We start from the raw sequence: 57,671 nt of genomic DNA, 5'->3' as shown, positions 1-57,671 counted from the left end.
AATGAAGTTTTAAACTTCGCCTCTGGAGATGGAACACCAAGATTTAACCCGTTCTTTATTCCTAAAATGATTGCTGATATTGCACCAGGAAACATCTCTATAAAACATGGTTTTATGGGGCCAAATTACACAACGGTTTCTGCTTGTGCTTCTTCTGCTAACGCGATGTTTGATGCCTTAAACTCTATACGTTTAGGTCATACCGATGTGGTTGTTACAGGAGGTAGTGAAGCGGCAGTAACTATTGCTGGAATGGGTGGATTTAATGCCATGCATGCCTTATCAACTAGAAATGAAAGCCCAGAAACGGCTTCTCGTCCATTCGATGCCACAAGAGATGGCTTTGTTCTAGGCGAAGGTGCTGGAGCTCTTATCTTAGAAGAGTATGAGCATGCTAAAGCAAGAGGCGCTAAAATATATGCCGAGTTTATTGGAGGAGGTTTATCTTCTGATGCGCATCATATGACAGCTCCACACCCAGATGGAATTGGTGTTATAGCGGTAATGAAAAATTGTTTGCAAAATGCAGGTTTAAAACCTGAAGATGTAGACCATATTAATACACACGGTACATCAACGCCATTAGGAGATGTTGCCGAGCTTAAAGCCATTTCAGAGGTTTTTGGTGATCATGCAAAGTCTATAAATATCAATTCAACAAAATCAATGACAGGGCACTTATTAGGTGCAGCTGGAGCTATTGAAGCGATATCGGTTATTTTGGCTATGGAAAAGGGTATTGTACCACCAACCATTAACCATACAACTGTAGATGAAAAAATTGATCCTGAATTAAATTTAACTTTAAATAAGGCTCAAAAACGCGACGTAAAAGTGGCTATGAGTAACACCTTTGGATTTGGTGGTCATAACGCTTGTGTGGTATTCAAAAAATTAGATTAAATCCGAACGCAATAAACCATAACGATAAATTAATTTTTACAGTAAAATGAAACATGGTTTATTACATCTGACATTAAAATAGTATATTCGACATCAGATGAAAAGCATTCGCAACATATTAAATTCCCGTTTTAAACGCAACGGGAATTTTTTTATACAATTAACTGAAATCCTTGGTGTAAAGCCAAAGGAAATCAAGTATTACAAACGCGCCTTTACACACCGTTCCATGAATATCAAGGACAGTAAAGGAAACCCTTTTAATTACGAGCGTTTAGAGTTTCTTGGGGATGCGATGTTAAGTTCTGTAATAGCTTCACACCTATATCTGGAAGTACCAGGGGGAGATGAAGGTTATCTCACTAAAATGCGTTCTAAAATTGTAAGTAGAGAGCATTTAAATGAATTAGGAAAGGAACTTAAATTAATCAATCTCGTTGAAAGTAAAATCCCAGCAGGTCAGTTTGGCGATAATATTCATGGAAACCTATTTGAAGCCTTATTAGGAGCTATTTTCCTAGACCGTGGTTATAAATATTGTGAAAAATTTATAACTAAATGCCTTATAATCCCTCATGTAGATATTGAAACCCTAGAAGGTAAAGTGATTAGCTATAAAAGCTTATTAATTGAGTGGTGCCAAAAGGAAAAGAAAACATTTAACTATCATGTTTATGATGATACCGGAAACGACGAGCTGCGTCATTTTTCAGTAAAACTTTCCATAGACGACAAAGTCGTAGCTAAAGCCCGTGCGACATCCAAGAAAAAAGCCGAAGAAAAAGCATCAAAACGTGCCTTCTTTGCTTTCCAGAGTAGAATTTCTAAAACTATTTAGATTTTTTATGCTTCCGAAGAAAAGATTCTACGTAAAATAAAGATATGATTTATACTTTCTATAACTATAATTAGTTTTATTTTCATACGTAAATTAATTTTATGAAGAAAATTCTCACTATATTGCTGGGGTGAATATATCATGATACTTTTCGATATGCTGTACTGTTTTGTTTATTCAAAAGGTTAAGTTTATTAAAATGTGTAAGATAATTAAAACGGAAGAGTGTCAGGGAAACCAGCAGCAACATTAGGAAGTCACCATACTTGTCCCATGTGTAGTGGCACCACGCCACACATTGGTGGACCAATTATACAAGGCGCACCCAATGTATTAATAAACGGAAATCCTGTCGCTACTATAGGAAGTGTTTGCACTTGTGCTGGTGGTCCAGATACAGTGGTTACCGGAAATCCAACGGTTTTAATTAATGGTAAAGCAATTGCTTGTTTAGGGGATATGACGGCTCACGGCGGTGTTATTGTGTCGGGATCAGCTAATGTTATTGTTAGTAGCAGTGCCCCAGAACCTCCTAGGGCTGTAATGCCAATAGATAAAATTCCATTTCCTGAAATTACCTTTTTAGATAGAATTAAAGCTGGACTAGTTGGTCAATTGTTAAATCTTAAAATAGCAGAGCAAAATCAGGAAACAATTAGAAATTTTGCTGAAGAGCAGAATGAAGAAGAAAAAAGCTTACCAAAGTTACAAGGTGAAATTATTTTTGTACACGGGTATTTAAGCGACCCCGTAACCAATAGTGAATCGCATTGGAATGCCATAATGGATTTAAATCCAGATAAAACAGGGTGGTTTACTAGGCGTGGTGAAAATACAAACGAATACAACCGTGCAGATCATGATGATTTTTACACGGCAGACCAACATAAAGCAGATTTACAGAAAAGTAAAATCAGAAAAATAGTTGAAGAAAAATTAAGGAACCCAAATACAACGGTTTTTAGCACTCCAGAAAGTAAATATACAGGGTATTGGAACCTTAAAGAGAATCAATTCAAGGCTACAGAAACCTATGCTAAATATTTTAATGCCGAGGGGCGTGAACATTATGTAAACGGATCTCACGGTTTAGGTAGTAGTGGCGCACACCGCGTAGATCATGGAATCTCTTTGGGTTACGAGTGGGCAAAGCATAATTGGGGGCTTTTAGAAAAGAAGGATGTAGATGCTAAAATAAGAGAAAAGCCACAAATAGAAAGTTACACACCACATTACAAGCCCATAACTATTGTAGGGCATAGTCAAGGGGCCTGTATGGCAGCAGGCGTAAAATTGGGTGTTATAAAGTATGCCAAAGATATGGGGTATAGTGAGGTCGCTATAAATTCCATTTTCTTAGGGGTTCATCAACCTCGTGGACTTTTTGGTGATGATTATAATACTTTGGTAAAAAAGAAAACTAAAGAATATATGGTGAATAAAAATGCCGTATTGTTTGGTAAAGAAGAGGATAGTGGGAAGGAGTTTTTTAAATGCCTTATCAGACCTTTACAATCCGAAATATAAAAAAGTACATAATTATAGGGGGCTTTTTGAACACGTAAAAGAAATTTGTGGCAGTTGGGAAGCTTTTAAAAGTAGAGCGGTACAGTTTACCTTTCCTAATGATAGAGGTGATTTGGTGACTATAGATGGTGACATTCCAGAAATTAAAAGTGCTTGTCATCCCAAAACTGATAAAACATTATTTAGTGCAGAGTATTTTCACCATAAAAAAAGTATTCCTTCTTATTATTTAGATAGTCAAGATAAAGAAGTTATAGATTTATGGTTGGAAGGTGCCGATGGTGGTTTCTTGGTCATTCCACCTTATGTTGCCAACCGCCGTTTTAATTTTGAGGATGTACATGAGGAAAGTAATTTATTTCATACTAAAAGTAGTGATGAAGAATTAATTCATGGTAAAGAATGGGGAGCTTATAAAAAAGTAGCATTGCGTTGGGCAATCGCCATGAATGCATTTAGGGTTGCTGAGGAGAACTACGAAAAACAGTCTAACCATAAATTTGACCATGAAACTGTTGGAGAGGTTTTAATAGGCACCCATGCTTTTATTGAAGAAAACAACCAAAAAATAAGAGAATATTCTAATTTAATTAAAATTTATCAGGACAAACCCATAGAAGTTAGTCTTTTAAAATTGTTTAAAAACAATCTTGATTACCCCATAAAATTACCTAGTTATTTACATTTAAAACAAGGTATTAGTAGTGAGGATAAAAAAAGTTGCTTGTATTACAATTTAGCATACGTGACTTACCAAAACATGCTTTTGCAATATGCACCACTTCAAACGGCCGATTTGTATGCGCATTTTAGTCCCGTCGCTATGATTACCCATAAAAAAATACTTACCGATTTTCCTGATGATGACTTAGGAAAAACCTCCATATTTGATCGTATTAAAAAGGCTGGTGAAGACCGGTTTTATAGGGTGGAATATGTCGGTAATGGAAAAGAAATAGAAGAGCTAACAGATGAAGAAAAAAGGGAGCAAGAAAAAAAGTTTATAGAACGGACCAAAACAAAAAATAAGTTAATTAATTCCTCTATTTCCGATACCGAGTATATTAATAATGTAAAACTGGCCTATGTGAATAAAAAGAAAGATTATGAAAGTAAGTTATATGATGAAGAACAGTATAAAAATTAGTTTTATTTTTTTTGTGTTTTTCACAAGCTGTAATTATTTCAAAAATAAAAAAGCACATAAAAAGATGCAAGAATACTTCGAATATGAAGATCTATATAAACATCAGGGAACTGAAAATTATGAAGTTGTAATCATATACAATGAAAACTCAATTATTAAAGAAAAGCTCATAGAAGAGAAACAACAGTTTTTGTCTGTAATAGGACGTGATGAAAAACAAAAAATATCAGCAAGAAAGAAAGTTGATTTTTTGGGTAACACAATTGATAAATTTATAATTTATAAAACGTTAAGTGATGGAACTTTATGGGGAAGTGAACATTATGTAAACTGGTTACTTAATGGAGATACCACTAAGCATGACTATATTGATCCCTTAACAAACGAGGATAAGAAGAACTGGGGGAAATACAGCGAAAAATTTGATGAATTATATAATAAAGCAAGTTGCGTATACGAGAATTTCACTGGCTACTATTTTAAAGTAGATAATAAATGGTTTAAAATAGAAGAAGATCCTTTACGGTTTAAAGATTGTCCTGAAAATTTCACTAAGCTCTACCCAGCCAAAGATCCCAAAGACATCCGTATGCTACCACTTAAAGAAAGCATGGAAGATTTAATGAAATCTAAAACCATTAAGGTTGTAGATTATATTCAGCAGGATAGCGAAAAAGGTATCGGTTTGAATCCCATTAAGTTTTCATCAGGGTATTACATGTTGGAGCTCTATTTACCACAAGGCGATACTTTAAAATTTAGACGTTATGGGGCAATGGGCGTGTCTTCAGAAATGTTTGTTTACCAAATTCCCAAAGCTTTAGGAGGTAGTGATCAAGTCTTTTTTATAGAACAGGAGCCTAATAGCATGTATCCCAATAAATCTTTTGCTGGGTTTTATGCCATTCGCCCTAAAAATTACAAACAACTACCCGAATACAAATTTCAGCTTGAAAAAGAACATCAGCAAGCTGTTGAAAAGCGCATAAAAATTCTTGAAAAGTAAAACGAGGCTAATTAATATGTATTCTTTTTTTATGAAAACCTCAAGTTTTTTAGGTTAAGATAATGATTATTTAACCTTCTTGACTATTCAAACGAACTACAACGTTTTAGTAGGAATTATTGTTAACAAACTATCAATAGTTTCATTTCGCTATGATATAATATTATCTTTGTGAAGTTTGAATGTAAGTTATGGCTGTTCAAAAATTTGTTTTAGATGACGCTTTTGATGAGGCATTTTATACCTTAATCGGTATACACTGTAACGTTGAAGATTATCGCCTAGCATATCTTATAAACCGGGGTTTAGGGATTGCCTTGAAAAGAAGAAAAACAGATTTAGATTTAAGTCACAGTCAGGCCGCATTCTCCATTTTTGAATGGGAAGACCAAAAACAATTAATCAACTGGAGTTTAGTCTCTAATATTTGTAAAAAAGAAGAGTTTCAAAGTCGAAATTTTGAATCATTATTCGACTCTCAAGAAAAAATAATAAAAACATTTCATTTATTGCCAGAGTACAAAACTGTAAATTTCCTATTAAAAATTGATAGTGAAATAAGCTCCAGCAAAACGAAGTATATTTTAGATAATCTTTTAAAAATACCTCAAATTGCAACGGCCTACAGTATTGATTCTAGCATATTGAAATCTAAAGACAATTTAATTTTTAACTAATGGCGACAACAAAGAAAACCAAAATAGTAGCAACTCTAGGTCCTGCTACAAGCTCCAAAGAAGTTTTAAAGCGTATGCTTGAAGAAGGAGCAAACGTATTTAGAATTAATTTTTCTCATGCCGATTATAACGACGTTGCAGAACGTGTTAAAATGATTCGTGAGTTGAATGAAGAATACGGGTTTACTGCTGCAATTCTAGCGGATTTGCAAGGACCAAAACTTCGTGTAGGCGTTATGAAAGAAGAAGTTGTAGTAAATGCTGGTGATGAAATCATTTTTGCTACAGGTGAACGTTTTGAAGGTACTAAAGAGCGTGTGTATATGACTTACAAAAGGTTCCCGCAAGATGCGAAGCCTGGAGAGCGTATCCTTTTAGATGATGGAAAACTTATTTTTGAAGTAGTTTCAACCGATAGTGAATCTGAAGTTAAGGCTAAAGTTATCCAAGGAGGTCCTTTAAAATCTAAAAAAGGTGTAAACCTTCCTAACACGAACATATCTCAGCCTGCATTAACTAAAAAGGATATTGAGGATGCTATTTTTGCCATTAGCTTAAATGTCGATTGGATTGCTTTATCGTTTGTACGTCATGCTGAAGACTTAATGCAGTTAAGTGATTTAATTGCTGAGCATACCGAGCATAAAATTCCTATTATAGCTAAAATTGAAAAACCAGAAGCGATTGAAAACATCGATAAAATTGTTGCACATTGTGATGGTTTAATGGTAGCTCGTGGAGATCTTGGTGTTGAAATTCCAGCTCAAGAAGTGCCACTTATTCAAAAACAATTAGTGTTACGAGCGAAAAAAGCCAGAATTCCGGTAATCATTGCTACACAAATGATGGAAACGATGATTTCTAGTTTAACTCCAACCCGTGCTGAAGTTAACGATGTGGCGAACTCGGTAATGGATGGTGCAGATGCCGTAATGCTTTCTGGAGAAACTTCAGTAGGGCAATATCCCGTACAGGTTATTAAACAAATGTCGGATATATTAAAGAGTGTTGAAAATTCAGGTTTAATTCAAGTGCCTCAATTGCCACCTCATATTCGTACAAATCGTTACATCACAAAGGCTATTTGTTATCACGCAGCAAATATGGCCAATGAAATTAGTGCTAAAGCGATTTCTACACTAACAAATAGTGGATATACAGCTTTCCAAATTTCGGCTTGGCGTCCATCATGTCATATTTTAGTGTTTACTTCAAATAAGCGTATCTTAACTCGTTTAAGTTTGCTTTGGGGTGTTCGTGCTTTTTATTATGATAAGTTCGTGAGCACCGATGAAACTATTGAAGATGTAAACGGTATTGCATGCGAAAAAGGTTATTTAGAAACTGGAGATATGGTTATTAGCTTAGCGGCCATGCCTATTCAGGAAAAAGGTATGGTAAATACTTTACGTGTTACTGAAATTAGAAAGTCAAGTAAAGCATAGGTAATAAAATATACATTATTAAAAAAAGCCCAACGAATTTGAATTCGTTGGGCTTTTTTATTTCTAGGGATACATTGACTGGCAAAAAAAAGAGCTGCCTATAACAGGCAGCTCTTCTTGATAGGCTTAGCATTTATTTAGTAAGCTCCTAAGTAATAGCTACCAGAAATGGTTTTTAACTTAGCACCTTTTTTAATTTCTTTTGTTGCTGTATTTATAACATATATAGCACCTTCCATACCTGCTGGCGTTAATGGTACATATGCCATATCTCCAATAAGACCAATGTTTTGGTATTGACCTAAAGTTGAAGATAATTCAGGAGCAGTTTCGATATCAGTTGCTAATTTAACTGAGTTAGAAGGATTGTGTAAATCGATTAAAGCAATATATCCACCTTCAGCATCGTCGGAAGTATATAAAACAACACCAATACCATCTTTCACATATCTCCAAGCTCTAATTCTTGCTCCCGTAAGTCCTAATGCATCATTTAAGTTAAAATAGAAGTTAGGGTCGTAATCGTTAGTTGCGCTATTAATACGTAAAATTTCAGAACCAACAGTAGCTGTAGCTTGGTAAATATGGCCATCGGTACCTATGTACTGCGTCATGGTACGGTATGCATTATTATTTTCTTGTGAAAGGGTAGAAGTAATATAAGTTGGGTTTCTTAATGATGGAAAATCTACGATTAAAGTTTTCGTACCATTTATTTCAGAATCACTTGGCCAAACAGGTTTACCTTCTTCGTCTAATTCTGGTGTGGCATTAGTGTCTAATTTTCTTACTCTACATCCAATAAAAAGTTTGGTTTGTGCAGCATTTAAAATTGGTACATCTACACGACCTACACTGTAACCAGCTGCTCTTTCTTCATCTGTCCAAGGAAAGTCAAATATAGCGGTGTTTGTAATAGCAGTTCCATCTAAATCTAATAAAGCTATTTTTACTTCACTATCGTGAGCTACAAAAGAGTAGTTTGGAGCCTCTCCTTCATATTCTACATCGTATGTGCTTGCATAAACACCAATACCAATACCTTCAGCGGCTTTCATCCAACGAGGAGCTGTTCCTAAAATAGCAGCGGTATTTAATTCGTAACCTACCTCTTCGAAATTAGCTTCTCCGTTTACAGCGTATTTGTTAAATACACCACCTTCAGTTCCTGTATATTGAATGTTGTATAAATATGCCCCATCTTCAGATGCTTGAACACGAGCTGTACGGCTTGATTTTAAACCAAGACCTTCAACAAAGTTTCCGCCCTCTATTTTAAAAAGGTTTAGTTCGAAGTTAGGGTCTGCAGCATTTTCTTCAGTTAAAGCGTAGGCACGTGTACCACCATTTCCTCCAGTTCCATTATCGTCTGGGAAAGATCCTGTAATGGTTATCCAACGTGTCCCTGTTTCTTCTGGTGGTGTTGTTCCTTCACCTTCTGATACATTATCATCATTGCTACAACTAGTAAAAGCTAAGATGAGACTTAATGCTCCTATTTTGATTAGATTTTTTTTCATGTTAAAAGTTAAATTGATTATAAAAAGTTATTAATTATGTAATTTAATTTGAAATAGATTCCTCTACCTGGTTTTTGTATCGCAAAGTTGTCGTAGAGCTCTGCGTTAAACAGATTTTTGATGTCGACACTAGCTACTAATTTTTTAGAAGGGAAACGATAACTCACACCTAAATCATGTGAGATTTGACTTGGTGTTTTAGACCATTCTGGTTGTCCCCAAACGGTGTAATATTCGCCTACATAGCCAATTGTGTAGTAGGTGTTTAGAATGGAATTTTTTTGAAATAGATTATCAAATCGATATTGAACATTTGCATTTATGGTGAAAAAAGGTTCGTTTGGAACTTGTTCACCATATAGGGAATGCGGATTATTATTTGAATCATATTCCTGTTTAAATACATTTCTAAATTTTGAAAAATTAAAAGAGGTATTCAATCTGTTATTATAGATATATATAAGCTCTGCTTCATACCCGCGGGCCTGTGTCTTACCCAGATTCACATATCTTGTGGTTTGAATATCGGCATCTTCTTCATCTTCGATTTCATCTTCATCAACGGCTTGTTGCGTAATCTTATCGTGTCCATTACGCCAAAAAGCATTAGCGTAAACCGATATTTTGTGTTTCCCACGCTCTAAAGTCCCAAATCGAAATCCAAAATTGTAATTGATGTTTTGTTCTGGTTTTAAATTTGTATTGGGTAAAATGTTAATTTCTGGAGCTCCAAATAATTGGTTTTCAGTAGGTGCTATATAGGAGTTTTCCCCTGATGCAATCAGGTAAAAATTGGAGAAGGCGTTTAGAGATATAGTTCCGCCATAACCAAAATTTGAATTTGCTGTAAGCGTGTCTTTTGTTATAACGGTATTTTGACCGTTTACTACCCCTATTTCCGATTTTGTTTGTTTCGTTCTATTGCTGGTGTATTTACCTAATAAATTTGTTTTTAGCTTTCTATTGAAAGTTTCAGCTTCATAGTTAAGTGACAAAATATTTTGTGAAATAATACTTTTTGTTGCCAGATCTTGGTTAATAGGGTCTAATAGATCCTGATCTGTACGCCTCGTACCTTCGTATTTGTGATTAAGAGATACACGATGTCTATGAGCCACCATATATCCTAAATTTGATCTGATATTTGTAATTTTTCTGTCTATATCAAGCATGGTTTTTTCTGCTTGTTGTCCTCCTTGAAGCGTTTTTAGTGGAACTCTTTCACCATATTCAATAACTTCACGTATTTTCCCATCCCAATTATAGGCTACTCCCACAGTGTCTTGTAAATAAGTATTTCTATAACTTTGTGCACCATTTATGGTAAGTGCTAAATTTTCAGTGAGGAAATCTTTCTTGCTGTAATTTAGTAAGATGACGTTGGCTGCGGTTTCATTAAACCTTCCAACATAAGGCACAGCCATAGTTGTCCCATGAGGGATTTCTTTATAGTTACTAGAGCCGTTATAACCAATAAAAAACTGGTCTGCCCATTTGGTGTCGGTGAATCCAGCTTCAAAACGTCCGCCAATAGATTTATAAGTATTGTTGAAGCGTTTAGCACGGTAAGGTCTGGTAATTTGTCCTAAATAATTTACATAAGTTGTTGAGCGTCCCCAGGTTTCATAGCTATTATCGGTATAGATGTAAAATGCTGCCCCTCTAAAGGAGAGTCCTGTTTTTTTATCTCTATAGGTAACACCAATATCAGACTGAAAGGTGTTAAACGATCCGTAAGAAGCGGCGAGATTTATGTTGTTTTGAGATACGTCTTTTTTTAGTACCACGTTAATAGCACCACCAGCATAATCGCCTGTGAGGTGTGATGGCAGGACGCCCTTGTAAACCTCTATACGCTCAATCATAGAAGTTGGTATATTATTAAGATTGAAGGATTGACCGTAGGTTGAGATTTCTAACCCATCAATAAATATCCCAATGGCACTTCCAGACATCCCATTAAGATTGTATTCTACATTAGAACCGATTCCTCCATTTTGTCTTATGCGAACACCTACCGATCTGTCTAATAATTCGTTTGGTGTTAAGTTTCTTACAGAGGCTTCTTTAGTGTCTATAATAGCGACTGCAAAGCCACCCTCTTCAATTTTCTCTTTTTTGGTTTTAGTACGTAAATGAACTTCATCTAAATCCTGATATTCGGTTATTTCTAGTACGTATTTAATAGTATGTTCTATGGTGCTTATCTCGGTTTCCATAGTATGAGGTTTCGCCTCTAAGGAATGTGTTTGTATGGTGTACTTACCGTACGGCAAATTTTTAAACACAAATTCACCATTAATACCCGAAGACGTTATTCTTCTCACAGAATTCCCTATTAGAGTCACTTGAGCTCCTAAAACGGGTTCGTCATTATTAAAGGCGATTTCACCATATAAATGTCCATTTTGGCCAAAGTTTAAATAACTTATAAGTGCGAAGATTAGTGTTAAATATATTTTGCGAAAAGGCATTTGTTAATTTTTTGTCAAAATTATACTTATTTAGACTAATTACAAATAGAGCTTTAAGATTTCATAATATTTTAAAAAAATCAAGCAAAACAAATAAAGTGGCAATATGTAGGGTTATAAAACGATAAATGCGTAATATTAATTTAGATTAATTACAAATAATTAATTTATGACAATCGAAAATTTCTAGTATTTTGGGTTATTAAAAGTGAAAAGACGTTAATAAACGGCATAAGTTGCCGAAGGAATGTGAAAAAATGTTAAAACCCAAATTTTAACTGCACACTTACGCTTTCTTTTTCTGGTATTTTTTTTGTTTCGGTGTTTAGGTTTGATAAAGAGATTCCTAAAAGCCGAACGGAATTGTTAAGCTGTTCTTGGTATAACAGGTCTTTAGCAGTTTCAAAAATGAGGTCTTTATCATTTATAAAATAGGGGAGGGTTTTACTTCGGGTTTGCAAGCTGAAATCGCTATATTTTATTTTTAGAGTGATTGTTTTTCCAGCAACTTTTGATTTGGAAAGTCGTTTGGAAACTTCTTCGGCGATATGGTTTAATTTTTCAAGCATAAAGACTTCAGAGGATAAATTTTCACTGAAGGTACGCTCGGCAGCCAAGCTTTTTCGAATGCGGTTGGGCTTCACTTCACTAGTATGTATGCCACGAACCACGTGGTAATAATAGCGTCCTGATTTCCCAAAGTGGGTTTCTAAAAAATCTAAGGACTTGTTTTTTAAATCCAATCCTGTGAAAATGCCTTTTTGGTACATTTTTTCGGCAGTGACTTTTCCAACACCGTAAAACTTTCTAATATCTAAAGCTTCTAAAAATGAAAGCACCTCTTCTGGGTTCACTGTTTTTTGTCCGTTAGGCTTATTATAATCGCTAGCCACTTTAGCAATAAATTTATTTATTGAGATACCGGCAGAAGCAGTTAAACCTACTTCATTAAAAATACGTTCCCTAATTTCTTGAGCAATTAGGGAGGCACTCGGATTCCCTTTTTTGTTTTGAGTGACGTCTAAGTAGGCTTCATCGAGAGATAGTGGTTCCACCAAATCGGTGTAGTCCAAGAAAATTTTTCTTATCCTTTTGGAGATTTCTTTATAGCGTTCAAAATTGGTTTTTACAAAGATGAGTTCCGGACAAAGTTTTACGGCTAAGTTACCAGACATGGCACTTTTAACTCCAAATTTTCGAGCTTCGTAACTGGCCGCACTAATTACGCCACGTGTTTCACTACCGCCTACAGCTATGGCTTTGCCTTTTAATTCTGGGTTATCCAATTGCGCTACCGACGCGTAAAAGGCGTCCATATCGACATGAATTATTTTTCTTATTGGTAAATCGGATAACATACTGTAAATTTATGAATTCCTGAGAAGGTGTAATCTTTGTTTATTCAGATTTTAAAATTAAATAGCGACCGTATGGTAAATGGGTCCGATGGCATATGATAGAGATCGAACGTAAGTTTTTAGTGAACTCTGAAACTTTTAAAAAAGAAGCTTTTAAGCAAACCCGTATTTGTCAAGGGTATTTAAATTCTCATAAAGATCGGGCGGTTAGAATTCGAATAAGAGATGATGAAGGCTTTATCACGGTTAAAGGTGCCTCTTCAAAATCGGGATTATCACGATTTGAATGGGAAAAGTTGATTTCGTTAGAAGAAGCTGAAGCCCTAATAAATCTTTGTGAAGAAGCCATTATCGATAAGATACGCTATGAAGTACAAGTTGGTATTCATGTTTTTGAAGTCGATGAATTTTTTGGTGATAATACAGGTTTGGTACTTGCCGAAGTAGAACTGAAAACAGAAACCGAAACTTTTATAAAACCCGAATGGTTAGCCGAAGAAGTTACAGGAGATATTAGATATTATAATTCACAATTAAGTAAAAACCCATTTAAACTATGGAAATCATAAAAAAAATAGCCTCAGTTTTTTTAATCATGTTATTCATTGCTTCTTGTAAAGAGGATGTTAAAACACCAGAAGTTATACCGCCTACTCCAGAAGAACTGGCTGTCATGAAAGTTAAAGATTCTTTATACAATGCTTTTGTAAAGGCTCAATCCAATAAAAAAACACAGAAACAAATTAAAGAGGCTTTAGAAGCCAAAGGTTATAAAACTTTCGATTATGTTGATGAGAAAACCCAGGATACCATTTTAATGCAGCAATATTTTATCGCTTTTTTAAAGTCGGGTGCTATTCGTGGTCAGAATGAAGAAGAAACAGCCGAGCTTCAAAAGCAACATTTAGAATATTTAGGAAAAATGTACGAGGAAGGCCATGCCGATATTTCTGGACCGTTTGGTGATGATGGCGATATTAGAGGTATTACCATATACAATGTACCTACAAAAAAAATGGCCGAACGTTTAGCTAATGAAGATCCTATGGTTCAAGCAAACCGTTTAAAGGTTGAAATCCATCCTTGGTGGGCAGCAAAAGGATATCATTTAAGATGATTTTTAAATTTATTAAAGGCCTTTATTTCGTTTTAAATATCGCTATTATTTTAGCGCTACTCATTTTACATTTTGTAATTAAAGATAGCACATACGAGTGGTCATTGATATTTTATCCTTTTCCTTTACCTGTCATTATAGGTATTGTTGTTGGTTTGTCTATATTCCTTGGTAAAAGACGAAAGTACAATTTAATACTTGCAGGGATTTTACTGCTGATTTGGCTTGCCGGCAGTTTTAGGTTTACCTTTGCCGAACCTATTTCCGAAAAAGATTTAGAAGTTGTTTTTTGGAACACCTCTCGCGAACATCACTTTGAAGATGCGGTGGCGCAATATGGTAGTTTTCCTGATGTTATGGTACTTGCAGAAGCTAGTGATACCGATTTTTCGCGATTGCAGGCTTTGTATCCGCAGTATTATTTTTACAAATCTAAACGGGAACTTTCTGTTTTTTCAAAGCATCCCATGACTATTGTTTCCGATAATATCTCAAAGTACAATACTTCTGTAGTCCATTTTGAGACTACGGGTATTCATTTTTATGCTGTTGATGTTACGGGGAGTAAGGATGTGCCTAGACATTGGGAGCTAGATTTTGTAGATGAACAAATAGAATTTGGTGACCGAACTTTGGTTTTAGGCGATTTCAATTTGCCTTATGAATCTTTGTTTTTTAAGGAAATCAAAACGCATTTCAACCACTGGTTTTCTTCTAAGGGCAATGGCTTTCGAGAAACTTGGCCATGGGGTTTGCCTTTACTATCCTTAGATCATATTTGGGTGTCTAAAGATTTAGATATTTTGGATTCTAAAAAAATCAATTCTCTAGAATCTGATCATGAAATGATAAAAACGGTAATTCAACGGTAGAGCATGAAGTCTGCCATTCAGAAAGAAGTGTAACATCCTCCTTTTAGCGGAAAGATTCCTCAGTCGTGCCTCCTTCTGAATGACTAATTTCTTCGTGTAATTTAGCGTCTGCTCCGCCTAACTCTGCGAAATAACTTATTCGTAATAAATCTACAAATCAAACTTTATCCCTTGAGCCAAAGGCAATTCAGTTGTGTAGTTAATGGTGTTGGTTTGTCGGCGCATATAAACTTTCCAAGCATCCGATCCCGATTCACGACCACCACCAGTTTCTTTTTCACCACCAAAGGCGCCACCAATTTCAGCGCCAGAAGTCCCAATGTTTACGTTAGCAATACCACAATCGGAGCCTTCCACCGAAAGAAAACGTTCGGCTTCACGTAAATTATTGGTCATAATCGCCGAGCTTAACCCTTGGGCGACGTCATTTTGTATGTTAATGGCATTTTCAACCTCGCCTTCGTATGTCATCACATATAAAATAGGGGCAAAAGTTTCTTGTTTAACCATGCTGTAATGCGGTTCAACAGCTACAATAGCGGGCTTCACATAGCAACCGCTTTCAAATCCAGAACCTTTAAGGATTCCGCCTTCAACAAGTACTTGGCCGCCTTCTTTTACGACCTGTTTTAGGGCTTTGCTGTACATTTTAACGGCATCGGTATCTATAATAGGGCCTACATGGTTGCTTTCATCTAAAGGATTTCCAATGCGTAATTGTTGGTAAGCTTTAGTAATGGCTGAGACCACTTTATCGTAAACGCTTTCATGAATAATTAAACGTCTTGTTGAGGTACAGCGCTGTCCTGCAGTGCCTACAGCACCAAAAACGGCTCCGATAACTGTCATTTTTATATCGGCATCAGGTGTCACAATAATGGCATTATTACCACCAAGCTCTAACAAGGTTTTACCTAAACGGGCAGCAACTTCTTGAGCAACGGTTTTCCCCATCCTAGTGGATCCGGTTGCTGAAATTAAAGGAATTCGTGTGTCTTTAGTCATAAATTCACCCACTTTAGCATCACCAATAATCAGATTAGAAATACCTTCAGGTAAATGGTTTTCAGTTAATATTTCGGCTATGATGTTTTGACAAGCGATGCCGCAAAGCGGTGTTTTTTCCGAAGGTTTCCAAACACAAACATCCCCACATACCCAGGCTAAAGCCGTGTTCCAAGCCCAAACGGCTACGGGAAAATTAAAGGCAGAAATAATACCAACCACACCAAGAGGGTGGTACTGCTCATACATGCGATGGCCAGGGCGTTCGCTATGCATGGTCAGGCCGTGTAACTGACGGGAAAGGCCAACCGCAAAATCGCAGATATCAATCATTTCCTGAACTTCACCTAAGCCTTCTTGGTAACTTTTACCCATTTCATAGGAAACCAATTTGCCCAGCGCTTCTTTTTTCTCTCTTAATTTATTTGAAAATTGCCTTACGATATCGCCACGTTGCGGTGCTGGGATTTTTCGCCAATGTAAAAAGGCTTGGGTAGCGCTTTCCATCATTTTTTCGTAATCGGCTTTTGTTGTGCTGGTTACCTTAGCGATTAGTTGGCCATCAACTGGGGAGATGCTATCGATGGATTTTCCGGTTGAAAACTGGTTTGAACCGGTAGAAGTACCTGCGTTAACAGGTTTTATACCTAAAATGTCAAGGGCTTTATCTATACCGAAAGAGGTGTTAGGATGAGTCATTTTTAAATAATTTAAAGGCTTTTCAGCCATTTTTACTAAAGTAATATTTAAATGTGGGTTTTAAAGGGTATCATCTTTTCCTAAACATAACTTTAACAAAAAAAAAAAGGCCGTCTAAAAATTAGACAGCCTATCGGTTGTAATGTTTGAAAAATAATTTTGTTTACTTCTTCAAGAATATAAAACTGAAGTAATTAATACCGCTTTCACTTTTGCTAACGCCTATGCCTATATGCGTAAAATCGGCTTCAATATTGTTTTTGTGATCTAGATTATTTAACATGGCTTCAACAACATTATCGGCCGTTTTGTATTTTGAAGCTACGCTTTCTCCCATCTTAATGGGGTTTTCGGCTTGAAATAGCAACTCGGCACGTTGATGAGAGTTGTCGTAACTCAATTTGTCTTGGGTAGCCATGTACAAGCTGTGTTCTTCAGCTAAAGTAGTCGCATAAGCATTGAAGGCTAAGGTGGGTAAGTCTAAATCCGCCCTATGGTCGTTTAATAAGTTCAGAATTTGACTGTTAATACTAGAGTCATTAGAGTCATTATTGCTTGAAGAACATGACAATACACTTAAAAATAAAGTGCAAATCACCATGAAAGACCATGGTTTTAGGTAGGTAGTTTTCATATTTATAGATTTGGGTTCTCAAATATACATTTTAAATGTGGCAGATTGGTCTTGTAAATTTTGTAATTTGTTGTTTTTTATAAGAAAATTCTTTCTTATATGTAGGTTTAGACTTGTTTAAGTGCGTGTAATTATGTCATTTTCATGATTTTATAGGTGAAATATGATGAAAATCATGTTTTTTATCGAAAAAACACCAGATAGTCAGGAAGCTATGTCTTTTTAATTCTAAATTTGCCGCTTGTTATTAAAAATTAAAATATTACACTAAAATTTATTAGTATAATAATCTCTCAGTCTCTCAAATCTTATGGCAAAATTCTACTCTCAGTTTCATAGAGCGCTTTTTGTAGCTCTATTTTTTTTCGTTGGTTCGGTTGGTTTGGTTCATGCTCAGTGTGTACCAACTAATATGGGGTATACGAACCAGAAAGGAATTTCAAATTTTACAATAATCGGTGATTCTGGTTCTGAAATAAACCACAATAGTGGTGTTCAAGAAGGTTATGCAGATTACACTTCGGAAAAGGTAAATGTTACTACAGGGAATACATATAATTTCTCGGCTACAAACTCTGTTAAAAATGGAACTCCAACAGCCAGCATGGGCATTTGGATAGATTACGATGGTACTGGCAACTTCGAATTAGTATATGATTCTGGAGAAACATCAAACAATTACAATTTTTCGGGAAGTATTACCTTAGACAAATTTGTATCAAATACAGCCGTGATGAGAGTTGCAGCGGTTTATTGTTATAATAATGCAAGTTGTAAAACGATTCCAGCAACTCCTTGTGATTTTAATAATGAACTCTCCGAAGTAGAGGATTATACTTTAAATATCTCTTTACCACCTATCCCTGTTGTTAATGATGATGATTTAACTGTCTTTTTGAATAGTACTTCGGGTACTACAAATAAAATTAATGTTACTAGTAATGATGTTTTGAGTTCTCATGGCGGTACTGGAGACGACTACAAAATATTAAACGAAACATCCCATGGATCTCTTACAGAAATTACCGACGGTATCTTTGAATATATTCCAAACCCAGATTACATGGGAACTGATAGTTTTACATATTCACTATGTGATGTGAATAATAATTGCTCAATAGGAACGGTGAATATTCTGGTTAAGCCGGACACCTGTACACCAACTTCTACTTCCGAGATGCACAGATATATAGATAATGTGACACTTACAGGGAAAACAATTACACTTAATAATACATCGGGAGATAACGGCGGCTACAAATCATTTTTTAACCTTTCACCTGTTGATTTAATTGCAGATATAAATTATAATATATCTATTACAGTAAGAGGTCATCAGCCTAATTATGCTAAAGATGTTTTTATCGATTATAATCGAGATGGAGATTTTGATGATTCAAATGAATACGTTGCAACTGGATCAGGTGATGAAGGATTAAACTTTACAATCCCTACAAGTGTAGTTTCAGGAAATACTGTTATGCGTGTTGGTACTCGAGATAAATGGAATTCTACTGCTAATTCTTGTAGTCAATATGCTTCGGGAAAATATGAAGAATTCGAAGACTACTTCATAAACATCACATCCTCAACTCCAACTCCAGACCCATCTCCGGCACCTACCCCAAGCGACCCAACAGTGTATCCTGATACCGACGGCGATGGTATTACCGATAATATCGATTTAGACGATGATAATGATGGGATTTTGGATACCGTTGAAAACAACATATGTAAGTCAAATCCATCAGCTTCTAAAGCAGAAACGGTGTTTTTATATGAAACTTTTGGCGCTGGTACCAATCGTGTTGAAATAGATGCCAATTTTGCAGCTGCAAGTACAACCTATGAGTATCTTGCTAGTGGAGACGTTGTTGATGGTAAATATACTGTTTACCATAATGCACGAGACATAGCGAGTTGGTCCGCAGGCTACTGGTATCAAGGAGACGATTACACACCTAATGATACGAATGGTAGAATGGCCATTTTTAATGCAGAAAATGTTGCTGGAGGTGTGTTTTACGAAAATCAAATTTCAGGAGTTACACCTGATGTTGAAGTGACCTACAGTTTTGCAGTTATTAATTTAGATCGTGAAGAACACGATCCACCAAGAAGTAAACCCAATGTTTTGATGCAAATTTTATCTTCAGACGGTACAAAAATACTTGCAGAAGATAGCACCAAAGACATAGAGCCATCTGATAGTGTTAGCTGGGAAGTATTTTATCTTTCTTTTTTTCCTAAAACTTCCGATTTCATGGTTAGGCTTATAAATCAATCCGTTGGCGGCCTAGGTAACGACCTCGCTATAGATGATATTCGAGTGGTACAACTATTTTGTGACTCCGACGGCGATGGCGTTGCCGATGTTTTAGATATAGACGATGATCACGATGGTATTCCCAATGTTGTGGAATTAGGAAAGGCATCTTTAGACACGGATAAGGATGCTACTCTATTAGGTGATAATTGGATAGATTCTAATACAAATGGTGTGCATGACGATTTTGAAAGCGGAGGAACAAATCATATAGATATAACCAATTTAACTCCGGGGACCGATTTTGATGGTGATGGTGTACCTAATTATTTAGATTTAGACTCTGATAACGATGGTGTTTTTGATGCCCTTGAGTACGACGGCTTAGGTGATATCGATATTACTGGAAATGGTGTAGGTGATGGCATCGATAGTGATGGCGATGGTGTTTTAGATAACATAGATAATTACGTTGGTTTTGGAGTAGCATCTTATGCGTCTCCTGTTGAAACCACTTCAGGAACTCCCGATTATTTAAATCCGAAATCTGGAGGAATCAATGATATTCCAGAAATATTCGCCCATCTCGATGCTGATAACGATGGCGTTATTGATGGGTCTACCGACGCCGATAAGGATGGTATTTTGGACGCGTTCGATACCGATACTGCTGTTTTTGGTTCGCCTAGAGCTTTAAATGGTTCGTTTGCTTTGTACTTTGATGGGCGTAATGATTATGTGGCAGAACCTTCGTTTATGAGTAGTTGGGCGGAAGCGACATTGATGTGCTGGATAAAAATTGACCCTTCAGCAACAGGAACGCGATTTATTATGGGGCAGGATAATTTTTATATGCAGCTCGATAGTAACAACAATTTAATTGCCAGTGGTGGTGGAAAAACAATAACCAGTGATGAACCTTTAGCTACTGGAGTTTGGATTCATGTAACGGCTCGTTTTGGAGATCATTTATGGTTATACACTAATGGAAATTTTTCAGCAGACAAAGTAAGTGCTTCTGGAGGTTTAGCCGCATCAACTTCAAGTTTCAGTATTGGGCGTACTCCCGATAGTAATTCTAATTATTTTATGGGGGAAATTGATGAAGTTCGTGTATTTAATGAAGCTATATATTCAAGCCCAATTAGAAAAATGATTTATCAAGAATTAGATGAAACTGATTTAAATCAAGGTCAAATTATTCCTAAACAAATAAATTCCAATCTTTCTTCAGGATTACAGCGTTATTATAAATTAGATGATTTTCAAGATGATAAATTAAAAGATCATTCACTTAATAACAGTGCAGTAGCAACCATTTATAATGTGAAAGACATTATGGGGCAAACGGCACCACTTCCTTTTGAGACAATGGCAAATGGCGACTGGGGAAGTAAGTCAACCTGGTTACATGGCGATGTTTGGGATATTGATGATGAAGCGAATATTAACGAATGGGTAATCGTTAATGTAGCTCACGAAGTCACCACCAGCTATTCACATACCACTTTAGGTTTGATTGTTGATGAAAATGCACGACTTGATGTTTTAAATGACTCCGATTTAAATAATACTTGGTATTTAGAGTTGAATGGTGATATCGATTTACATGGGGAATCTCAATTAATACAAACCAAAGACAGTGATTTGGTAGCTGGTACCCAGGGTGCTTTAGAAGTTGATCAGCAAGGTGAAACTTCTCAACATAACTATAATTATTGGTCATCGCCTGTACACAGTTCAAATCCTAATAGCGCTGTTGATGGCGATGAAAGTTATACCGTTGCAAGTGTGTTAATGGATGGCTCGGATGAATATAACCCAAAACCGATTAGTTTTATAGGGGGTTACGATGGAGTGAAAACCGACACATCAATCTCTATTGCCGAATATTGGATTTGGAAATACGCAAATAATAAAAGTGACACCTATGCCTTATGGCAACATATGAAGAGTACTGGAGAAATGTTTGTTGGTGAAGGTTATACCATGAAAGGTCCTGGAGCTAAAGGAAGCAAACCAGAACAAAACTATACGTTTAAAGGGGTTCCTAATAATGGTGAGATCACGTTAAAAATTCATCCTGGCAATGAGTACCTGGTTGGGAATCCATACCCTTCAGCTATTGATGCTCATGAATTTTTAGAAGATAACCAAAGCGCTTTAGATGGTACCCTATATTTCTGGGAGCACTATGGTGGGAATTCACATTATTCTAAGGATTACGAAGGTGGTTATGGGGTTTATAATTATTCAGGAGGGACACCGGCAATGACAGGAACTGCAGCCGCAGCTGCCCCTAGTCATTCGGCTTCCCCAGAAAAAACACCACATCGCTATATTCCTGTAGGACAAGGTTTCTTTGTAAAGGCCGATACGGCTACAGAAGCAGATATTGTCTTCGAAAACGATCAAAGAATTTTTGTAACCGAAAGTACAAATACCTCTGTTTTTGTAAAAAATGCCAGTACTAAAACATCGAAGCAAGAGGGTTCAAAGAATGAAGATCTTCGACCAAAAATTAGAATCAATTACGAATCGCCAAAAGGATATGTACGCCAATTATTAACGACGGTTGATGATCATGCTACCATGGGTGTAGATTGGGGTTACGACGGACTAATAAATGAAACCAATATAGAAGATATGTATTGGGAGGTTGAAAATGCCGATTATGTTATTCAAGGGATTGATGCTATAACCGAACAAACTGTTCTGCCATTAACCGTAAAAACCAAATCGGGAGGTTTAATTGAAATAAGTATACATGCCTTAGAAAACCTACCTGATGATGTGCCGGTATATTTGAAGGATTACGATACTTTTCACGATTTAAAAGCAGGTTCATTTTTCGTGAATGTTGATAGCGGACTCATTAGTGATCGTTTTGCAATTGCCTTTTCTACTGAAGGAAATACATTAGATATTGTTGAAGAAAACATCCAAAGTTTAGGGCTGTTTTATAACAAGCAAAGTTCTAGCATCATCATTAACAACCCTAATAGCATGAACATCGAAGGTTTAAAGGCCGTGAATATGCTTGGTCAGATGGTTTTTGAATATCCTGTGCATGCTTCCGATACAAAAATAAGTCTACCTACCAGCTTAGCATCAGGGGTGTATGTATGCTCAATGATTGTAGATGGGACGGAAGTTTCTAAAAAAATAGTGATTTCGGAGTAAGGCCGTTTGTATGATGTTGAATCTTTAAAGCGAACTCTAAATCGACGCTTTTAACACACCTCTACAATCTATTAAAACCAGATTGTAGAGGTGTTTTTGTATGCTATGAATGTCATATATGGTAGTCATTAAATTTATCAAACAAATACATTCTGCGCACGCTTCAAATTAGCGTATGTCTACTATCTAAATCTTTAAAAATTCTCATGATAAGGTTTAAGTAGTCAAAAATTAATCTAAAAAAGTAGTGCTTTTCTTGCTGATTTCGTAAAATAAACATGGGAATCACTGTAAGTCAGTGATTTTCATCGAAAAAACATCCCTCTTTTTGGCTGTTTTAATTTATTATTTACTTTTGATCTGGTAAACCAGTTTGGTTGATTAATTGATTACTTTGTAATTATCTATTAAGGTTTTCTACAATTACACCGAGCGACCTCGTAACTAGCCCAACTCTCATGGTACTATTTAATTTACACATCAGTAAAAGCGTATACTTTTTTCTATTGTTTTTTTTAACAGCACATTATTCAATTTACGCACAAGTAGATGTATTACAAGTACCAGGTGTTACAATAACGGGTGATACCCAACCAAGTACTTCATTAGATAATTTAATTGATGGCGATATTGATGAAAGTGATTCTGATTCCAGATGGGCGGTAAATGCTTCCCCTCAATATCCAAAGTCTGCTACTTTCGATTTAAAAGGGGAGTATACCTTATCAAGTTTTACATTAAATACATATCAAGATAGGAATTATGAATTTACAATAGAAGTTGCTACTGAAGCAGTTGGAATTAATGGAACATATACAACTTTAATAAGCTCATCGGGTAATGTAGGTAGTAATACTAATTTTACCACACCAAGTGTTGGTAGGTATGTTAGACTTCGAGTTACTGGAGGTTCTGGTTTTTCTAGTAGTTATGTTAGTATAAATGAAATTGAAATTTTTGGAGTTCCAGGGGGAGCTAGTAGCGCTTACCCCGATACCGATGGCGATGGTATTACCGATAACATTGATTTAGACGATGATAACGATGGTATTTTAGATGAGGATGAAACCACTCTTTGTGAATCAAAAACTTCTGCTACAAAAGCGCAAGTGGTCTTGTTACATGAAGACTTCGGATCTGGTACAACGCGAGAGTCCATTCCGTCAGCTGGGGTTACAGGTTCTAGTTCAGCTTATGCATATGAGGCAGGCCCTTATACCGGAAACTCTTCCGATAATGTTTCTAATGGAGAGTATACGCTGTTTCATGATGCCAGTGACAGTCAGATTGCTGCTTGGACAGGCCTAAACGGAGACTGGGGGGCTATGGAAGACCATACCATGAATGATACCAACGGACGTATGGCTATTTTTGATGGTGATGCTGGAGGCAGCACTGTAGCTTATACCATAACAGTTACAGGAATAACACCAAACATACCTATATCATATAGTTTTTATGCCGTTAATTTAGATGTTAAAGAACCTGATAGCAATCGCAAAAATCCTATTATAAAAATGGAAATCTTTAGAAGCGATGGCACAACATCGCTGGCAAGTGATTCTGTTGAATTATTAAAAATACATAGTAAAGACGATAACAGCGACGCTATAACCGATATCACTTCAAGTGGTACAAGCGCCGTAATTTCACCTTCAGATTGGCAAACCATTACAGCTCCTACATTTACCACTGATGAAGATACCATTATTGTGGTATTAACAGATATACAAGTAGATGCTTCTGGAAATGATTTTGCTCTAGATGATATTCGTATAACACAAGAATACTGTGATAGCGATGGTGATGGTGTTGCCGACATAAATGATCTTGACGATGATAACGATGGCATTCCAAATATCGTAGAATTAAGAAAGGAATTTTTAGATACGGATAAGGATGCTACTTTATTTGGTGATAATTGGATAGATTCTAATACTAATGGTGTACATGATGATTTTGAAAGTGGAGGAACGCAACATATAGATATAACTAATTTAACTCTAGGGACCGATAGCGATGGTGATGGTGTCCCAAATTACTTAGATTTAGACTCCGATAACGACGGGGTATTCGATGCACTTGAATACGATAGTTTTGGTGATGTTGATGTTACTGGAAACGGCGTTGGCGATGGTGTCGATAGCGATGGTGATGGCATTTTAGATCGTATAGATGATAAAGATGGATTTGGGTTAACAATCTATGCAAATCCTGAAAATGTAAATGGAGATACGATATGGGACTTTATTGATCCGATACATAATACCATAACATTAGGTGATATTTATCTGCCTTTACTAACTATAGATGCTTCTACAGGCATGATTACACCAAATACTGACACTGATGGCGATGGTATCGTTGATTCCCGTGATGAGGACGATACCGTTTTTGGATCGCCTAGGGATCTGAATGACAGTTATAGTCTGTATTTCGATGGCCGTAACGATTATGTACAAGAACCCCAGTTTTTAAATGGTACTAGTGAAGGAACCATGATGTGTTGGGTGAAACCTGATACGCCAACTGGAGGGGAGTTCATTATAGGAGAACATGGGATTAATTTTCTTTATATTGGAACTAATGTCGATGTTTTCGTAAATGGTAAGCTTGATGCAATTGTACCTGTGCCTATCGGTACCTGGGCACACTTAGCCTGTACGTATTCTGATGCTGATAATGAGGTTCGATTTTATGTAAATGGAGAATTGGCTAAAACAACTGCCTTTAGTGGTCCTATAACTAATTCAGCATCAATAAACACCTTTAATATTGGTACTGGTCCAGAAGGTAGTGCCATTGGTCATTTTAAAGGTGAAATAGACGAAGTGCGCGTTTTCAATAGAGCCCTCACTGAAAATGAGGTAAAACGCATGGTGTATCAAGAATTGGACGATAACAACAGTTTTAACAGTGGAAAAATCATTCCTTTGGATATAGCGTCCGATTTTGGAAGTACTTTAGTTCGCTATTACAAAATGGACACGTATCAAGACGATAAATTAATTGATATTTCAGGTAAAAACACCTCAGGTGCCACTATTTACAATGTTAAAGACATCTTTTTTCAAACCGCTCCACTACCTTTTGAAACCACAAACGATGGCAATTGGGGTGATGTTAACGTTTGGTTGCATGGTGATGTTTGGGATATTACAGATTATCCTGAGCATGAAGCAGCTATTGTACATGTAAAAAATCACATTACAAATAACCATTCTAATAACAGCAATAATGGTGTCGATGTTGTTAACCTAGGATTAATTATTGACCCAGGAGCTCATTTCGAATTTAAAAACAATAAAAAGCTAGAAAACTCATGGTATTTAGATATTGGTACTGGTGGTTTAATCGATTTACAAGGCGAGGGGCAATTGCTGCAGACTACAGAAAGTGTTTTGGGGTCGGGCGATGGCGTAATAGAACGTGACCAACAAGGGGTACAGAACTTATATACCTATAATTATTGGAGCTCTCCTGTTAATAATGGCAGTGGCAAATATACTGTTGGAGGCATCTTGTATAACGGCTCGAACCTAGTACAATATACAGGTGGTTATAATGGTTCACAAAGCCCTGTTACAATTTCGGAGTTTTGGTTGTATAAATTTGAGGATGCTTTAGCTGATAATTATTACGCTTGGGAGCGGATAAAAAGTACGGGAGAGTTAGTCGTTGGACAAGGGTTTACCATGAAAGGGACCACCACTAATACAGACTTAACTCAAACACAGAACTACACTTTTACAGGGATGCCTAACAATGGGGATTTTACCCTTACCTTAAATCCTGGTAACGAATATTTGGTGGGTAACCCATATCCATCGGCATTAGATGCCGATCAATTTTTAACCGATAACCAAAATACTATTGAGGGTACACTTTATTTTTGGGACCACTATGGTGGGAATTCTCATTACTTAAAGGAGTATGAGGGTGGTTATGCTATGTATAACCTTTCTGGTGGTGTAGGCTCGGCTGCTACAACGCCTGCTGCTGGGGTGAGTCCGAATGGAGGGCCAGGCACAAAAGTGCCAACACAATATATTCCAGTAGCTCAAGGCTTTTTTGTTAAAGCTGCCGGTAGCCAGACGAGTACCGATATTGTTTTTAATAATGGCCAGCGTGTCTACAATAGAGAAACATACGATAATTCCATTTTTATTAAAGAAACAACGACTAAAGCATCGAAAATAACAACCGCAAAAACTACAGACGCCAGGCCCAAATTCAGACTGGGCTTCCAGTCGCCAAAGGGTTATAAACGCCAGTTATTAACTACCGTAGATAAAAAGGCATCACTTCATTACGATTGGGGTTATGATGCTCCTGTGAACGAAGATAATGCCGAAGATATGTACTGGAGCATCGATCAATCCGAATATTTTATTCAAGGAGTAGATACGATTACCACACAAACTGTTTTACCACTTAGCGTAAAAACGCAATCGGGAGGCTTGATCGAAATCAAAATTGACAGTTTAGAATATGCTGCTGAAGACTATGATATCTATTTAAAAGATTACGATACTTATCATGATTTAAAATCGGGGACCTTTTTTGTAAATGTTGATAGCGGATTAATAGAAGATCGTTTTGCGATTGCTTTTTCAGAAGCATCAGAATCCTTAGGTGTAAATTCAGAGAGTAATAACCAACTTCAACTGTATTTCAATAACCAGAACGATAATATTGTTATTAGTAATCCTAAAGCTACAAATGTTAAGAGCCTAAAGGCCGTAAATGTACTGGGCCAAGAGGTTTTGGATGTTACAATTCAGTCTTCAGACAAGAAAATTAGTGTGCCTATACGTTTCGCTTCCGACGTTTATGTGTTTTCAATCAAAACTTCAGATGCTGAGGTTTCTAGAAAAGTGGTAGTTGCTAATTGATGAGGTATTGAGTGGTTTAGGCGTGTAAACCTGGCCTTTAAGAATAAAATAAAAACCCCGAATCTGATACCAATCAAATTCGGGGCTTTTATTTTTTATGCGAAGCACTTACTTAATCTTGTGACGCCTCTTTTCTTAAAGCTCTTGCCGCTTCGTTACGTTCAATTTTATGTTCTGGGCGTGTCCATTTTGGTTTTTCGCCTAAAGCTTCAATTTTAGAATCTTGAGCTTCAACCGTTTTTGGCTGTACTTTTTTAGTGAATGGTTTTTGAGGTTTTAATCCTAATAATTCGAACATTTTCATGTCTTCGTTCACATCTGGATTTGGAGTAGTTAATAGCTTATCTCCTGCAAAAATAGAATTTGCTCCTGCAAAGAAACACATGGCCTGACCTTCTCTAGTCATTTGCGTACGCCCTGCGCTTAAACGTACTTGAGTTTCTGGCATCACAATTCTTGTGGTGGCTACCATACGTACCATATCCCAAATAGAAACAGGTTCTTGATCTTCTAAAGGCGTTCCTTCAACAGCTACTAAAGCGTTTATTGGTGTCGATTCTGGTTGCGGATTTAAAGTAGAAAGCGCCACTAACATACCAGCACGATCTTCAATATTTTCACCCATACCAATAATACCACCACTACAAACCGTAACATTGGTTTTACGAACATTATCAATAGTATCTAAACGATCTTGATAACCACGGGTTGAAATCACTTCTTTATAATATTCTTCCGAAGAATCTAAATTATGATTGTAAGCATATAAACCAGCTTCAGCCAAACGCTTCGCTTGATTTTCGGTGACCATTCCAAGGGTGCAACACACTTCCATATCTAGTTTATTAATGGTTCTTACCATTTCTAAAACTTGATCGAACTCCTCGCCATCTTTTACATTACGCCATGCAGCTCCCATACAAACACGTGAACTTCCGCCTGATTTAGCGCGTAAAGCTTGTGCTTTAACTTGTTGCACAGACATTAAATCGTTCCCTTCAATATCGGTGTGGTATCTAGCTGCTTGTGGGCAATAGCCACAATCTTCTGAACATCCTCCTGTTTTTATAGATAATAAAGTTGACACCTGAACGGTATTTGGGTCATGATGCAAACGGTGAATTGTTGCTGCTTCATAAAGCAAATCCATAAAAGGTTTGTTATAAATCTCTAAAATTTCTTCTTTGGTCCAATTGTGTCTCATCTCACTCATAATAGCCAATACTTAATTTGGGTCAAAAATAGTAATAATATGGGAATGACTTTAGCTTTTACTTATTAAAATGCTAACGGCACTGCCCACAAATGCCTCCCGTAAGGGCAGGAACTTAATCGCCTGCCTTGGTTAATAATATAGAAACCGCGTTGCCTCCAAAACCAACAGCGTTTACTAGTATGTTTTTAATTCTATTTGGTTGTTTTTGATCCTTTAAATAAGGAACACTTATAAAGTGTTGCTTTTGAAGCATCAAAACCGCCAACTCGATACTTAACGACCCGGAAGCCCCAAAAGTATGTCCAATTTTCCATTTGTTTGTGGTAAGTGACGGTGGATTAGGGAACACTTTTTCAATGGCTTTTACTTCCGATAAATCGCCTTTTATAGTCCCTGGTGCATGCATGACAATAACATCGACCTCATCGGGATTTAAATCGCCTAAGGCCATTTTCATCGATTTCTGGAAACATTGTGCATCGCTAGAAATAGAAATATTATGTTTTAATATTTCGGTAGCATAGCCATAGCCGCTAATAACAGCAAGGGCGTCCTCCTGAATGCCAGCTTCCAAACAAGCTACGGAAGCACCTTCGCCTAGCACCATGGTGTTTTTGGTTTTTTCAAGATCTAAGGCGCGACATGGGAATGTTGCTTCATGCGCTTCGACAGGCTCAGTGTGACAATCAACTTGAATTTTAACTTGCGAATATATTTTTAGCGCTTGCATCTGGGCAAGGGTAAAGGGCGTTAATGGCGCCTCACTTCCTCCAACCAAAAATTTATTACACATGCCAGAATTAATCCATGCGATACCATTTAACATGGCATGTAAAGCTGTAGAACAGGTTATGGAATGACTTATTTCTGGGCCTTCGGTTTGTAAATCGTGAGCCACCCAAGAGGCAATATTGCCTAAGGTTGTGGTTGGCGAACTTAAGGTTTCAGCTTTATTGGATTGTAGAAAGGAGTCGTAATAAGTTTCAAAAAGTTCGGTAGCGCCACGGGAAGATCCTAAGTTGATGCCGAAATTATCGCTAGCCTTCCATTTTGCTTGTTTTACAGCAGCTCTAGAAGCGTAAATGGCATATAAAACAGAATTGTCTAAAGACTTATATTTTTGATCGGACTGCTTTAAAGACTCAATATCCCCTTTAGCATGCTCCGGAATTTGTGCCACCGGTAGCTTTTGATTCAAAACGGATTTTGAAGTCAGACAATGGTTGTTGTTTAAATAACTTTGCCATACTTCGTCGGATGTTTTTCCTAAGGAAGAAATAGACGATATGGCTGTAATGGAAATGGGTTGTTGCATAAATATTTCGTCATGCTGAACTCCTGCCTGCCGGGAGGCAAGGTGTTTCAGCACCTCATAATATGGTGATGTGAATCTAAAAAGTTAACATCATTGAACATTGTCAAGTAGCGTTTGTTGAAGTTGGTATGTGCATTGGAGTTTAAAAACACTTTTGAACACCCCTAAAGTCCCCTCAAGGGGACAATCTCTAAAGTTCACTTCAGGCAAATCGCTAGTTAATTTTTTAGATCAAAATTCAGTTTTACGTTAGTTGACAAAAGTACTATTTATGAGTTAGGGATCACTCATTGTTAACATTTTTATTGAAATCGCATCCTTTTTAATTTTCAAAAAACATAATAACGCGACGCCTCTGTGACTCTCAGTGTAGCTCCGTGAATCTTTGTGAAATAAAAACAGTAATTCTTACGCCGAGATGCTCAGAGTTTCCACAGAGACACACAGCGAATGTGGTAATCTTAAATTGGAATAACACTTAATCTTGACACTAATTTCACAAATTTTTGCATGCTAAACTATTCGTGATAATCTGTGTAATTCGTGTCTAAAAACTTTAGATAATGAAATTGATTTACTAAACAATATCCAAAGCCTCTTCAATAACTTGATAGATTTTTTCTAACTGAGTTTCCGTAACCACATAAGGCGCTTGAATGTAAATGGTGTTCCCTAGCGGTCGTAAAAACACGCCGTGATCCATGAAAAATTTGAACAGTTTGTCACGTATGTTTCCGTAGCGTTGCATTTCTACATCTAAATCTAAGGCAAAAATAACGCCCGATTGTCTGATACCTTTTACTTTAGGGTGCTTTTTAATGTGTTCGCCAAAAGTTTGATGTGAGGCTATAATGCGCTGTATATTGCTTTGAATGGCTTCGGTTTGTAGCAATTCTATGCTCGCCAAAGCAGCTGTACAAGCTAGTGGATTTGCCGAATAGGTGTGTCCGTGAAAAAGGCCTTTTCCGATATCGTCACTATAAAAAGCATCGTAAATATCTTGTGAGCAGGTGGTTAATGCCATGGGTAGTAATCCGCCTGTAAGCGCCTTGCTTAAACACATCACGTCAGGTTTGGTTTCCATGTGTAACGATGCGAAATGTTTTCCGGTTTTACCAAACCCCGTCATCACCTCGTCGGCAACAGTTATAATGTGTTTGCTTTTACAAAATTGCAAAATTGCATTTAAGTCATTAATATCATGCATTTTCATGGCTGCTGCACCTTGAACCAAAGGCTCGTAAACAAATCCTGCGACTTTATTGTCTTTAGAAATTTTTTCTAATTGCTCTAAAATGGCCTCTAAATTTTCACCGTTTGGAACGGGAATACGTTTCACATCGAGGAAAAATTCTTCAAACGGACCGTTATAAACCGAGAGTCCAGAAACGCTCATGGCGCCAAAGGTATCGCCGTGAAAACCATCCTCGAAGGCGATTAGGGTATTGCGTTTTTCGCCATTGTTAAAATGATATTGTAGGGCCATTTTAATACCAATTTCAACCGAAGTGGAGCCGTTATCACTAAAAAATATTTTTTGTTGATTATCGGGAAGAATATTGATCAAAGCTTCGGATAGTTTCACTGCAGGTTCGTGTGTAAAACCACTAAAAACCACTTGATCCAACTGTTTCATTTGTTCTGAAACTCGACTCGTAATATAATCGTTGCAGTGCCCGTACATACAGGTGTACCACGAGGCGATGGCATCAATGTATTCGTTACCATTTTCGTCTGTTAACACGCAGCCTTTTGCTTTTGTAATGGCAATAGATTCGGGGTGCAATTTATGTTGGGTAAGTGGGTGCCAGAGGTGTTTTTTATCGCGTTGTTGTAGTGTCATAAGTGTTATAGTCGTCATGCTTAACTCCTGCCTGCCGGCAGGAGTTAAGCATCTCATTATTCTTGTTGTTTTTACGTAATTTATGTTGGGTTCATATGTTGATGTGACCCTGAAACAAGTTCAGGGTGACGTTACAAATTAGTTTTAAATTTCTCAGCATATTCCCGAATCACATTTTTATCGAAATACGGTTCTTCCTCTATTCTTCCAATAACGGGAGCTTTTGTCATTTTTTTAATGATGTCTTCCGTTGTTTTATGTTCGTTTCCACTGAAAATTAGCGATACATCAAATCCTTTTTCTTGCAGTAATTTTACCGTTAGAAGTGTGTGGTTGATGCTTCCTAAATAGTGCCTAGATACCACAATAACCTTATAAATTGGTTTGATAATATCTAAAATCGTATTTTCATCATTCAAAGGAACTAATAAACCACCAGCACCTTCAATAACCAAATGATTGTTAGTTTTGGGAGGGTTTACCTGCTTTAAATCGATTGTAAGGTTATCAATTTCCGCGGAAGCGTGCGGACTCATAGGCGTGTTTAACGCATAGGCGTTAGGATGAAATTTTGTATTGGTGTTGGATATTAGGTTTTGCACCTTTTTGGTATCGCAATGGTCTAATTCTCCAGCCTGAATGGGTTTCCAGTAATCGGCTTCTAAGGCCTCAGTAACAATGGCGGAGGCCACGGTTTTACCAACTTCGGTAGAAATACCTGTTATAAAATAGGTGTTTGTTTTTTTCGTCATGCTGCATGTGTTTCAGTATCGCATTCCTATGGACGTGCAACGTGTTGTTTATTTGATATTAAACTCCGTTTGACACGATTCGCATCTATATTTATGTTTCATATAAAATGGAAGCGATGAAAATAAAACCCCAAAAATAAACCAGAATAATGATTTAGCATCCTTAATTGTTGAAAAGAGGGCAACTTTTTGACTTTCGCAATTTGGACAAACGATGGTATGGCCTTCGTCGTCTATCGAATATTTACTTATGGATTCTAAAATATGTTGCGCCTTTAGCGCCTGTTTAGATAGCACTTTTAGTTTTACACCGCCAATGGCGTTGCTCACTAGTGGATCGGTATCGATGGTTAAATTATCGGATAAAAAAACCTGTATGCCTTCGGCTTCCAAACGCCCTTTTACAATTTGGGCTTCGGTAGAGTACTGAAATCGCGCTTTGGTTTTAAAACGATTGCTCATGAGGTTACCAAGGTGGCTAGTAATTTTAAAACTTCAGAAATTTGAGCTTCGGTGTTATAAGCGTGTAGACAAAAGCGTAAGCGTTCCTGTCCTTTTGAAACCGTTGGAGACAAGATGGGTTTGACATCATATCCTGAATTTTGAATATGTTTTGATATGTGTTTCACCCTATCGTTTCCTGAAATGATACAGCAGTGTATGGCCGAATCACTTTCTATAAACAACTTTTGTAGCTGATTTTTAATGATCTCAGACTTAAAAAACTGGATGTTTTCTTTTAGTTTTTGGCGTGTTTGAGTTTGCTCTAGGGCTAAATAACTGGCATGAATGGTAGCCAAACTGTGAGGCGGGAGTGCTGTTGTGTAAATTAAACTCCTAGAAAAATTAACCAAATACTGTATCAAAAGGTCGCTACCTAAAATGGCGGCACCGTGGCATCCTAAGGCTTTTCCGTAGGTTACAATTCTAGCAAACACGGCTTTTTCCAGGCCTAGGTGTTGTATGAGTCCGCCACCATGTTTTCCAAAAATGCCTAGGCCATGTGCTTCATCAATCACTAAATACGCCTTGTGCTTTTTACATATTTGCGATAGTTCTTCTAAATCTGGTGAATCGCCATCCATAGAAAAAACAGATTCGGTAACGACATAAATATGCTGTTTACTGTTAGACGCATTTTCAGTAAAACGAGTTAATAACGTTTCTAAATCTCTTAAATCGTTATGCTTAAATTTATAGGCTTTTGCGTTGCTCATGAGCATGCCATCACGGATGGAGGCATGAATATAGGCATCATATAAAATAATATCGCCACGTTGCGGTACACTGGAAAAAAAACCAATATTGGCGTCGTATCCCGAATTAAATATTAAGGCAGATTCACTATTATGAAAGTTGGCCAATTGTTTTTCTACAAAGGGATATAACTTATGATTTCCTGAAAGTAAACGGGAGCCTGTTGCACCATTTTGAAGCATATTTTGTGCTTTTAAAAAGGCATGGCTTTCATTAAAAATAGTTTCATTTTTTGAAAAGCCTAAATAATCATTTGATGAAAAATCAACGTATGGATTATCCATACCTAGTTGCCTCAATGCATTTTCAGCATTACGGTTTTCTAATTTTTGATGTAATTTTTCAGGAAACATGCCGTAAATATACTTCTTAATTTAAGCATTCTCATAAATTAGAAGACTTGATTTCTTTTGACATAATTTCTGTACTTTTGATAACCTATCACATTTTATTTATGAAAACTTACATCTTTATTTTTCTATTCAGCCTATCATTTATCGGATTTTCACAGAACAATTATATTGTAAAAACAGAAGACGGTCGACGAGTGTTGCTTAAAGCCGATTACACTTGGGAATATATTGATGCGAAAGCTCCAGAACCAAATGCTATTGAGGCGGCCGTGGCTAAAAACGAAAACACCGAGGGATGCCAAATTGCAGCCGACTACGAAGAACCTAAACTAAATTCTAAAATTCAAAGTCAACTTAAAAAGGGTAGAGCTACCATAGACCATGTTAAAGAAAAGGTCGCTAAAGATTATGATTGCCAAGCTAGTGAGGTCATCCTTTTGTGGGTTAAAGAACAAAAATCTGAAGCCGTTTACATGTTTTGTGCCAAGGGTACTAAAGTAAAGTATAAACGCGTTGGTAATTCTATTATTGAAGCAGGTAAGTTTTTCTAGTTAAACACGGTTTCATTATTAATTATATAAGTTTATAAACAAAAAAAACTCCTTTTTCGAGGAAATGTATATTATTGCCGATTAACGACATAATGATCCTAGTAGCTGTATTCTATTTACTTTAACTTTGTATTGGCCACTAAATTAAATGCCTTTTTCGTTTTTATTCATGCCGTTTTAAGGTATTACATAAAAATGCGGCACATGGTTACTGCGCAAGCCTTTGTTGTTTTAAACAATAGCTGTGCATAATTACAAGGCATTAAAACATATAACATCATGAAAAAATACTACGCCCTCATAGTTTTATTTCTAGTTTTTCAGTCTCTATTTTCACAATCGCAGCAAATTTATATTCTCGATTTTGAAACCGACCCCAGCAGTACTTCTCCGTCTATTTACACTACTAATCCTCATGAACAAATTATTGCAGGAAAAGATGAGAAAGATTATTTTGTAAGAACCAATGGTACTACAATTTCGGGAGACATATCATACACTAACCAAACAGGTCATTTTTTTGGTGCGCAAGATTTTCGTTTTTTTTCAGGGTATAGTGATAGTTTTATTGCTACTCTTACTGTGAATAATATCGATATTTCAGGATTTGAAAACTTAAAATTTAAAGTAGATTTAGCTGAACATGATAATGGGCCTTCTTGGGAAGATGATGATTTTGTATTGTTTAAATACAGTATCGACAGTCAGACCAACCAACAATTGTTGTATTTGCGTTGGGATAAATCCGGTTCAAGTGAAGGATATTTAGCTGTAGACACGGATAATGATGGAGTAGGAGAAGGCCAAAAAGTAAATGATGCTTTTAGTCCATTTAATGCCGATATTACAGGTACTGGAAGCCTTTTAACGATCACCATTGAAATTCATGTTGATTCTAGTGAAGAAGACATCGCCATAGATAACATTGAAATTTGGGGAGACCCCATAGCAGGCTATTGCTCTGGTGGTACTACAACTTGGGATGGCAGTAATTGGGTAGGAGGTACACCTGATACTGATACTGCTGTTATTGTTGATGCCGATTATTTTACCGGTACTACGGGTAGTTTTGAAGCGTGTAATTTAACCGTAACTAGTGGTAATTTATTAAGTATAGATACAAATGGAACGATAGTGGTAGAGAATGACGTTATTGTAGAAAATAATGCTTCTCTAATTGTACAATCGGGGAGCGCTTTGGTGCAGCACAACGATAATGGGTTAGTAACAAACAATGGTACCATGTCGTTCCATCGGGAAACAGCTCCGATGGATGCCTGGTACGAATACACTTATTGGAGTTCGCCTATAGTTGGTGCTCAAGTTTCAACGGCAATCCCATTTTACAATCCCAATCGTTTGTTCATTTTTAATGCTCAAAATTACAGAGACTCTACTAAAGAAGATCAAAATAACAATGCCACGATCCCTGGTCAAGACGAGATCGATGACGATGGTAACGATTGGACCCATATTGGTGACACCACCATGCAACCTGGCATAGGGTATAGTACCACAACTACCCCTGCCTATTTTAATGCCAATAATGCAGGTCCGGGCACCAAATTTGTTGCGATTTTTACAGGGGTTTTTAATAACGGCGTTTACAACGTTGATGTTTATGGAAACGATGATGAGAAAAGCGACCAAAACTGGAACTTAATAGGTAATCCTTACCCTTCGGCAATCGATTCGGATGTGTTTTTTAGTGTAAACCCTAATCTCGAAAGAGCTGTTTATTTGTGGTCGCAAAATAGTGCACCTTCTTCCTCGGCAAATGGAAACCAACAACAAAATTTTAACACTGCAGATTACGCTATAATTAATGATACCGGTGTGGTTTCAAGTGGTGGTGACACGTCTACTACACCTGTTTTAGCATCACTATCAACTTATGCAATACCCTCGGGGCAAAGCTTTTTTGTTGCTCTTAAAGATGGTGGAGGTACTGGTATAAATCAGGAGCAAATCACATTTAACAATAGTATGCGCTCCGAATTTCCTGCTGCTAACAGAGTGTTTTTTAAGGAAAGTACTTCCTCTAAAACAGTCCAAACGAAAGACAATAAAATATGGCTTAATTTACACTCCACCGATAACACATCAAACCAAATTTTGGTTGGTTACGTTCCTGGTGCAACCGATATGGATGACGGCCTGTCTTACGATGCTCATACCTACCCTGTAAATGGTTCATTACTGTATTCGACTATTCCGGGTTCAGATAAAAAATTTATTATCCAAGGAAAATACCCTGGCAGCCTTACGGTAAGTGAGGTGATCCCTTTAGGGTTTAAAAGCACCTTAGACGCGACAATTTCTTACACCATATCTATTCATAATACCGAAGGTGACTTTTTTAATAACCATGAGGTTCTTTTAATCGATAAGGCACAAACTCCAGAAATACAATGGAACTTAAATCAAAATGACTATATATTTTCTGCGCCTCAAACCGGTGAATTTAATGACCGTTTTGAAATTAGATTTGAAAAGACCCTATCGGTAGAAGATATTGAACTTGAAGATAAGGTGCGCTTAATTTCATTAGAAAACAATGTCGTGCAGTTTATCGTTCCGAAAGATTTAAAAATAGAAACTATTTCAATTTTTAATCTGCTTGGGCAGCCTCTTTATCAGCTTGAAGGCGATAGTTATTCTGAGACCTATGAGCTCCCTAATTTAAGCGCTGTTTTTATTGCTGAAATAAAACTTTCTAACGGACAAGTTTTGACTAAAAAAGGAGTGAGCAGATATTAATCGCTTTAGGTTTTGAAATAGTGTTGTTTGAAAATAAACACTGGGTTTTAACGAAAATGGAAAAGCTTTTAATTTAAAACATACCGTAAACCTAAAAATAGTCGCCTCCCTTGGTTTGGTGCATAAATATAGGTAGGGTCGAAAGTTAAGCCATAAGGGTTGACTGGTGTTACAAGGACGTCGCCGTTATTGTCATATGCTACATCATTGTCAAATGGATCATCAGCTCGAGCTATAATAAAGGGGTTTCCTTTGTTAGGCGTCCAATTCAATAAGTTTTTAACTCCACCATAAATTTCAAAGTTTTTTAAACCGTCAAATGTAAATTGAATGTTTTGGATGCTCCAAATAGGTGATTCGGGTAATCTAGGATCTAAATCCCCTAGGAGCGGCAAACGCATGGGGCCATAAATATTTCCTGTGTAATCTACCGTAGTTTGGTATTTGTAATTTTTATATGAAATACCCCAGGTTCCTGTAAAGTTTTCGGTTAGTATTTGGCGCTGTGTGACGTTGTTGTGGGTGGTGGTGACATCTTGCAGGGTTGCCCCTAAAAGGACTTTAATATCGCTTGCTAAATTGGCGTCTAAATTTATGCTAACACCTTTGCTTTCTGCTTTTCCCTCCAAATTAGAGTAAATAATTTGATTGGGGTTAGTCTCGTAGTCGGGAGCAATTAAATTAGAAAAATGGGTGTACCAAGCAGAGGCATCTAAGGTGAACATCATACCTTTTTTGCTGTAAAATTTCTGTAAATAATTTAAGTTGAAATTTACGGATTGCTCTGGGTTCAAATTTTCAGTAACAACAACATCTCTCGAGCCTGTTAGTGCCGCATGCTCCTCAGTAAATAGGTTGACAACGCGAAAACCTGTACCAGCATTGAGTCGGATAATAGCCTGGTCCGAAGGTTTAAATCGATAAGCCAATCGCGGTGTAAAAATAGAGCCATGGCGTTTATCGTAATCATAACGAGCACCTATTAACAAACTGTGTTTTCTGTGAAGTATCATTTCATCTTGAACAAAAAGTGACGGAATGACTATTTCATCGGCAGTAGTAGTAGCGGGAGTACTATCATTATAATAATTATATCGGGCTGCAAGTCCGAATAATAAATCATGACCTTTTAAAGGTTTATCCCAAATAAGCTGTGTAAAACCAATACGTTGTTTAGCAAGATATGGTGTATTGCCGTAAACGGAATTTTGATCATGGTCGGTATACGAAAATTGCAACATCATTTTCTCGGCAACAGGAAGTTGGTAGGTTCCTAGTAATTCGTAACGCGAGGTATAAATACTCTCCCCGTAAACATCATCGCCACCACGATAAGATGGATTCCATTGCATTTCACCACCCCAACGGTCTTCATAAAAGAACCGCCCTGCAAGCGAAAAAACTCTATTTTTTTTACGCTCAAAATTCCACTTTTGAAAAACCGATATTCTATTTTGAAGTGCTAAATCGGTGAAATTATCGTTGTTGTTATCAATAGGATTATTGTAGTTAAAATAATTCACCCCTAAAAGTAAATCGGTTTTACTGCCAATTTTTGCTTTAAAACCGACGTCTAAATTCCATTCCCCCCAGCCTGAAACAAAGCTATCCGCAAAAAATAAGGGGGCATTTTCGGGGCGTTTAGTGATAACGTTAATTAAACCACCAACGGCTTCACTACCATAAAGTGAGGAGGCTGGGCCTTTTACGATTTCTACCTGTTCAATAAGTGAATTTGGTATGCCCGACAAACCATAAACGGTAGACAAGCCGCTAACAATAGGCATACCGTCTATTAAAACTAAGGTGTATGGACCTTCGAGTCCGTTGATGTGAATATCTCCGGTGTTACAAACACTACAATTAATTTGTGGCCGTACACCATTCACATTTTGTAGCGATTCGAAAATATTAGGCGTTGGATTTTTCTTCAGAAAGGCAGGGCTATAAACTTCAACAGGAACAGGGCTATCCAATCTAGAAACGGCTTTTAAAGTTCCTGTAACAACCACTTCGTCCAGATCTGCAGATGTTTCTAGATTAAAATTTATCACAACATCTTCATTAGCGATCCTTATGTCTTTTGATTCAGATTTAAATCCGGTATAAGAGACAATGATGGTATAGTTTCCTGGTTTGATGTTTTTAAGGTTATAGCTGCCGTCTTCATTGGTTGTTGTGCCTTGCCGTGTGCCTTTTAAATAAACATTTGCATAGGCAAGTGGTAAGTTGTCAAATAACACATGACCCGTAATATCTTGAGCATTTATGATTATTGAAGCTAAACAAAAAAATATTATTAGATATTTCATTAAATTTAATTTGTTCAAATATAAATATATTTTTAGATAAGACTAAAAATAAAAAGTAAGAAAATAGGTAATACGCTTGAAGTAGGGTTGATATGCTCCAAACTTATGGAAGGTTAAAATTAAAAAGTGTTTAGAGTGTTATACAGAAGCCATGCTGAGATGCTTCTCGGGAATGGGTATGATTAAAAAAATAAATTGTTTGTGAAGCTTTTATAATTTATTACTTGTCATATTGAGCTTGTCGAAATATCTCTTAGCACTCATGGCAGGTAAGGGTTTTGGTATGCTAATTAGATCAGCAAAATAGTAAAAAGGAGGTTAGGTAAATTATGTCAACAGTTCTAAATGAGGTAGGTCTAACTTTTAGACGCTCACAGCCTTAATGGCAACCACAGTCATCGTTACCACCACAGCCTTTTTTAGGCTTTTTCTTTTTCCAGATGTATTTTCTAACTAAAAACACCACAGCTAAAATAAGCGCTGTAATAACCAGTATGTTTTGAATGAAGGCGTTCATGTGTTTTTAGTTAGAATTTATTATTTCAATAATTGAAAGGCTATTAAGGCTACAACATAAGCAAAAACAGACATGATTACCAGTTGTAAAACGGGCCATTTCCAAGAGTTTGTTTCTCGTTTTACAATGGCTAAAGTACTCATACATTGCATGGCGAAAGCATAAAAAAGCAATAATGAAATACCTGAAGCAAAAGTAAATAAAGGGCCTCCTAAAATAGGATTCACTTCACCAGCCATTCTATTTTTAATAGTTTCCTCGTCATCACTTCCAACGCTGTAAATGGTGGCTAAGGTGCCCACAAAAACTTCACGGGCAGCAAAGGAGCTAATAATCGCAATACCAATTTTCCAATCATAACCCAGAGGTCTTATGGCAGGCTCGATAGCACGACCCGCAATACCAATATAAGAGTGTTCTAATTTATATTGGGCTATTTTGTGTTCTAAATCTTCTTCTTCTAAATTATCCGAAGCATACTGTTCAGCGATGATGTTTTCGGCACTATTAAAATTTTCACCTGGACCATAAGATGCTAAAAACCATAGGACAATAGAAATGGCTAAAATGATTTTACCAGCACCAAAAATAAAGGCCTTGGTTTTTTCAACCACCGTATAAAAAACATTTTTAAATAAAGGTAATTTGTAATTAGGCATTTCAATCACAAAAAACGATTTGCTTTTTATTTTAAGGATTCTGTTTAATATATAAGCCGAACCGACAGCTGTTCCAAAACCTAGTAAATAAAGTAGCATTAAGGTAAGGGCTTGATAGCTGAAGCCTAGAAAGCTACCGTCTGGAATGACCAATGCAATAATAATTAGGTAAACCGGCAATCTGGCCGAACAGGTTGTAAAAGGCGTTACTAAAATAGTGATAAGGCGCTCTTTCCAGCTTTCAATATTTCTTGTAGCCATAACTGCTGGAATGGCACAGGCTGTTCCAGAAATTAACGGGACAACACTTTTTCCGCTTAGTCCAAAACGACGCATAACGCGATCCATTAAAAATACCACACGACTCATATAACCACTTTCTTCCAAAATGGCTAAAAAGAGAAATAAGAAAGCGATTTGTGGAATAAATATAACAATACCGCCTAAGCCAGGAATAATACCTTCAGAAAGTAAATCTGTAAAAGCTCCCGAAGGCAGATGGTCTTTTGTCCATTCACTTAAAAAAGCGAAAGCCGAATCAATCATATCCATAGGGACTGTAGCCCAGTCGTAAATAGATTGAAATAAAGCCATTAATATGATAAAGAAAATCACGTAACCCCATACTTTGTGTGTTAATACACGGTCTAGTTTGGAACGTAAATCTTTAGCTTGAGTAGCATCAATAGTTTGTCCCTTTTTAAGAACGTTGTTTATATATTGATAGCGCTTAATGGTTTCCTTTTGCTGAAGACGTTTTAAGTCGCCCTCACTTTTTGTTTTAAAATCTGCAACAGCATCAAACTCTTTGCGGTCAGTTTTACCGAAGTTTACATCTTGCGTAATAACAAGCCAAAGCTTGTATAATAACTGATTCGGAAAAGCTTTGCGTAAGTTTTCAAAGTAGTTAGCATCAATTTGAGCGATGTCTAAACAGGGTTCAGAAGGCACCTCTTTGTAGTTTGCAATAAGCTCTTTTAGTGTGTCAATCCCAATTTTTTTTCTGGTACTTGTAAGGGCTATTTTTGTTTGTAGTTGTTCTTCTAAATATGCAATATCTAAAGAAATCCCTTTATAACTCATTCTATCGGCCATGTTTATGACCAGTAGCGTTGGGATTTTAAGGTCTTTTATTTGTGTAAAAATTAAAAGGTTACGTTTTAAATTTTCTACATCGGTAACAACCACAGCAATATCTGGAAAATCTTTATCGTTCTGGTTTAACAGCAATTCAATAACCACACTTTCATCAAGTGATGACGCGTTTAAACTGTAAGTTCCAGGTAAATCAATAATATGCGCTTTAAGGCCTCGTGGTAGCTTGCAAACACCTTCTTTTTTTTCAACCGTAATGCCTGGGTAGTTTCCAACCTTTTGGTTTAATCCTGTTAAGGCATTAAAAACCGAGGTTTTCCCTGTATTCGGATTACCTATTAGAGCTACATTAATCTGTTTACTCATGCCTTACCTTTTCAATTAATATGTGGGTTGCAGTTTCCTTTCTAATAGCAAGATGCGATCCATTTATGTTTAAATACATAGGGTCGTGAAAAGGCGCTAGCTGTACTAACTGTACGGTGTTACCAGGTAGGCAGCCCATTTCTAAAAGTTTTAGAGGAATATGAACGGAAGACACATCGGTAATGATGGCACTTTCACCGTGTTCTAATTGTGCTAAAGTATCTTGCAATGCTATTTAGATTGATTTTAAAGAAGCAAAAATAGCTTAAATTTATAGTCTAAAAAAATTAAGAAGAAAAACTATTGTAAGTATTCTTCTTTAAGAATATTAATATCTTTAAGTAGTCGCTCAATATCTTCAGGGTTGGTGCCATCATAAAACCCTCTAATTTGACGCTTCTTATCGATTAACATAAAGTTTTCGGTGTGAATCATATCAAAAGGGCCACCATCGCCGTCATCTTTTACGGCCAAATAACTTTTTCTGGCCAATTCGTAAATCTGTTTTTTATCACCTGTAACTAAATTCCATTTCTTGTCGTTTACGCCTTTTTTAATGGCATATCGTTTTAACTGCGCAACGGTATCGATTTCTGGAGTAACCGAATGTGAAAGCAGCATAACATCATCATCATTTAATATGTCTTTTTGAATACGAGCCATGTTTTTGGTCATAATCGGACAAATAGTAGGGCATGTCGTGAAGAAGAAATCGGCAACATAAATTTTGTCTTTGTAGTCTTCCTGGGTAATAGTTTTACCGTTTTGATTCGTTAGGCTAAAATCAGCAATCTTATGGTATTTCTTTTTGTAATGAAGCGTGCTGTCAACCAATTCAGGTTGTACCATGGTAGGTTGGTATATAGGTAGGGGTTGGTATACGTTTAGAGTATTATATATGATTGAAACAATAATAATGGAAACAATCATGAAAACAATGGCGAAAATTTTGTAATCCTTAAAAAATGATAACATAAAGATTGTTATGAAAATTAGATGCCTGCAAAAATACGATGATTCTCTTGTGTCTAAAAATATAATAGATAAGAAATCCCCTTGCTTGGTATGGTTTACATATAAAATGATGTTAAATCGTATGGCTTTGTTTATTTGTTTTCCCAAAGTTGGTTTAAAACCTTACTTTTGCACGATTATAAAAAATGTTAGACTATCATATGGATTTTGTTATAAAGATTTCTCAGTTTTTACTAAGCCTTTCGTTGCTCATTATTTTGCACGAATTGGGACATTTTATTCCTGCAAAGCTGTTTAAAACTCGTGTTGAAAAATTTTATTTGTTTTTTGATGTGAAGTTTTCACTATTCAAAAAGAAAATAGGGGATACGGTTTATGGGATTGGATGGTTACCTCTTGGCGGATATGTAAAAATATCGGGAATGATAGACGAGAGTATGGATACCGAGCAAATGGCCAAAGAGCCCCAGCCTTGGGAATTTCGTTCGAAACCAGCTTGGCAACGCTTAATTATTATGCTTGGTGGGGTTACGGTGAATTTTTTATTAGCCATTGTGATATATATAGGTATTAGCTTCTTTTATGGAGACACCTTTTTACCGGTAGAAAATATTAACGACGGACTTCTAGTACAAAGTTCTGTGGCTAACAAGGCTGGACTGCATACCGGAGACAAAATCATTGCTGTTGATGGTGAAAAAATTGAAAAATTCTCAGACATCTCAGAAAAGGTGCTTTTTGGTCATGAGATTAAAATAGAACGCGACGGTACACCATCTACCGTAACCATGCCTGTAGATTTTTTATCTCAGTTAATGGATGCCAAGGAAAAAGGATTCATTAGTTTAAGACAACCTTTTGTGGTGGTTCAAGTGCAAGATAGCTCTGCAAATTATTCGAGCGGCTTAAAAAAAGGCGATATCATTGTGGGGATGAATAATCAAGCTACAAAATATGCCGATCAAGTTATGGCGTCATTAGAAACATTGAAGGGGCAAGATATTACTGCAACAGTAAAACGCGAGGATCAAGAAATTTCTTTACCACTTAAAGTGAGTTCTGAAGGAAAGCTTGGCGTAGTTTTAGGCGCTAGTACACCAAAAACTTTAGAGGCTTTAGGATATTATAAGTTTGATGTTAAAGATTATGGTTTCTTCGAGTCTATTCCAGTTGGTGTTACAAAGGCAAAGGATAAAGTAGTGTCTTACTGGGATCAGTTAGGAGCTATTTTTTCACCTAGTACAGGTGCTTATAAAGGTGTAGGTGGGTTTAAAGCTATTTACGATATATTTCCTAGCACTTGGAGCTGGGAGTACTTTTGGAGCATTACAGCCTTTTTATCTATTATGCTTGGTGTTTTAAATTTATTACCTATTCCTGCTTTAGACGGCGGACATGTAATGTTTTTACTATATGAAATGATCTCTGGAAGAAAGCCTGGCGACAAATTTATGGAGTATGCTCAGATGGTTGGATTCTTCCTTTTAATAGCTTTAGTACTCTTTGCAAATGGTAATGATATTTATAAAGCATTATTTGAATAAAATTTTTTTAAAAAATGTTTGCAGAAACTAAAAAAGCTTTTATATTTGCACTCGCTAAGCAAAACAGCAACACTCCTTCTTAGCTCAGTTGGTTAGAGCATCTGACTGTTAATCAGAGGGTCCTTGGTTCGAGCCCAAGAGAAGGAGCAGCAAAAACCCGATACGAAAGTATTGGGTTTTTTTGTGGATTAAATTGGGTGAGAAGTTTATGCTGAGCGAAGACGAAGTAAGCCCAAGAGAAGGAGTTTAGTATTAGAAAGCCTTTACAGAAATGTAGAGGCTTTTTTTATGGATTCAGTTCTGCCTTGTGATTATGATATTCTAAACTATATGGATGTTCTTAAAAATACATATCTAGCCATGTCTATGGGGAAAACATCTTATAAGATGTGTTATCCATTTTGATAAAAACATATGTTTTTTACTTATGAACAAGGGTCAGGGATTTATAGAAACTCTTTAAAGTTTTAAATAGTTGATGCCTTAGGATTGGTAAGTAACATGAAAACTCATAAAAAAAAGATTGTAGGGATCCTATTTTTATTTGGATTCAGTCATATTTGTTTGAGGGCTAAAATTTCTATTTAGTAGTCTATGACAATATTGATCACTAGTGAGATGAGTATTTCTTGTCTAGTGAGGAAACATAATTTTAATTTAACCTGATATCAGCTATAGAGCAATTGGATATTCTAAAATGGTTTAACATATAAAAAGAGTCGCTGCTTACAAGGGCTGTTATAAATTGCTGAGGAAATACCGAAGCAGATATAAAAAAGTATATAGAATTTTATAAATAGGGTAAAAGAAAAAGGCTTTTCCTAGGAAAAGCCTTTTTGATAATGGAATTTAACTCTTTAAAGTGTTAAATTTTGTCATTTTTTTCTTTGCGTATTTTTTTAATACCAAGAGCTACTGCGCCTAGAGCTAAAAGGCTTAAGCCACCATCTATAGGGACACTAGGTGGTGAATCAGGCGGTGTATTGTTGCCGCCACAGCTACACTTACCATAGTGTGGGCATCCGTTATTTTTTTTGTCTTTGTCTTTTCCGCCAAAGCCGTTGTCTCTTCCACCGTAACCTTTGTTTTTTCCGCCGTAACCTTTGCTACCACCGTAACCTTTGTTACTTCCACTATAACCTTTGTCTCTTTTACTGAAGTCTTTGTCTTTTCGGTCATCTTTGTCGCCACCAATAACTGCAGTTAGTGCTATAGGGGAGATATGTAAGCCTAGTGTGCTTAAATTAGAATCTAAAGGGGCTGAACTCATTATAGTAGTGGTTGCATGCGTTTTTGTTGAAATTGAAAAAGCAAGCATTATCGCAAACATATTAATGAGTCCAAAAACTGATTTTGTTTTATATTTCATCTTGTTAATGTTTAAAATTAATAATAGCGTATATAAAGGTAATCAGGAATTCAATGCAGAATCTTTTTTGGTTCAAGTTTTCGATATAGCGTGCTTTTTTTACTTTGAAACACATGGTTGTACAAAATTTATCGACAAACGGAAAGACCTAATAATTAAGTAGTTATATTGTTATTTATTGGTTTTTTTAAAAAATAAGACAAACCGTTGATTTTTAAAGTTGTAACGACTTTATTTCTGCTATTGTTTTCTTTGAATTTCCAATAAAAATAGAATCATCAATAATAATTACAGGACGACTTAAAAAAGTATAGTGATCTAAAAGGTAGTGTTTGAAGTCGCGTTCTTTTAGATTTTGATTTTTTAAATCCATCTCTTTGTAAAGCTTTGCTCTTTTGCTAAATAAAGCTTCATAACTTCCAGAAAGCGTTTTCATTTGGTCTAATTGATCAGCTGTTAAAGGCTCAGTCTTTATGTCTTGCAGAATGAAATCTGAAGGTAAATTTAGCTCTTTTAATATGCGTATACAGGTGCTACAAGTCTTTAGGTAATATACTTTTTTCATAAATTAAGATTTTTGGTAAAACAAATTAAAAGTATATTTATCGAAAAATAAATTAAAATGGATTTTACCTTTGAGGTTTTAACGAATACCAGGAATATATTTAAAGGTATTATGGAAACATATTCCTTAAACGATTTAAATAAAATTCCTGAAGAGTTTAACAATAATATCATTTGGAATATCGCTCATAGTGTAGTGACACAGCAAATGTTATGTTACAGGCTTTCGGGATTAGAAGTCGCAATACCAACACATCTTATCGATAAGTATAGAAAAGGTACCAAGCCTGAAAGCGCTATAAGCTTGGATGAACTTCATGAGATAAAAAACTTATTGAATTCTAGTATAGAAAAAACGCAGAAAGATTATAATCAGGGTGTTTTTAAAGCCTATACCGAGTATACAGTATCTACAACTGGGAATACGCTAAGCCGAATAGAGGATGCTTTGCAATTTGCGGTGATACATGAGGGTATTCATTATGGTTATATATTAGCTCTAATGAAAGCTTTAAAAAAGTAAATAAGACTCAATTTCGTTGTAAGGCACTTTAAATTCGATTATGCCTTCAGAATAGGCAGCGATTTCAAACGTGTTGTATAAAAAAACAAGACCTTCTTCTGTATAAGCCATATTTGAAGGTAATATAAATTGGTCCTGATTTAAAAGTATGCTTTTGTCTTCAATTGTTTTTTTGTAATAGGGTTCTGCAATTTTTTTTACGGCGTCTATATCGCTAAAAAGCGTTTTGTTGGCTATTAATTGGCCATTTTCAGCATTAAAATTCAGGAAAGTAATTTTTAAATTTCCATGGGCGCCACCTGTATTGGTATATGAGGTAATGGCTATACTGATAATTGTTTTCGATTGATATAGTACCTCGCCGTCAATTTGAGCCTCCCAAATTTGGGGGCTTTCAGGAAAATCTCTTTTCAAAGATTCGAATTCGTTTATAAAAGTGGTGACACTTTCATTAATAGATTTTGCCTGTATATTTTCGTTATCTATTGATCCTAGTTGAATGGAGGAAATAACGTTTTGCTCTATGGTTTGGTTAATGAGATGAGCAACTGACTCTTTGCCGGAAGCTTTTGGGATGTTTATTTCAACGATACTGTTGTTTTTTGGTGAGATGTGTTCTTCCGAAAAGCTAATATTAAATTCCTTATCACAAGATAAGCATAACAGTACTGTTAAGTAAATGAATAGGTGTTTGAAATTACGCATAGTTTGTGTGAGGAGTTTTTCATAATTGTAGGTATGGCTTATAATACCTCAATATTTAAGTTTTATTGAAAAAGCGTAGGGTAGAAAAAAGAACTGGGGCGATAAAGTTAAAAATTCGTCTAGTTGAGATAAAATATATACCCTAAACTTAGCCAAATTAAACTATCGTTATTCTTGTTAGACGGTAAGTTGTGATCTAAACCATCAACCTTATCATCCATAAAAAATTGCCATCTAAAGTCTAGCATTAAATCTGAAACTCGAGACAGTTTATATCTAACACCAACATTACTTACAACAGCCCAGCTGCTTCCAGGTGAAGCATCGACAGACCCTGGAGCCCATCCTGAGTAGAAGTTGCTTGGGTCGGTAACATCGCCGATAGCATTGGGGTCGGGATTGTTGTATGTTGTTTTTACTTCAGGTGAGTGATAGGTGTATTGAATTCCTAGGCTTATAAATGGAGTGAATCTATAAGCATAAGCTTGAAAATCTCTAATGCTTAAAGGGTAGTACTCGAGTTGGGTTCCTATATTATAATTTTTAGCCAAACCAGTATGTGCACGAAGTTTATCGGCATCAGGGCTTGTTAATGAAGGGTCAACCCATTCTCCATGATGTTCTAGATGAGTTCTATTATAGGAAATTTCACTACGCAGCTTAAAGTGGTCATTAAAATAATTATCGGCAGTATAGCAATTACAGTCTGCTTTTAACGTGAAATTCATATAATGAACAAGTCCAATACCAAATCCTGAATTTTTGAAATTATTTGAGAAATTTTCACGCTCTCCGAAGTCTGAACGCATCTCCACATAACCTACCACAAGGCCTAATTCATGTGAGAAACCTGACTGTGCACCAAGGGATTGTATCAAAGCAAAAAAACAAAAAACAATCGTTACATTTTTTGGTTTTATCATAAAAGCTTGTTTTTAGTCAGGTTATTTATATAACAAATATATAAAAACACTTACTGAAAACAAATAATATAAATTTTCTAAATTTTTGAAAAAAAATAACTGTTGAAGAATTTAAAATAAAAGCGATATTTTTTTGAAGATAATGTATATTTGTTTTAAAATACTAATTATATAATAATTTAAAATATTTATTGTGCTATGAAAAGTAAGATTGATGCTTTTTTAGATTTAGTAAAGGAAAGAAATGGCAACGAGCCAGAGTTTCTTCAAGCTGTAGAAGAAGTTGCTGAAACAGTTATTCCTTATGTTGTTGAAAATGACATATATTATGGTAAAAACATTTTGCTTCGAATGGTCGAGCCAGAGCGTGTTATCATGTTTAGAGTGTGTTGGGTTGATGATGACGGGGAAATTCAAGTTAATAGAGGGTATCGTATACAAATGAACTCGGCTATAGGACCTTATAAAGGTGGGTTACGTTTCCATCCTACAGTTAATTTAAGTATTTTAAAATTTTTGGCCTTCGAGCAGGTTTTTAAAAATAGTTTAACAACACTTCCAATGGGTGGTGGAAAAGGAGGTAGTGATTTTGACCCAAAAGGTAAAAGTGATAATGAAATCATGAGGTTCTGCCATGCGTTTATGGGTGAGTTGTTTAGACATATTGGTCATAATACCGATGTGCCTGCCGGCGATATTGGTGTAGGAGCAAGAGAGGTAGGGTATTTGTTTGGTATGTATAAAAAAATTAGTAATGGCTTTACAGGGGTGCTAACAGGAAAAGGTATGTCTTGGGGCGGCTCTTTAATTAGACCTGAAGCTACTGGTTACGGTACTGTGTATTTTGCTCAGAAAATGTTAGAAACTAAAGGTTGGGACATTGCTGGAAAATCATGTGTCATTTCCGGGTCAGGAAATGTTGCGCAGTATGCTGCAGAAAAAGTACTTCAACTGGGAGGAAAAGTGCTAACTATGTCTGACTCTTCTGGTTATATTTATGATGCCGATGGCATTGATACCAAAAAGTTAGCACATATTATGGAGCTTAAAAATGTTAAAAGGGCTCGTATTAAAGCGTATTTGGAGGCTTATCCTCACGCTAAATTTGTGCCAGGAAAAACCCCTTGGGAGGTTAAATGTGATGTTGCATTACCATGTGCAACTCAAAATGAGCTTCATGAAAATGATGCAGAAATATTGCTTAAAAATGGTTGTGTTTGCGTGGCTGAAGGTGCAAATATGCCTTCAACCAAAGGGGCTATAGCAGCTTTCCATAAAGCGAAAATTTTATTTGCTCCGGGGAAAGCTTCTAATGCTGGGGGTGTGGCTACCTCTGGTTTGGAAATGACGCAAAATTCGCTTCGTTTTAAATGGACTCGTGATGAAGTAGATAATAAATTAAAAGATATTATGACGGATATTCATAAATCTTGTATTGAGTACGGCACAGATAAAGATGGCTATGTCGATTATGTAAGAGGTGCCAATATTGCTGGTTTCGTAAAGGTTGCCGATGCTATGTTAGCTCAAGGTATTGTTTAATAGAAATTAAATGTATAGAAAAGCTCCCTGTTTTGGGAGCTTTTTTTGTTTGATAGAGTCTTATTGCTTTAAATTTCAGTTTATTGAGGATATGTATATTTTTTTAAAGCAAAACTCGTTAGATATAAATATATTTGAAATTCAAAATTTTAGCATATTGAAAAAAAACATTCTAATTATTTGTTGTTTTCTACCGTTCACGTTGTTTTCTCAAGATTTTTCGGGATCGTGGAATGGGTATTTTTCATATAATAACATTAAGGCCGTAACGCGCGGACATAACAAAATTTTTGCGGCTTCAGATAATGCTATTTTTGTTAGTGATCAAACTACGGGGGACATAGATGAAATAACCACGGTAAACGGATTGTCTGGTGAATTCATTTCATCAATTTACTATAATGAAGAATACGAATTGTTAATGATAGGCTACCAAACAGGTTTAATAGAGATTGTTTTAGATGATGGGGCTAGAGTATTAAGTATCGTTGATATTCTGGACAAAGCAACTATTGCTCCTACACAAAAGCAAATAAATCATTTTAATGCCCATAATAATTTACTGTATATCGCAACAAACTATGGAATTTCGGTTTTTAATATGGAACGGTTAGAGTTTGGAGATAGTTATTTTATAGGTCCCAATGGTTCGCAAATTCCAGTAACCGAAACTACCGTATATGATAATTATATATACGCATCCTGTTTAGATAATAATGGATTAAAACGGGCTAACGTATCAAGTACTAATTTGATTGATTATCAAAATTGGATAACCATAACCACCGGGAGTTGGGTGGGTGTAGAAACCCACGGGAATACTTTATATGCTGCCAATACCAATAGAAAATTGTTTCAGGTAATTAACGAAACGTCAATTAGTGAAGTTGCGACATATAGCAGTGTGCCCTTGGACTTAGAGTCGGTTGAAGATAATCTAATGGTAACCACTCAAAATCAGGTATTTGTTTACGATTCTAATTTTAATGAAATTGCTCAAGTAAGCGCAGTTCCAGAATTTAATACAAAGTATACAGCAGGAATTTTAGACGCTAATTTTATTTATATTGGCACCGAAAATTTTGGCATACTAAAAACGCCAATTCTTAATCCTACAGTTTTTGAAGAAGTGCATCCCGATGGCCCTTTAATGAATATTCCTTTTTCAGTTGAAGCTAGTGTCGATGGGGTTTGGGTAAGTTTTGGTGAATACGATTTATTTTACAATCCATATCCTTTAAACAACAGGGGGTTTAGTCATTTAAAATATGATAATTGGATTAATACACCTTATAGTGATGTTTTTGAAGCCAAATGTTTAAATGCGATTGCTGTTAATCCTTCAAAAAGTAATCAGGCTTATATTAGTTCGTTTTTTAGTGGTTTATTGGAAGTTGATGATGATGTTTCAACTATTTTATATAATGAAACAAATAGTGGATTGGAGTCTTTAGTTTTGCCAAACGATCCAAACCATGTAGATATTAGGGTGGGGCCTTCAGAATTTGATGACGACGGTCTTCTATGGACTTTAACAAGTCTTGTTGATCGTCCGCTTAAATCCTATAATCTTAGCAATAACCAGTGGAAAGCTTATGATTTCACAGCCGTAATTGGCGATGGTTTTTCGGGAGGAAACTTAGGTTATGCCGATTTGGTTATTGGTTCGGATGGTACCAAATGGATAGCCAGTTTTCGATTTGGTTTGATTGGTTTTCAAGAAGAAGGAAATAGTCAACTTTTAAAGGGTGTGTATACCGCTGAGCAAAATATGCCTTCTACAGCAGCCACAGCTTTAGCCTTGGATCAAAGAAATCAATTGTGGATTGGGACCTCTAGAGGTTTAAGGGTGCTTTATAATACGTCTAATTTTTTCAGTGAAAATGTTAGTGTCGATGAAATTATTATCGAAGAAGATGGTGTTGCCAAGGAGTTATTGTTTGAACAAAATATAACAGATATAGAAGTGGATGGTTCTAATAATAAATGGGTAGCTACTTCCGATGCTGGATTGTTTTATTTTTCGCCAGATGGGCAAAATACCATTTTTCATTTCACAAAAACCAATTCCCCTTTGCCTTCCAATACGGTGTTAGATGTGTCTATTGATGGCAATAAAGGTATTGTTTATATCGCTACCGAGAAAGGCTTGGTATCCTTTCTGTCAGGAGGGTCTAATCCTATTGAAAATTTAGAAAAAGCTTTTGTGTATCCAAATCCTGTGCGACCGGAATTTGATATGTTTGACAAAAAGGTGAAAATTAAAGATATTTCTGAAAACGTGAATATTAAAATTACCGATATTGAAGGAAACTTGGTCGCTGAAGCACAATCTAAAACCAATCAGCGTTACAGTGGTTATAATTTAGAAATTGACGGAGGGACAGCGTATTGGAACGGAAAAAATCTAGCAAATAATACCGTAGCTTCAGGCGTGTACCTGGTGATGTTAGCCGATTTAGATACCTTTGAAACCAAGGTTATTAAACTCATGGTTGTACGCTAATGTTACTCACTACTCATGCTATTGTATTATCTAAGTTAAAGTATAGAGATCACGATTTAATCGTAAAATGCTATACGCAGCAAAAGGGTGTTGTGAGCTTTTTATTAAGAGGGATTTTAAAAAGTAAAAAGACCCAAAATAAAGCTGCTTATTTTCAGCCCTTATCTCAAATTCAAATTGTGGTAGATTACAAGGAGAAACGTTCCTTGCAAACCATAAAAGACACTAAACTTAATGTTATTTACTCCAGCTTGCATACGCATGTATTAAAAAGCGCTATAGTTTTGTTTTTGTCGGAGGTCTTATCCAATACTTTGCATGAAGAAGAACAAGATGAAACCCTTTATAGTTATTTAGAAAACACCTTATTGTGGTTAGATGGCCAGTCGGAATATGCTAATTTTCATCTCCTGTTCCTATTAAAACTAACCAAATACTTAGGGTTTTATCCCGATATAACGGACATAGATTTCCCAAATTTTAATTTAAATGAAGGTAAATTTGAGTTAAAACCGGTTTACAGAAATAACATTTCTGGACCAAATTTAATTCTGTTGAAACAGCTATTAGGTGCCTCCTTTGATACCTTACCAGATATAAAAATTAATTCCAAGCAAAGGCAGTCATTTTTAAGTATGATGCTGCTTTATTTTGAATTGCACTTAGGGAGTTTTAGAGCTCCTAAATCTTTACAAGTGTTTAATCAGGTTTTCAGTTAGTCATAGCGTTTTGTTTTCTTGCTATTAAAACGACTTATAAATATTTTGAAAATCTAAGTTATTTTAAACAATGGGTATTTATAGTTTTAAGGTGTTATAGATTTTTTAATCACTATATCGCCATTAGAGAGTTTTGCTTTTACTATATAAAAGGAACCTATGTTTGGTAAATAATAGGTTTCAGTATGGCTGGAACCTTTTAGTTGGTATAGTGTTTGCCCTAAAGCATTATAGATGGTCAATGTTCTTATTTTTAAATCTGGTGACGTTTTGAAGTGAATATGCTTGTTTTCCAGATTCGATATTTGAAAACGTTCTTCGTTTAATTCGGTGTGATGGTTTGATAAATTCACATCTTTAAAAAGGATCTCAAATCTGCTTTTAAAGTCACCAATTTCAGAAGTAAAGGTGTATACCGTATTGTTTAAATGATGTGTTTTATTCAGTAAGTTGTCTTTCAAATAAATGTTGTTTTCCATTAAAAAATCACCTTGTAAATGATCAATGGATAAGTTATAGAGTGTTGGCGCATTAATATGGGTACTAAAACCAATATTAATGTTTTCATTTTCATTGAGATCATTTGGGTTTTTACCCTGAACGACGTATTTATTTGTGTCTTCTGTAATTGTGGAATATAAAATGGCCGAATAATTTTCTGTTATAAGTCTTTTAGCATCATATGCTAGTCCGTCATTTTTATCAGTTGCGCCTTCGACATAGGCAATTAAAATTTGACTAAAAACCCCGTTGTCTGACGTAAGATTTAGCCACAGTTTATTAGGAGTAATCTCGGAGGTTTTGTGGTTGTTTTTGGTTTTAAAAAAGAGGGTGTTACTCGTGTTATCCGCCATTCGCATAGCATTTGTAAATTTAACTGTGCCGTTTTTTAATCCTGGAACAAAAAAACTTTGTCCCGTAGAAATGTATTTGCCTGGTGTTTTTTTACTAACTCCTGCCGCGCCTCCCGAACCAATGGTATAAGTGGCATAATCGTTTTGATGAAAATTGGATTGCTGATGGCCTGCATGCGATACATGGTGTTCTGTATTATGCGACCAAAAATATGCGGCCCCATCTATAACTGTTGCGTTGGCTTGTTGAAAAGCTACAAAATCGATAGAAGAAGGGTACGGGTTGCCTATTAAATTCCATGCATAACCTGAATTTTGATCGTTTACAGCTATAGGAGTCGTTAATTCTCCTGTGTTAAATATGCCTTTAAAACTGATTTTATCTGTGGCTGGAAATGTGTTATTACGACTCGATGTGCAGGCGTAACCAGTTCCAGGAAGCATGAGGTCGCTGCCTTTTACAAGTTGCCAATCGTCGCCATTATCATCAATATCATCTCGATCGTTATCAATAAAGTTTTGGGCTTCAAAGTAAAATCGTCTGTCACTATCCACATTCGGAAAAACCTGTTCTATTGTGGTATTTTCTACTGGAGAGCTCCAATAGGTGTAATGATACCAATTGGGTTTGACAGCGCTTTCTTTGTTGAGTATGGCTGTTCCAGGATCGTTAAGAACGAAAGTGCCTAAATGGTCATTTTGAACAAAATTCCCCTGGTTTTCTACAATCAAATGACCGTTTATAACGACGTCGTTTTCAATTTCAATGAAGCTATTGTTGTCAATAGTTAAAGTGAATCCTGAGTCTACGGTTAGATTACAACATTTAAACGACCCCATATTTGTATTATAATCTCCCGAAATTATAGCTTGGGTTGTTAAGTTTGGAAGGCCGTTATCCCAAAAGGAACCGTTCCAAGTGGTGGTCGTTCCAATGCAACTGCGTGCGGCAGAACAAGTATACGTACAGCTTCCTAATATTTGTGGAACTGTTTTTTTTCCAACCCAGTTTAACGGATTTACAATAGCTTCTAAAATTAAAGTTTGATCCTGTTGGGTGCTACAATCGTAGTAGGCATTACCCAGGTTTCCGATGTAAACAGCATTGACGCCATCGGTTAAACCTGCAGGAACCTCACTGTTGTTCGGGTCATTCGTATTGCTACTGTCTTTAGCATCTGTCCAGCCGGTATCGCTTCCAAAATGTATGGCAAATAGCATGGTAGGTTCCACATTGGTACCTTGAAAGGCAATGATTTGATCACTGTTGTTAGAAGCTAGAGAGAAACCTAGATCAGTTGGGTCTTCAGTGGCGTTGCCAAGAGTAGCTGTGTAAATTCCAGAGTCTGTAGCGGTTTCAGAAATGATAATTTCGGTGCCACAAGGTAAATCACTTGTAGCGTTCCATATCACGATACCTTCGGTTTTAGGTTTGCCGTCGGCGTTTAAAGGAAAGCCTCCAGCTGAAACCCAACCCTTATCTGTGAAATTTATGCTGGTGCCATCAGAAACATCTGTTAATAATACAAATGAAAATTGATCGGGGTCTTTAGAATTAAACCCGGTAATAGCGATATCGCCTTCCGTTAAAGTTGTTTGAGAATACGCTAAAGTTGTAATTAAAAGGAAAAGTTGTAGTAAGGTTGATGTTTTCAAGAGGTGTTTTTTGCGTCTTTGTGAGAGAAACTAAAACTGGTTTTTAAATTTTTTTTCAATTGTTTGTTTATCCTTGTTACTTTTGATGTCTTATGGAATCAAAAAAAACATATACGGTTCAAGAGGCTACTAAAAAGCTTGAGCATTTCTGTGCTTATCAAGAACGTTGTCATCAAGAAGTCCGAAAAAAACTGGAAGCCATGTCGATGATTCCTGAGGCTATTGATGTGATTATAGTGCATCTTCTAGATCATAATTTTTTAAATGAAGAACGCTTTGCGAAAGCCTTCGTTCGTGGTAAATTCAATATAAAACATTGGGGTCGTCGTCGTTTAACATCAGAATTAAAACAAAGAGACATTTCAAAATTTAATATCAATCAAGCCTTAGCTGAAATAGATGAAAATGATTACCTGACCGTTTTTTCCGAATTAGCAGAAAACCGAGCGAATTTACTAAAAGAAAGAAATACCTACAAAAAACGTAAGAAATTTATTAATTATTTTTTGTATCGTGGTTGGGAATCACATTTGGTTTACGACAAAGCGCACGAGATTATACGGTAGAAGTTAAAAGTTAAAAAGTGGAAAGTTATTTGAAAGTTTAAGGTTGTTATTTTCCGTCCTCCGTCCTCTGTCTTCGGTCAAAGTTTTTCATTCTACAAATAAAAAATAATCAATACCTTAAAACGACCTACGATTACACGATTCAACAAATAAACAGCAGTATTATCTAAACTTCAAAGCTAGCCCCTAATATTAAATAGTCAATATTCAATGATAAATATTTCAATACCCTAAACCTTTAATTTTTTTATAATCTAACATAGCTTTGCTGTCGGATAGTAATGATACATAGTGGCACACGCTAAGTAAACGGGTGTATAAATCGTCGTCTTTCGTTTTTAGGGTGTCGGGTAGGCCTTTTAAAATTAATAGGTCGTAGTTTGATGGCGTATTGTTATAACTATTATTTACGGCTGTGGTATAGGTTTCTAAAAGTGTGTTTATAACACCGTAACCTACAATTTCTTTATCGATAACCTCGGTTGATTGGTAAACTTTGTCAACGCTAATTTTTATAACGTCCTTAATTTGGGCTTCATAAGCACTTTTGTCTAATAAAGCACAGTCAAAAGAGCCTTCTAAAATGGCCTCTTCGTTTTCCATAAAAATATCTACAGCTTCATTAATTAACGATCCTATTGCGAGTGCACGTAAATAACCAAT

42 protein-coding genes and 1 tRNA gene (2 of these 43 running past the window's edge) are annotated in these 57,671 nt (G+C 36.2%); 21 read left to right on the top strand and 22 right to left on the bottom strand.

Going from position 1 to position 57,671, the window contains the following annotated elements:
• From fabF to pyk, 7 genes are all read left to right on the top strand, one after another.
• Positions 1–903 carry the 3' portion of a beta-ketoacyl-ACP synthase II gene (gene fabF / locus A6I66_RS02610; protein WP_067145237.1) on the top strand. Its footprint begins 348 nt before the window's first position, so only the last 903 of its 1,251 coding nucleotides appear in the window; its start codon lies off the left edge, out of view; it ends in the stop codon at positions 901–903.
• Positions 904–1,000: 97 nt separating this feature from the next.
• The gene (rnc, locus tag A6I66_RS02605) at positions 1,001–1,741 is read left to right on the top strand and encodes a ribonuclease III (protein ID WP_067145235.1); all 741 of its coding nucleotides are present in this window, start codon (positions 1,001–1,003) and stop codon (positions 1,739–1,741) included.
• Between the two features lie 225 nt (positions 1,742–1,966).
• The gene (locus A6I66_RS17045; RefSeq protein WP_317047660.1) at positions 1,967–3,268 is read left to right on the top strand and encodes a PAAR domain-containing protein; all 1,302 of its coding nucleotides are present in this window, start codon (positions 1,967–1,969) and stop codon (positions 3,266–3,268) included.
• Complete coding sequence (locus A6I66_RS02595; protein ID WP_067145232.1) at positions 3,216–4,415, top strand: hypothetical protein; 1,200 nt, start codon at positions 3,216–3,218, stop codon at positions 4,413–4,415. Before A6I66_RS17045 ends, A6I66_RS02595 begins: the two co-directional genes overlap by 53 nt.
• A 64-nt stretch (positions 4,416–4,479) precedes the next feature.
• A complete protein-coding gene (locus A6I66_RS02590) occupies positions 4,480–5,421 on the top strand; it encodes a hypothetical protein (RefSeq protein ID WP_157614033.1) in 942 nt (313 codons plus the stop codon).
• A 191-nt stretch (positions 5,422–5,612) separates the two neighbouring features.
• Positions 5,613–6,098 (top strand): IPExxxVDY family protein, encoded by a 486-nt coding sequence (locus A6I66_RS02585; RefSeq protein ID WP_067145227.1) that lies wholly within the window; start codon positions 5,613–5,615, stop codon positions 6,096–6,098.
• The gene (pyk, locus tag A6I66_RS02580; RefSeq protein WP_067145224.1) at positions 6,098–7,543 is read left to right on the top strand and encodes a pyruvate kinase; all 1,446 of its coding nucleotides are present in this window, start codon (positions 6,098–6,100) and stop codon (positions 7,541–7,543) included. The genes A6I66_RS02585 and pyk overlap by 1 nt, the downstream gene beginning before the upstream one ends.
• Before the next feature lie 137 nt (positions 7,544–7,680).
• On the opposite strand, the gene A6I66_RS02575 is transcribed toward pyk, so the two are convergent.
• From A6I66_RS02575 to dinB, 3 genes are all read right to left on the bottom strand, one after another.
• Positions 7,681–9,063, bottom strand: coding sequence for a DUF4374 domain-containing protein (locus A6I66_RS02575; RefSeq protein WP_067145222.1), 1,383 nt, complete (start codon positions 9,061–9,063; stop codon positions 7,681–7,683).
• 17 nt (positions 9,064–9,080) lie between these two features.
• A complete protein-coding gene (locus A6I66_RS02570) occupies positions 9,081–11,537 on the bottom strand; it encodes a TonB-dependent receptor (RefSeq protein ID WP_067145220.1) in 2,457 nt (818 codons plus the stop codon).
• A gap of 260 nt (positions 11,538–11,797) precedes the next feature.
• Entirely contained in the window at positions 11,798–12,895 is a 1,098-nt protein-coding gene (gene dinB / locus A6I66_RS02565; protein WP_067145218.1) for a DNA polymerase IV, read from the bottom strand.
• A gap of 95 nt (positions 12,896–12,990) precedes the next feature.
• On the opposite strand from dinB, the gene A6I66_RS02560 reads away from it, so the two are divergent.
• Genes A6I66_RS02560 through A6I66_RS02550 form a run of 3 tightly spaced genes read left to right on the top strand, consistent with a single transcriptional unit; the run spans position 12,991 to position 14,884 of the window.
• Positions 12,991–13,464, top strand: coding sequence for a CYTH domain-containing protein (locus A6I66_RS02560; RefSeq protein WP_067145216.1), 474 nt, complete (start codon positions 12,991–12,993; stop codon positions 13,462–13,464).
• A complete protein-coding gene (locus A6I66_RS02555; protein WP_067145215.1) occupies positions 13,452–14,012 on the top strand; it encodes a YciI family protein in 561 nt (186 codons plus the stop codon). Before A6I66_RS02560 ends, A6I66_RS02555 begins: the two co-directional genes overlap by 13 nt.
• Entirely contained in the window at positions 14,009–14,884 is an 876-nt protein-coding gene (locus A6I66_RS02550; protein WP_067145212.1) for an endonuclease/exonuclease/phosphatase family protein, read from the top strand. The genes A6I66_RS02555 and A6I66_RS02550 overlap by 4 nt, the downstream gene beginning before the upstream one ends.
• Positions 14,885–15,034: 150 nt before the next feature.
• Here the strand turns inward: A6I66_RS02550 and amaB are convergent, their stop codons facing one another.
• Positions 15,035–16,588 (bottom strand): L-piperidine-6-carboxylate dehydrogenase, encoded by a 1,554-nt coding sequence (gene amaB, locus A6I66_RS02545; RefSeq protein ID WP_067145622.1) that lies wholly within the window; start codon positions 16,586–16,588, stop codon positions 15,035–15,037.
• A gap of 163 nt (positions 16,589–16,751) precedes the next feature.
• On the bottom strand, positions 16,752–17,222 hold the full coding sequence (locus tag A6I66_RS02540; protein ID WP_067145210.1) for a CAP domain-containing protein: 471 nt from the start codon (positions 17,220–17,222) through the stop codon (positions 16,752–16,754).
• Positions 17,223–17,532: 310 nt separating this feature from the next.
• On the opposite strand from A6I66_RS02540, the gene A6I66_RS02535 reads away from it, so the two are divergent.
• On the top strand, positions 17,533–22,671 hold the full coding sequence (locus A6I66_RS02535; protein ID WP_067145208.1) for a LamG-like jellyroll fold domain-containing protein: 5,139 nt from the start codon (positions 17,533–17,535) through the stop codon (positions 22,669–22,671).
• A gap of 458 nt (positions 22,672–23,129) precedes the next feature.
• Positions 23,130–27,566: a LamG-like jellyroll fold domain-containing protein gene (locus A6I66_RS02530; RefSeq protein WP_084399420.1), complete on the top strand. Its 4,437-nt coding sequence runs from the start codon at positions 23,130–23,132 to the stop codon at positions 27,564–27,566.
• A gap of 112 nt (positions 27,567–27,678) precedes the next feature.
• Here A6I66_RS02530 and bioB read toward each other — a convergent pair whose 3' ends face one another.
• The 6 genes from bioB to A6I66_RS02500 form a co-directional block, all read right to left on the bottom strand.
• Positions 27,679–28,779: a biotin synthase BioB gene (bioB, locus tag A6I66_RS02525; RefSeq protein ID WP_067145204.1), complete on the bottom strand. Its 1,101-nt coding sequence runs from the start codon at positions 28,777–28,779 to the stop codon at positions 27,679–27,681.
• Between the two features lie 115 nt (positions 28,780–28,894).
• Entirely contained in the window at positions 28,895–30,097 is a 1,203-nt protein-coding gene (locus A6I66_RS02520) for a beta-ketoacyl synthase N-terminal-like domain-containing protein (RefSeq protein WP_067145202.1), read from the bottom strand.
• 577 nt (positions 30,098–30,674) lie between these two features.
• Positions 30,675–31,940, bottom strand: coding sequence for an adenosylmethionine--8-amino-7-oxononanoate transaminase (gene bioA / locus A6I66_RS02515; RefSeq protein WP_067145200.1), 1,266 nt, complete (start codon positions 31,938–31,940; stop codon positions 30,675–30,677).
• A gap of 131 nt (positions 31,941–32,071) precedes the next feature.
• Positions 32,072–32,692 (bottom strand): dethiobiotin synthase, encoded by a 621-nt coding sequence (gene bioD, locus A6I66_RS02510; RefSeq protein WP_067145197.1) that lies wholly within the window; start codon positions 32,690–32,692, stop codon positions 32,072–32,074.
• Between the two features lie 48 nt (positions 32,693–32,740).
• Entirely contained in the window at positions 32,741–33,154 is a 414-nt protein-coding gene (locus tag A6I66_RS02505; protein ID WP_067145195.1) for a putative signal transducing protein, read from the bottom strand.
• On the bottom strand, positions 33,151–34,302 hold the full coding sequence (locus A6I66_RS02500) for an aminotransferase class I/II-fold pyridoxal phosphate-dependent enzyme (RefSeq protein WP_067145193.1): 1,152 nt from the start codon (positions 34,300–34,302) through the stop codon (positions 33,151–33,153). Before A6I66_RS02500 ends, A6I66_RS02505 begins: the two co-directional genes overlap by 4 nt.
• A gap of 101 nt (positions 34,303–34,403) precedes the next feature.
• Here A6I66_RS02500 and A6I66_RS02495 point away from each other — a divergent pair, with 101 nt between their 5' ends.
• Together A6I66_RS02495 and A6I66_RS02490 are read left to right on the top strand one after the other, a co-directional pair.
• Positions 34,404–34,853 (top strand): DUF3157 family protein, encoded by a 450-nt coding sequence (locus A6I66_RS02495; protein ID WP_067145191.1) that lies wholly within the window; start codon positions 34,404–34,406, stop codon positions 34,851–34,853.
• Between the two features lie 279 nt (positions 34,854–35,132).
• A complete protein-coding gene (locus A6I66_RS02490) occupies positions 35,133–37,613 on the top strand; it encodes a hypothetical protein (protein ID WP_067145189.1) in 2,481 nt (826 codons plus the stop codon).
• A gap of 68 nt (positions 37,614–37,681) precedes the next feature.
• On the opposite strand, the gene A6I66_RS02485 is transcribed toward A6I66_RS02490, so the two are convergent.
• The 5 genes from A6I66_RS02485 to A6I66_RS02470 all read right to left on the bottom strand — a co-directional run bounded on the left by A6I66_RS02485 (position 37,682) and on the right by A6I66_RS02470 (position 43,537).
• Positions 37,682–39,925, bottom strand: coding sequence for a TonB-dependent receptor (locus tag A6I66_RS02485; RefSeq protein ID WP_067145187.1), 2,244 nt, complete (start codon positions 39,923–39,925; stop codon positions 37,682–37,684).
• Between the two features lie 379 nt (positions 39,926–40,304).
• Entirely contained in the window at positions 40,305–40,442 is a 138-nt protein-coding gene (locus A6I66_RS16420; RefSeq protein ID WP_084399417.1) for a FeoB-associated Cys-rich membrane protein, read from the bottom strand.
• A 20-nt stretch (positions 40,443–40,462) separates the two neighbouring features.
• On the bottom strand, positions 40,463–42,562 hold the full coding sequence (gene feoB / locus A6I66_RS02480; RefSeq protein ID WP_067145185.1) for a ferrous iron transport protein B: 2,100 nt from the start codon (positions 42,560–42,562) through the stop codon (positions 40,463–40,465).
• Positions 42,555–42,791, bottom strand: a complete 237-nt coding sequence (locus A6I66_RS02475) for a FeoA family protein (RefSeq protein WP_067145183.1) — start codon at positions 42,789–42,791, stop codon at positions 42,555–42,557. Before A6I66_RS02475 ends, feoB begins: the two co-directional genes overlap by 8 nt.
• A gap of 71 nt (positions 42,792–42,862) precedes the next feature.
• On the bottom strand, positions 42,863–43,537 hold the full coding sequence (locus tag A6I66_RS02470) for an SCO family protein (RefSeq protein WP_067145181.1): 675 nt from the start codon (positions 43,535–43,537) through the stop codon (positions 42,863–42,865).
• Between the two features lie 200 nt (positions 43,538–43,737).
• On the opposite strand from A6I66_RS02470, the gene rseP reads away from it, so the two are divergent.
• A complete protein-coding gene (gene rseP / locus A6I66_RS02465) occupies positions 43,738–45,081 on the top strand; it encodes an RIP metalloprotease RseP (RefSeq protein ID WP_067145179.1) in 1,344 nt (447 codons plus the stop codon).
• A gap of 73 nt (positions 45,082–45,154) precedes the next feature.
• Positions 45,155–45,228 (top strand) — tRNA-Asn (locus A6I66_RS02460).
• Positions 45,229–45,946: 718 nt separating this feature from the next.
• Here A6I66_RS02460 and A6I66_RS02455 read toward each other — a convergent pair.
• Both A6I66_RS02455 and A6I66_RS02450 read right to left on the bottom strand, forming a co-directional pair.
• On the bottom strand, positions 45,947–46,450 hold the full coding sequence (locus A6I66_RS02455) for a PID-CTERM protein-sorting domain-containing protein (RefSeq protein ID WP_067145177.1): 504 nt from the start codon (positions 46,448–46,450) through the stop codon (positions 45,947–45,949).
• A gap of 214 nt (positions 46,451–46,664) precedes the next feature.
• A complete protein-coding gene (locus A6I66_RS02450; protein WP_067145175.1) occupies positions 46,665–47,015 on the bottom strand; it encodes an arsenate reductase family protein in 351 nt (116 codons plus the stop codon).
• 57 nt (positions 47,016–47,072) lie between these two features.
• Here A6I66_RS02450 and A6I66_RS02445 point away from each other — a divergent pair, with 57 nt between their 5' ends.
• The gene (locus A6I66_RS02445; RefSeq protein WP_067145173.1) at positions 47,073–47,537 is read left to right on the top strand and encodes a DinB family protein; all 465 of its coding nucleotides are present in this window, start codon (positions 47,073–47,075) and stop codon (positions 47,535–47,537) included.
• On the opposite strand, the gene A6I66_RS02440 is transcribed toward A6I66_RS02445, so the two are convergent.
• The gene (locus A6I66_RS02440; protein WP_067145171.1) at positions 47,526–48,242 is read right to left on the bottom strand and encodes a DUF3298 and DUF4163 domain-containing protein; all 717 of its coding nucleotides are present in this window, start codon (positions 48,240–48,242) and stop codon (positions 47,526–47,528) included. The two genes, A6I66_RS02445 and A6I66_RS02440, sit on opposite strands and share 12 nt — an antisense overlap.
• Before the next feature lie 119 nt (positions 48,243–48,361).
• Positions 48,362–49,165, bottom strand: a complete 804-nt coding sequence (locus A6I66_RS02435) for a THC0290_0291 family protein (RefSeq protein WP_067145169.1) — start codon at positions 49,163–49,165, stop codon at positions 48,362–48,364.
• A gap of 198 nt (positions 49,166–49,363) precedes the next feature.
• On the opposite strand from A6I66_RS02435, the gene gdhA reads away from it, so the two are divergent.
• The 3 genes from gdhA (at position 49,364) to recO (ending at position 53,932) form a co-directional block, all read left to right on the top strand.
• On the top strand, positions 49,364–50,707 hold the full coding sequence (gene gdhA, locus A6I66_RS02430; RefSeq protein ID WP_067145167.1) for an NADP-specific glutamate dehydrogenase: 1,344 nt from the start codon (positions 49,364–49,366) through the stop codon (positions 50,705–50,707).
• A 157-nt stretch (positions 50,708–50,864) separates the two neighbouring features.
• Positions 50,865–53,213 carry a type IX secretion system anionic LPS delivery protein PorZ gene (gene porZ, locus A6I66_RS02425; protein WP_067145620.1) on the top strand — a complete coding sequence of 783 codons (2,349 nt, stop codon included), beginning with the start codon at positions 50,865–50,867 and terminating at the stop codon, positions 53,211–53,213.
• Entirely contained in the window at positions 53,213–53,932 is a 720-nt protein-coding gene (gene recO, locus A6I66_RS02420) for a DNA repair protein RecO (RefSeq protein WP_067145165.1), read from the top strand. Before porZ ends, recO begins: the two co-directional genes overlap by 1 nt.
• 86 nt (positions 53,933–54,018) lie before the next feature.
• On the opposite strand, the gene A6I66_RS02415 is transcribed toward recO, so the two are convergent.
• Positions 54,019–56,442: a hypothetical protein gene (locus A6I66_RS02415; protein WP_067145163.1), complete on the bottom strand. Its 2,424-nt coding sequence runs from the start codon at positions 56,440–56,442 to the stop codon at positions 54,019–54,021.
• A gap of 92 nt (positions 56,443–56,534) precedes the next feature.
• Between A6I66_RS02415 and A6I66_RS02410 the strand changes: the two genes are divergently transcribed.
• Positions 56,535–57,008, top strand: a complete 474-nt coding sequence (locus A6I66_RS02410) for a regulatory protein RecX (RefSeq protein ID WP_067145161.1) — start codon at positions 56,535–56,537, stop codon at positions 57,006–57,008.
• 222 nt (positions 57,009–57,230) lie between these two features.
• Here the strand turns inward: A6I66_RS02410 and dgt are convergent, their stop codons facing one another.
• Positions 57,231–57,671: the end of a dGTP triphosphohydrolase gene (gene dgt, locus A6I66_RS02405; protein ID WP_067145618.1), read on the bottom strand. Its footprint extends 900 nt past the window's final position; the window shows 441 of its 1,341 coding nt (coding positions 901–1,341); the start codon falls outside the window, past its right edge; it ends in the stop codon at positions 57,231–57,233.

The organism is Pseudotamlana agarivorans, from assembly GCF_001642835.1.
GTDB lineage: Bacteria > Bacteroidota > Bacteroidia > Flavobacteriales > Flavobacteriaceae > Pseudotamlana > Pseudotamlana agarivorans.
The sequence above is the reverse complement of the archived record's forward strand: the minus strand, read 5'-3'. Positions and strand labels throughout refer to the sequence as shown.

Coding starts and splice junctions, on each gene's coding strand:
- A6I66_RS02575 (WP_067145222.1), bottom strand. CDS start 9,063: ATGAAAAAAAATCTAATCAAAATAGGAGCATTAAGTCTCATCTTAGCT.
- A6I66_RS02535 (WP_067145208.1), top strand. CDS start 17,533: ATGGCAAAATTCTACTCTCAGTTTCATAGAGCGCTTTTTGTAGCTCTA.
- A6I66_RS02505 (WP_067145195.1), bottom strand. CDS start 33,154: ATGAGCAATCGTTTTAAAACCAAAGCGCGATTTCAGTACTCTACCGAA.
- A6I66_RS02495 (WP_067145191.1), top strand. CDS start 34,404: ATGAAAACTTACATCTTTATTTTTCTATTCAGCCTATCATTTATCGGA.
- gdhA (WP_067145167.1), top strand. CDS start 49,364: ATGAAAAGTAAGATTGATGCTTTTTTAGATTTAGTAAAGGAAAGAAAT.
- rnc (WP_067145235.1), top strand. CDS start 1,001: ATGAAAAGCATTCGCAACATATTAAATTCCCGTTTTAAACGCAACGGG.
- A6I66_RS02440 (WP_067145171.1), bottom strand. CDS start 48,242: ATGCGTAATTTCAAACACCTATTCATTTACTTAACAGTACTGTTATGC.
- A6I66_RS02490 (WP_067145189.1), top strand. CDS start 35,133: ATGAAAAAATACTACGCCCTCATAGTTTTATTTCTAGTTTTTCAGTCT.
- A6I66_RS02530 (WP_084399420.1), top strand. CDS start 23,130: ATGGTACTATTTAATTTACACATCAGTAAAAGCGTATACTTTTTTCTA.
- A6I66_RS02485 (WP_067145187.1), bottom strand. CDS start 39,925: ATGAAATATCTAATAATATTTTTTTGTTTAGCTTCAATAATCATAAAT.
- amaB (WP_067145622.1), bottom strand. CDS start 16,588: ATGACTCATCCTAACACCTCTTTCGGTATAGATAAAGCCCTTGACATT.
- A6I66_RS16420 (WP_084399417.1), bottom strand. CDS start 40,442: ATGAACGCCTTCATTCAAAACATACTGGTTATTACAGCGCTTATTTTA.
- A6I66_RS02555 (WP_067145215.1), top strand. CDS start 13,452: ATGGAAATCATAAAAAAAATAGCCTCAGTTTTTTTAATCATGTTATTC.
- A6I66_RS02570 (WP_067145220.1), bottom strand. CDS start 11,537: ATGCCTTTTCGCAAAATATATTTAACACTAATCTTCGCACTTATAAGT.
- A6I66_RS02590 (WP_157614033.1), top strand. CDS start 4,480: ATGCAAGAATACTTCGAATATGAAGATCTATATAAACATCAGGGAACT.
- A6I66_RS02455 (WP_067145177.1), bottom strand. CDS start 46,450: ATGAAATATAAAACAAAATCAGTTTTTGGACTCATTAATATGTTTGCG.
- A6I66_RS02550 (WP_067145212.1), top strand. CDS start 14,009: ATGATTTTTAAATTTATTAAAGGCCTTTATTTCGTTTTAAATATCGCT.
- bioB (WP_067145204.1), bottom strand. CDS start 28,779: ATGAGTGAGATGAGACACAATTGGACCAAAGAAGAAATTTTAGAGATT.
- recO (WP_067145165.1), top strand. CDS start 53,213: ATGTTACTCACTACTCATGCTATTGTATTATCTAAGTTAAAGTATAGA.
- A6I66_RS02435 (WP_067145169.1), bottom strand. CDS start 49,165: ATGATAAAACCAAAAAATGTAACGATTGTTTTTTGTTTTTTTGCTTTG.
- A6I66_RS02410 (WP_067145161.1), top strand. CDS start 56,535: ATGGAATCAAAAAAAACATATACGGTTCAAGAGGCTACTAAAAAGCTT.
- bioA (WP_067145200.1), bottom strand. CDS start 31,940: ATGACACTACAACAACGCGATAAAAAACACCTCTGGCACCCACTTACC.
- A6I66_RS02470 (WP_067145181.1), bottom strand. CDS start 43,537: ATGTTATCATTTTTTAAGGATTACAAAATTTTCGCCATTGTTTTCATG.
- bioD (WP_067145197.1), bottom strand. CDS start 32,692: ATGACGAAAAAAACAAACACCTATTTTATAACAGGTATTTCTACCGAA.
- feoB (WP_067145185.1), bottom strand. CDS start 42,562: ATGAGTAAACAGATTAATGTAGCTCTAATAGGTAATCCGAATACAGGG.
- A6I66_RS02500 (WP_067145193.1), bottom strand. CDS start 34,302: ATGTTTCCTGAAAAATTACATCAAAAATTAGAAAACCGTAATGCTGAA.
- A6I66_RS02445 (WP_067145173.1), top strand. CDS start 47,073: ATGGATTTTACCTTTGAGGTTTTAACGAATACCAGGAATATATTTAAA.
- A6I66_RS02585 (WP_067145227.1), top strand. CDS start 5,613: ATGGCTGTTCAAAAATTTGTTTTAGATGACGCTTTTGATGAGGCATTT.
- dinB (WP_067145218.1), bottom strand. CDS start 12,895: ATGTTATCCGATTTACCAATAAGAAAAATAATTCATGTCGATATGGAC.
- A6I66_RS02540 (WP_067145210.1), bottom strand. CDS start 17,222: ATGAAAACTACCTACCTAAAACCATGGTCTTTCATGGTGATTTGCACT.
- A6I66_RS02450 (WP_067145175.1), bottom strand. CDS start 47,015: ATGAAAAAAGTATATTACCTAAAGACTTGTAGCACCTGTATACGCATA.
- A6I66_RS02520 (WP_067145202.1), bottom strand. CDS start 30,097: ATGCAACAACCCATTTCCATTACAGCCATATCGTCTATTTCTTCCTTA.
- rseP (WP_067145179.1), top strand. CDS start 43,738: ATGGATTTTGTTATAAAGATTTCTCAGTTTTTACTAAGCCTTTCGTTG.
- A6I66_RS02560 (WP_067145216.1), top strand. CDS start 12,991: ATGATAGAGATCGAACGTAAGTTTTTAGTGAACTCTGAAACTTTTAAA.
- pyk (WP_067145224.1), top strand. CDS start 6,098: ATGGCGACAACAAAGAAAACCAAAATAGTAGCAACTCTAGGTCCTGCT.